This window comes from Paraburkholderia fungorum, assembly GCF_902833645.1.
In the GTDB taxonomy this organism is placed as follows: Bacteria; Pseudomonadota; Gammaproteobacteria; order Burkholderiales; family Burkholderiaceae; genus Paraburkholderia; species Paraburkholderia fungorum.
In genome coordinates this window covers 400,046-456,988 of sequence record NZ_CADFGE010000005.1, presented here as the reverse complement: position 1 = coordinate 456,988, position 56,943 = coordinate 400,046, and the positions used below count along the sequence as shown (strand labels likewise).

At 61.1% G+C, this 56,943-nt stretch carries 52 protein-coding genes and 1 pseudogene (2 of these 53 only partly in view); 12 read left to right on the top strand and 41 right to left on the bottom strand.

The window, feature by feature from the left end:
• The 3 genes from HWX91_RS19125 to HWX91_RS19115 all read left to right on the top strand — a co-directional run.
• Positions 1-1,471, top strand: the 3' portion of a protein-coding gene (locus HWX91_RS19125; RefSeq protein WP_028200654.1) for a flavin-containing monooxygenase. 20 nt of this gene lie to the left of the window's left edge; the window shows 1,471 of its 1,491 coding nt (coding positions 21-1,491); the start codon falls outside the window, past its left edge; the stop codon is at positions 1,469-1,471.
• Between the two features lie 83 nt (positions 1,472-1,554).
• The gene (locus HWX91_RS19120) at positions 1,555-2,553 is read left to right on the top strand and encodes an alpha/beta fold hydrolase (RefSeq protein ID WP_028200653.1); all 999 of its coding nucleotides are present in this window, start codon (positions 1,555-1,557) and stop codon (positions 2,551-2,553) included.
• Positions 2,554-2,874: 321 nt separating this feature from the next.
• Positions 2,875-4,278, top strand: a complete 1,404-nt coding sequence (locus HWX91_RS19115; protein ID WP_028200652.1) for a methyl-accepting chemotaxis protein — start codon at positions 2,875-2,877, stop codon at positions 4,276-4,278.
• Between the two features lie 768 nt (positions 4,279-5,046).
• On the opposite strand, the gene HWX91_RS19110 is transcribed toward HWX91_RS19115, so the two are convergent.
• From HWX91_RS19110 to HWX91_RS19095, 4 genes are all read right to left on the bottom strand, one after another.
• A complete protein-coding gene (locus HWX91_RS19110) occupies positions 5,047-5,865 on the bottom strand; it encodes an ABC transporter permease subunit (RefSeq protein ID WP_028199271.1) in 819 nt (272 codons plus the stop codon).
• Positions 5,865-6,794, bottom strand: a complete 930-nt coding sequence (locus HWX91_RS19105) for an ABC transporter permease subunit (protein ID WP_028199272.1) — start codon at positions 6,792-6,794, stop codon at positions 5,865-5,867. Before HWX91_RS19105 ends, HWX91_RS19110 begins: the two co-directional genes overlap by 1 nt.
• Positions 6,791-7,957, bottom strand: a complete 1,167-nt coding sequence (locus tag HWX91_RS19100; RefSeq protein ID WP_028199273.1) for an ABC transporter ATP-binding protein — start codon at positions 7,955-7,957, stop codon at positions 6,791-6,793. The genes HWX91_RS19105 and HWX91_RS19100 overlap by 4 nt, the downstream gene beginning before the upstream one ends.
• Before the next feature lie 92 nt (positions 7,958-8,049).
• A complete protein-coding gene (locus tag HWX91_RS19095) occupies positions 8,050-9,150 on the bottom strand; it encodes a polyamine ABC transporter substrate-binding protein (protein ID WP_028199274.1) in 1,101 nt (366 codons plus the stop codon).
• A gap of 810 nt (positions 9,151-9,960) precedes the next feature.
• Between HWX91_RS19095 and HWX91_RS19090 the strand changes: the two genes are divergently transcribed.
• Positions 9,961-11,289 (top strand): phospholipase A, encoded by a 1,329-nt coding sequence (locus HWX91_RS19090; RefSeq protein ID WP_028199275.1) that lies wholly within the window; start codon positions 9,961-9,963, stop codon positions 11,287-11,289.
• Between the two features lie 145 nt (positions 11,290-11,434).
• Complete coding sequence (locus HWX91_RS19085) at positions 11,435-11,638, top strand: DUF1289 domain-containing protein (protein ID WP_028199276.1); 204 nt, start codon at positions 11,435-11,437, stop codon at positions 11,636-11,638.
• Positions 11,639-11,779: 141 nt separating this feature from the next.
• On the opposite strand, the gene HWX91_RS19080 is transcribed toward HWX91_RS19085, so the two are convergent.
• The 4 genes from HWX91_RS19080 to HWX91_RS19065 form a co-directional block, all read right to left on the bottom strand.
• Complete coding sequence (locus HWX91_RS19080) at positions 11,780-12,442, bottom strand: OmpW/AlkL family protein (RefSeq protein WP_042276499.1); 663 nt, start codon at positions 12,440-12,442, stop codon at positions 11,780-11,782.
• Positions 12,443-12,512: 70 nt separating this feature from the next.
• The gene (locus tag HWX91_RS19075; protein ID WP_028199278.1) at positions 12,513-13,703 is read right to left on the bottom strand and encodes an NAD(P)H-dependent flavin oxidoreductase; all 1,191 of its coding nucleotides are present in this window, start codon (positions 13,701-13,703) and stop codon (positions 12,513-12,515) included.
• A gap of 302 nt (positions 13,704-14,005) precedes the next feature.
• The gene (locus tag HWX91_RS19070) at positions 14,006-15,598 is read right to left on the bottom strand and encodes an ABC-F family ATPase (RefSeq protein WP_028199279.1); all 1,593 of its coding nucleotides are present in this window, start codon (positions 15,596-15,598) and stop codon (positions 14,006-14,008) included.
• Positions 15,599-15,743: 145 nt separating this feature from the next.
• On the bottom strand, positions 15,744-16,715 hold the full coding sequence (locus HWX91_RS19065) for an NAD(P)-dependent oxidoreductase (RefSeq protein ID WP_028199280.1): 972 nt from the start codon (positions 16,713-16,715) through the stop codon (positions 15,744-15,746).
• Positions 16,716-16,886: 171 nt separating this feature from the next.
• On the opposite strand from HWX91_RS19065, the gene HWX91_RS19060 reads away from it, so the two are divergent.
• Complete coding sequence (locus HWX91_RS19060) at positions 16,887-17,093, top strand: dodecin (protein ID WP_028199281.1); 207 nt, start codon at positions 16,887-16,889, stop codon at positions 17,091-17,093.
• A 232-nt stretch (positions 17,094-17,325) separates the two neighbouring features.
• On the opposite strand, the gene HWX91_RS19055 is transcribed toward HWX91_RS19060, so the two are convergent.
• From HWX91_RS19055 to HWX91_RS19040, 4 genes are all read right to left on the bottom strand, one after another.
• Positions 17,326-18,420: a BMP family ABC transporter substrate-binding protein gene (locus HWX91_RS19055; RefSeq protein ID WP_028199282.1), complete on the bottom strand. Its 1,095-nt coding sequence runs from the start codon at positions 18,418-18,420 to the stop codon at positions 17,326-17,328.
• 68 nt (positions 18,421-18,488) lie between these two features.
• Entirely contained in the window at positions 18,489-19,418 is a 930-nt protein-coding gene (locus HWX91_RS19050) for an ABC transporter permease (protein ID WP_028199283.1), read from the bottom strand.
• An 18-nt stretch (positions 19,419-19,436) separates the two neighbouring features.
• Positions 19,437-20,543 carry an ABC transporter permease gene (locus HWX91_RS19045; RefSeq protein WP_028199284.1) on the bottom strand — a complete coding sequence of 369 codons (1,107 nt, stop codon included), beginning with the start codon at positions 20,541-20,543 and terminating at the stop codon, positions 19,437-19,439.
• A gap of 66 nt (positions 20,544-20,609) precedes the next feature.
• Entirely contained in the window at positions 20,610-22,211 is a 1,602-nt protein-coding gene (locus HWX91_RS19040; protein WP_028199285.1) for an ABC transporter ATP-binding protein, read from the bottom strand.
• A gap of 251 nt (positions 22,212-22,462) precedes the next feature.
• Between HWX91_RS19040 and HWX91_RS19035 the strand changes: the two genes are divergently transcribed.
• Entirely contained in the window at positions 22,463-23,395 is a 933-nt protein-coding gene (locus tag HWX91_RS19035; protein WP_012433318.1) for a LysR substrate-binding domain-containing protein, read from the top strand.
• Positions 23,396-23,462: 67 nt separating this feature from the next.
• Here the strand turns inward: HWX91_RS19035 and HWX91_RS19030 are convergent, their stop codons facing one another.
• Together HWX91_RS19030 and HWX91_RS19025 are read right to left on the bottom strand one after the other, a co-directional pair.
• Positions 23,463-24,860, bottom strand: coding sequence for an 8-oxoguanine deaminase (locus tag HWX91_RS19030; protein WP_028199286.1), 1,398 nt, complete (start codon positions 24,858-24,860; stop codon positions 23,463-23,465).
• A 144-nt stretch (positions 24,861-25,004) separates the two neighbouring features.
• A complete protein-coding gene (locus tag HWX91_RS19025; RefSeq protein ID WP_028199287.1) occupies positions 25,005-25,190 on the bottom strand; it encodes a hypothetical protein in 186 nt (61 codons plus the stop codon).
• A 186-nt stretch (positions 25,191-25,376) separates the two neighbouring features.
• Between HWX91_RS19025 and uraH the strand changes: the two genes are divergently transcribed.
• The 3 genes and pseudogenes from uraH to HWX91_RS19010 all read left to right on the top strand — a co-directional run.
• The gene (gene uraH, locus HWX91_RS19020; RefSeq protein WP_012433320.1) at positions 25,377-25,730 is read left to right on the top strand and encodes a hydroxyisourate hydrolase; all 354 of its coding nucleotides are present in this window, start codon (positions 25,377-25,379) and stop codon (positions 25,728-25,730) included.
• 307 nt (positions 25,731-26,037) lie between these two features.
• Positions 26,038-27,231 carry a urate hydroxylase PuuD gene (locus HWX91_RS19015; protein ID WP_028199288.1) on the top strand — a complete coding sequence of 398 codons (1,194 nt, stop codon included), beginning with the start codon at positions 26,038-26,040 and terminating at the stop codon, positions 27,229-27,231.
• Between the two features lie 141 nt (positions 27,232-27,372).
• Positions 27,373-27,588: pseudogene (locus HWX91_RS19010) on the top strand (type II toxin-antitoxin system HipA family toxin); the annotation flags it as partial.
• 99 nt (positions 27,589-27,687) lie between these two features.
• Here the strand turns inward: HWX91_RS19010 and HWX91_RS19005 are convergent.
• The 18 genes from HWX91_RS19005 to HWX91_RS18920 all read right to left on the bottom strand — a co-directional run bounded on the left by HWX91_RS19005 (position 27,688) and on the right by HWX91_RS18920 (position 44,203).
• Complete coding sequence (locus HWX91_RS19005) at positions 27,688-28,200, bottom strand: ureidoglycolate lyase (protein ID WP_028199290.1); 513 nt, start codon at positions 28,198-28,200, stop codon at positions 27,688-27,690.
• Positions 28,197-29,210, bottom strand: a complete 1,014-nt coding sequence (gene alc, locus HWX91_RS19000; RefSeq protein WP_028199291.1) for an allantoicase — start codon at positions 29,208-29,210, stop codon at positions 28,197-28,199. The genes HWX91_RS19005 and alc overlap by 4 nt, the downstream gene beginning before the upstream one ends.
• 72 nt (positions 29,211-29,282) lie before the next feature.
• On the bottom strand, positions 29,283-29,804 hold the full coding sequence (uraD, locus tag HWX91_RS18995; protein WP_028199292.1) for a 2-oxo-4-hydroxy-4-carboxy-5-ureidoimidazoline decarboxylase: 522 nt from the start codon (positions 29,802-29,804) through the stop codon (positions 29,283-29,285).
• Positions 29,801-30,751, bottom strand: a complete 951-nt coding sequence (gene puuE / locus HWX91_RS18990) for an allantoinase PuuE (protein WP_028199293.1) — start codon at positions 30,749-30,751, stop codon at positions 29,801-29,803. The genes uraD and puuE overlap by 4 nt, the downstream gene beginning before the upstream one ends.
• Positions 30,752-31,010: 259 nt before the next feature.
• Positions 31,011-31,877: an aspartate/glutamate racemase family protein gene (locus HWX91_RS18985; protein WP_028199294.1), complete on the bottom strand. Its 867-nt coding sequence runs from the start codon at positions 31,875-31,877 to the stop codon at positions 31,011-31,013.
• A 24-nt stretch (positions 31,878-31,901) separates the two neighbouring features.
• Positions 31,902-33,377: an NCS1 family nucleobase:cation symporter-1 gene (locus HWX91_RS18980; RefSeq protein WP_028199295.1), complete on the bottom strand. Its 1,476-nt coding sequence runs from the start codon at positions 33,375-33,377 to the stop codon at positions 31,902-31,904.
• 336 nt (positions 33,378-33,713) lie between these two features.
• A complete protein-coding gene (locus HWX91_RS18975) occupies positions 33,714-34,454 on the bottom strand; it encodes a GntR family transcriptional regulator (RefSeq protein ID WP_028199296.1) in 741 nt (246 codons plus the stop codon).
• 315 nt (positions 34,455-34,769) lie between these two features.
• Positions 34,770-35,696 (bottom strand): muramoyltetrapeptide carboxypeptidase, encoded by a 927-nt coding sequence (gene ldcA, locus HWX91_RS18970; RefSeq protein ID WP_028199297.1) that lies wholly within the window; start codon positions 35,694-35,696, stop codon positions 34,770-34,772.
• Between the two features lie 27 nt (positions 35,697-35,723).
• Complete coding sequence (tadA, locus tag HWX91_RS18965; RefSeq protein ID WP_042276551.1) at positions 35,724-36,266, bottom strand: tRNA adenosine(34) deaminase TadA; 543 nt, start codon at positions 36,264-36,266, stop codon at positions 35,724-35,726.
• Positions 36,267-36,301: 35 nt separating this feature from the next.
• A complete protein-coding gene (locus HWX91_RS18960) occupies positions 36,302-36,703 on the bottom strand; it encodes a DnaJ family domain-containing protein (protein ID WP_028199298.1) in 402 nt (133 codons plus the stop codon).
• Positions 36,704-36,832: 129 nt separating this feature from the next.
• On the bottom strand, positions 36,833-37,435 hold the full coding sequence (locus HWX91_RS18955; RefSeq protein WP_028199299.1) for a 2'-5' RNA ligase family protein: 603 nt from the start codon (positions 37,433-37,435) through the stop codon (positions 36,833-36,835).
• Between the two features lie 186 nt (positions 37,436-37,621).
• On the bottom strand, positions 37,622-37,777 hold the full coding sequence (locus HWX91_RS18950; RefSeq protein ID WP_156034547.1) for a hypothetical protein: 156 nt from the start codon (positions 37,775-37,777) through the stop codon (positions 37,622-37,624).
• 461 nt (positions 37,778-38,238) lie between these two features.
• Positions 38,239-39,483 carry an acyl-CoA dehydrogenase family protein gene (locus HWX91_RS18945; protein WP_028199301.1) on the bottom strand — a complete coding sequence of 415 codons (1,245 nt, stop codon included), beginning with the start codon at positions 39,481-39,483 and terminating at the stop codon, positions 38,239-38,241.
• A 68-nt stretch (positions 39,484-39,551) separates the two neighbouring features.
• A complete protein-coding gene (locus tag HWX91_RS18940) occupies positions 39,552-40,316 on the bottom strand; it encodes an SDR family oxidoreductase (protein WP_028199302.1) in 765 nt (254 codons plus the stop codon).
• 46 nt (positions 40,317-40,362) lie between these two features.
• Positions 40,363-41,379, bottom strand: coding sequence for a phosphotransferase (locus HWX91_RS18935; RefSeq protein ID WP_028199303.1), 1,017 nt, complete (start codon positions 41,377-41,379; stop codon positions 40,363-40,365).
• A gap of 24 nt (positions 41,380-41,403) precedes the next feature.
• Positions 41,404-42,090: a histidine phosphatase family protein gene (locus HWX91_RS18930; RefSeq protein ID WP_028199304.1), complete on the bottom strand. Its 687-nt coding sequence runs from the start codon at positions 42,088-42,090 to the stop codon at positions 41,404-41,406.
• 131 nt (positions 42,091-42,221) lie between these two features.
• The gene (locus HWX91_RS18925) at positions 42,222-43,121 is read right to left on the bottom strand and encodes a LysR family transcriptional regulator (RefSeq protein WP_028199305.1); all 900 of its coding nucleotides are present in this window, start codon (positions 43,119-43,121) and stop codon (positions 42,222-42,224) included.
• A gap of 200 nt (positions 43,122-43,321) precedes the next feature.
• Positions 43,322-44,203: an NmrA family NAD(P)-binding protein gene (locus HWX91_RS18920; RefSeq protein WP_028199306.1), complete on the bottom strand. Its 882-nt coding sequence runs from the start codon at positions 44,201-44,203 to the stop codon at positions 43,322-43,324.
• 148 nt (positions 44,204-44,351) lie between these two features.
• On the opposite strand from HWX91_RS18920, the gene HWX91_RS18915 reads away from it, so the two are divergent.
• A complete protein-coding gene (locus tag HWX91_RS18915) occupies positions 44,352-45,266 on the top strand; it encodes a LysR family transcriptional regulator (protein WP_028199307.1) in 915 nt (304 codons plus the stop codon).
• 160 nt (positions 45,267-45,426) lie between these two features.
• On the opposite strand, the gene HWX91_RS18910 is transcribed toward HWX91_RS18915, so the two are convergent.
• The 3 genes from HWX91_RS18910 to HWX91_RS18900 form a co-directional block, all read right to left on the bottom strand.
• Positions 45,427-46,509 (bottom strand): porin, encoded by a 1,083-nt coding sequence (locus HWX91_RS18910; RefSeq protein WP_052660808.1) that lies wholly within the window; start codon positions 46,507-46,509, stop codon positions 45,427-45,429.
• Between the two features lie 309 nt (positions 46,510-46,818).
• A complete protein-coding gene (locus HWX91_RS18905; RefSeq protein ID WP_028199309.1) occupies positions 46,819-47,544 on the bottom strand; it encodes a YczE/YyaS/YitT family protein in 726 nt (241 codons plus the stop codon).
• A gap of 187 nt (positions 47,545-47,731) precedes the next feature.
• Positions 47,732-49,501: an adenine deaminase C-terminal domain-containing protein gene (locus tag HWX91_RS18900; RefSeq protein ID WP_042276511.1), complete on the bottom strand. Its 1,770-nt coding sequence runs from the start codon at positions 49,499-49,501 to the stop codon at positions 47,732-47,734.
• An 86-nt stretch (positions 49,502-49,587) separates the two neighbouring features.
• On the opposite strand from HWX91_RS18900, the gene HWX91_RS18895 reads away from it, so the two are divergent.
• On the top strand, positions 49,588-50,679 hold the full coding sequence (locus HWX91_RS18895; RefSeq protein ID WP_244144092.1) for a LysR family transcriptional regulator: 1,092 nt from the start codon (positions 49,588-49,590) through the stop codon (positions 50,677-50,679).
• Positions 50,680-51,094: 415 nt separating this feature from the next.
• On the opposite strand, the gene HWX91_RS18890 is transcribed toward HWX91_RS18895, so the two are convergent.
• The 6 genes from HWX91_RS18890 to HWX91_RS18865 form a co-directional block, all read right to left on the bottom strand.
• The gene (locus tag HWX91_RS18890) at positions 51,095-52,033 is read right to left on the bottom strand and encodes a VOC family protein (protein WP_028199312.1); all 939 of its coding nucleotides are present in this window, start codon (positions 52,031-52,033) and stop codon (positions 51,095-51,097) included.
• 60 nt (positions 52,034-52,093) lie between these two features.
• Positions 52,094-52,936: a fumarylacetoacetate hydrolase family protein gene (locus HWX91_RS18885; RefSeq protein ID WP_028199313.1), complete on the bottom strand. Its 843-nt coding sequence runs from the start codon at positions 52,934-52,936 to the stop codon at positions 52,094-52,096.
• Positions 52,937-52,975: 39 nt separating this feature from the next.
• On the bottom strand, positions 52,976-53,950 hold the full coding sequence (locus HWX91_RS18880; protein ID WP_244144091.1) for an alpha/beta hydrolase: 975 nt from the start codon (positions 53,948-53,950) through the stop codon (positions 52,976-52,978).
• 11 nt (positions 53,951-53,961) lie between these two features.
• Positions 53,962-55,299 carry an amidohydrolase family protein gene (locus HWX91_RS18875; RefSeq protein ID WP_028199315.1) on the bottom strand — a complete coding sequence of 446 codons (1,338 nt, stop codon included), beginning with the start codon at positions 55,297-55,299 and terminating at the stop codon, positions 53,962-53,964.
• Between the two features lie 4 nt (positions 55,300-55,303).
• Complete coding sequence (locus HWX91_RS18870; protein ID WP_028199316.1) at positions 55,304-56,803, bottom strand: FAD-dependent oxidoreductase; 1,500 nt, start codon at positions 56,801-56,803, stop codon at positions 55,304-55,306.
• Between the two features lie 114 nt (positions 56,804-56,917).
• Positions 56,918-56,943, bottom strand: the 3' end of a protein-coding gene (locus HWX91_RS18865) for a porin (protein WP_042276515.1). The gene runs 1,039 nt beyond the window's last position; the window shows 26 of its 1,065 coding nt (coding positions 1,040-1,065); its start codon lies off the right edge, out of view; it ends in the stop codon at positions 56,918-56,920.

Here is a 56,943-nt window from a genome sequence, read left to right as displayed (position 1 = left end):
CCAACCCGCCGCGCCACGCATTGCCATAGTAGGCAGCGGATTTGCGGGCATCGGCATGGCGATCCGCCTTCTGCAGATGGGCATCACGTCGTTCACGATTTACGAGGCAGCCGGCGATATTGGCGGCACCTGGCGCGACAACACCTACCCCGGCGCGGCTTGCGATGTGCCGTCGCATCTATATTCGTTTTCGTTCGAGCCGAATCCGGCGTGGTCGCGCGCGTTCGGCGGCCAGGCGGAAATCTTCGCTTATCTCAAGCATTGCGTGCGCAAATATGGTGTCGATCGCTATGTGCGCTGCAATGCGGGCGTGGTCTCGGCCCGTTTCGACGAAGCGCGGCAAACCTGGCAAGTCGAGATCGACTCAAACGGCACACGCGAAAACATCGAGGCCGATGTGGTAATCGCCGCGAGCGGCCCGTTATCGCGGCCGGCCATGCCGCAAATCGCGGGGCTCGAACGTTTCGCAGGCAAACTGTTTCATTCGGCGCGCTGGGACCACCACTATCCGCTCGAAGGCAAGCGCGTGGCGGTGATCGGCACCGGCGCCAGCGCAATCCAGTTCGTGCCGCAGATCCAGCCACGCGTCGCCCGACTCGAACTGTTCCAGCGCACCGCGCCATGGATCATGCCCAAGCCGGACAAACCGGTCGGTCCGCGCGCGCGATGGTTGTTCCGCCATCTGCCGTTCACGCAGCGCTTCGTGCGCAACGCGATCTACTGGCAACTCGAATCGCGCGCGGTGGCGTTCGTCGTCAATCCGAAACTGATGAAGTTGCCGATGAAGTTCGGCATGAGCTATCTGGAGCGGCGCGTCAAGGACCCCGCGCTGCGCGCCAGGCTGACGCCGAACTACCGGCTCGGCTGCAAGCGCGTGCTGCTGTCGAGTGACTACTATCCGGCGCTCTGCCAGCCGAACGTCGACGTGGTGACGACCGGCATTCGCGAAATCGTCGCCGACGGCATCGTGACCGACGACGGCGCGCACCACCCGGTCGACGCGATCATCTGCGGCACCGGCTTCCAGGTCAACGACGTGGGCGCGCCATTCGAGGTGAGCGGCCTCGACGGCGCGGATCTTGGCGCGACGTGGCTGCGCGACGGACCGGAGGCGTATCTGGGCACCAGTGTCGCCAACTTCCCGAACTTCTTCATGATTGTCGGCCCGAATACCGGCCTCGGTCATAACTCGATGATCTACATGATCGAGTCGCAGGTGCAGTACATCGCCGATTGCCTGCGCGTGCTGCGCCGACGCAAGGCTCGCACCATGAACCTGCGGGCGGACGTGCAGCGCGAATTCAATGAACGTCTGCAAAAGCAGATGCAGCACTCCGTGTGGGTTAGCGGCTGCCATAGCTGGTATCAGACGAAAAGCGGCAAGGTCACGGCATTGTGGCCGGGTTTCACATTCAGTTTTCGCAAACGCACGCGGCGTGTGCGGCCGCACGATTATCGCTTCGCGCCTTAAGGCGGCGTGCGGGGGCTGAGAGGCTGCTCGCGAGACCGATGACGCTGGGACGATCTGCTTCAAACTAAAGGGAGACAACAATCATGGCAAGCATCGAATCCGCAACGCCCGGAACACCAGCATCAACCGCGCCACTGCCGCCCCGCTCGCTCGCCGCGCGCCTCGGCATCACCAGTGTGCCGCGCACCGAGTTACAGCGGCGCTATACGCAAAGCGGCTCGAAGTTCGTCAAGATCATGGGCGCCGACGTGCACTACGTCGACGAAGGCAGCGGCGATACGATCGTGATGATTCACGGTTTCGCCTCTTCGTTGCATACGTGGAATCGCGTCGCTGACGAACTCAAGCGCGAGCGTCGCGTGATCCGCCTCGATTTGCCGCCGTTCGGCGTGACCGGACCGCTGCGCTCGAACACCGGCGAGATCGAAACGATGAACCTGCCCACGTACCGGCGTTTCATCGACACGTTCATGCAGGCGCTCGGCATCTCGCGCGCGACGCTGATCGGCAACTCGCTCGGCGGCCTGATTTCGTGGGATTACGCGGTGCGCCACCGCGAGGCCGTCGAGCGGCTCGTCCTGATCGACTCGGCCGGATTTCCGATGAAACTGCCGATCTACATTGGCCTCTTCAATAGCGCGCTGGTGCGGGTCAGTTCGCCGTGGTGGTTGCCCGAAGCCATCATCAAGAGCGCGGTGCGCAACGTGTACGGCGATCCGCGCAAGATCGATGCGGTGACGCTGCGGCGTTACGTCGAATTCTTCCACGGCGAAGGCACGCGCGCGGCGATCGGCAAGATGGTGCCGACGCTCGATTTCAAGGATATCGACACTAATGTGCTGAAGACGCTGAAGGTGCCGTCACTGGTGCTGTGGGGGGCGAAGGATCGCTGGATCCCTCCTGCGCACGCGGCCGAGTTTGCGAGCCGCATTCCCGGTGCGAAATCGGTGATGTATCCAGGACTCGGTCACATTCCGATGGAAGAGGCGCCCGAGCGCGTAATGACCGATCTGCGCGCGTTTCTCGACACGAGCGCCGAGCGTGCTCGGGACACTGGGGACAGCCGCCGCGCGCCGGTCTGACCGTTCGCTTGCACGCTACGCGCTCAACCGCCTCCGAGCAGGCGCAGCAGTCCCCAAAGGAATTTGCAGAGCATCACGATCAGTTCCCACAGGTGATAGAGCTGCTGCCAGCCGGAAACGCGTGCGAAAGAGTCGATCATGGTTGGCTGGTGAGAAATGAGTGGCGGCGGGTTGGTACGGCGAGTGCACATCATAACGACTGCGGGATACCCCGCATCAAGTCGACAGAAAGCGCGCCGTAAACATGCGAGAAGACGCGGCATCCGCAAACGGTGACCGCGCGAACCGACCCTACCCCACCGCGCCATCAAGGAGACCAGCATGACGCGTTTCAGCTTTCACCGGGCCGGCCGTTCACAAACGGTCGTCGGCGATATTGCCGCGCAAGCGGGCAAACTGGGAATAGAAATCTGCGACGTATCGGGCCACGTCGAAGAAGTGGCCGCCCGCGTGCAGCATCAGGCGCAGGTATGCCGCGCCCTGCGCGAATCCGCCGCGCAAACGCTCGCGGGCAATCATCGCATTGCCACCGCCGCGCGCGCCATGCGCAGCGTGTCGGCCGGCGCCGCAACGGGTGTGCAGGAGTCGCAGCAGACGCTGGAGGCGTCGCTCGCCGACATTCACGGGCTGGTGGAAGGCGTGACGGTGATCGAGAGCCAGATTGGCGCGCTGCGCAGTGCGTTGGCGCATGTGAGCCGCGTCTCTGAGGAGATCTCGCTGATCGCCCGTCAGACGCATTTGCTGGCCCTCAACGCCGCGATCGAAGCTGCGCGCGCCGGCGACTCCGGCAAGAGTTTCGCGGTAGTGGCAGCCGAGGTGAAGAACCTGTCGGCGAAGACCGCGCAGGCGACCGGCCAGATCGAAACGACGCTGGCACAGCTCACTCAGCAGACCGAGCAGTTGATCAGCGAAGGCTCGATGAATACGGCGCGTGCGCACCGGGTTCGTGAGGGCACCCGCAAGATCGGTGACGTCGTGCATGCGACGGGCGATGCGATTACGCAGCTCAACGACGAAGCTGGGCAAATCGCCGCGCTGACTGGGGAGATCGAGACGCAATGCAACGGGCTTGAGGCTCAGGTGCTGGAGATGGCGAGCGGGGTCGAGGATTCGAGCGAGAACTTCGTCCAGGCGAAGGACCGGCTGGGGAATTTGCTCGGCGTATCCGAGACGTTGATCGAACTGACCGCGGCCACCGGGGTGGAGACGACGGATACGCCGTTTATCGAAGCCGTGCAGCGGGCCGCGGCGGCGGTGGGCAAGGTGTTTGAGACGGCTGTTGCTCGCGGTGAAGTGTCGATTGAGGATCTGTTCGATCAGCAGTATGTGCCTGTTGCCGGGAGCAATCCGGCTCAGTTTGTTACGCGGTTTACTGCTTTTACCGATCGGGTTCTGCCTGCGATTCAGGAGCCTTTACTCGGGCTTGATCCACGTGTTGCGTTTTGCGCTGCTGTGGACGTGCGCGGGTATTTGCCTACGCATAATCTGAAGTTTTCTTTGCCGCAGCGCGACGATGTGGTCTGGAATATGGCGAATTGCCGGAATCGGCGCATGTTCGATGATCGTACCGGGATTGCGGCTGCGTCGCATGTCAAGAAGTTTTTGCTGCAGACCTATCGGCGCGATATGGGTGGCGGGCAGTTTGTTTTGATGAAGGATGCGTCGGCGCCTGTGTTTGTTGCCGGGAGGCATTGGGGTGCGGTTCGGGTTGGGTATAAGGTTTGATGGTTTTTTTTGCCTGCTCGGCGGGGGGTCGTTGAGCTGGATTTTGGGCGTTGCCTTTGCTGTCGTAGTGGTCTGTTCTGTTGTTGGTCTTTTGGCCTTTCCTTGCTTTGTTAGTGGTCTATTAGCGTTGCCCCTGTGCGGGGCGGCACCTACTTTTCTTTGCCGGCCGCAAAGAAAAGTAGGCAAAAGAAAGCGGCTCACACCGCCAGCTCCTAAGCGGGTCCCCCGCGCAGCCACGGTAGTGGTGCATCTGGAATCTGTGCCCTCGCACACTCCGCGCCGTTGACAAAGCACTCATCGGCTCCCACTCCGCACTGCGTGCGTCGCGGACGGGTCTGCTTGGGAAACCTGGGGGCTTCGTTTCGCGCAGCGGGGGCCATCGGCTGCGCCTCGGCGAGGCGCCGAATGCGCCAATATCCTGGGTTTTGAGGTCGCCCCCGCGTCAATTTCGGCTGGACCACGAAACGCGACCAACGGTGTTGTGAACGGGGTATCGGCGCGCGCAGCGCCGCCGGAGGTATGACTGCCTTGTCACTGAGGCGGAGTGTGCGAGGCGACAGATTCCAGATGCACCACTACCGTGGCTGTGCGGGGGACCCACTTATGAGCTGGCGGTGTGAGCCGCTTTCTTTTGCCTACTTTTCTTTGCGGCCGGCAAAGAAAAGTAGGTGCCCCCCCGCACAGGGGGAACGCTAATAGACCACTACCAAAGCAAGGAAAGGCCAAAGAGCGAAATCAACACCACCCCCGCCGAACAGGCAAAAAAACCTAAACCGCCATAACAGCCCTCTTCCTCTCAGCCCGCTGCATAAAATAGTTCGCCAAAACCACCCCAACAGTAACAACAGCAATAAACAACGTAGCCAACGCATTCATCTCCGGATTCAACCCAAGCCGAACGCGAGAGAACACAACCAGCGGCAGCGTCGTCGACCCAGGTCCCGACAAAAACGCCGACAGAACCAGATCGTCAATCGACAAAGTGAACGACAACAGCCACCCAGAAACCAGAGCCTGCGAAATCAACGGCAACGTAATGAAGAAAAACACCTTGAGCGGTGTCGCCCCAAGATCAAGCGCGGCTTCTTCAAGAGAAGGATTCAACTCCTTCACACGCGACTGCACGATGATGGCCACATAGGAAATACACAACATCACGTGCCCGATCCAGATCGTGAAAATGCCGCGCCCGGCAGGCCACCCCAACCACTTGGCCATTTCGATGAACAGCAGCAACAACGAAATCCCCTGAATCACCTCGGGAATCACCAGCGGCGCATTGATCATCCCGGTATAAAGCGTAAACCCGCGAAACCGCCCCATGCGGGCCAGAACAAACCCGGCCCACGTACCGATAATCACCGACGCAAACGCCGTCAGCAACGCCACACGCAACGACAACCACGCCGCCGCAATCAACTCGTCGTCCTGCAACAACGCCGCATACCAGCGCGTGGAAAACCGCGTCCACACCGTGACCAGTTGCGACTCGTTGAACGAATACACAATCAGACTCACGATCGGAATGTAGAGAAACAGAAACCCGATCCCCAGGGCAATGAACTGCAAAATCCGGTTCGGCTTCATCAGCGCCTTTCCTCCATCGCCTTCGCCTGCGCGTACTGGAAAAACGCCATCGGCACCAATAACAACAACACCATCGCGCACGTCACGGCAGACGCCATCGGCCAATCGGCATTGTCGAAGAACTCATTCCACATCACGCGGCCAATCATCAACGTGTTCGCACCGCCCAGCAATTCCGGAATCACATACTCGCCGACCGCCGGAATGAACACCAGCAAACAACCCGCAATAATGCCGTTCTTCGACAACGGCAAGGTGATCTGCCAGAACGCGCGCCATGGCTTCGCGCCGAGATCGTAGGCGGCTTCCAGCAAGGTCATGTCCATCTTCACCAGATGCGCGTAAAGCGGCATCACGAGAAACGGCAGGTACGAATACACCATGCCGATATAAACCGCCGTGTTGGTGTGATACAACTCGATCGGCGTATGGATCAGCCCCGTCGACATCAGGAAGTTATTCAGCAAACCATTATTCTTCAGGATACCGATCCATGCATACACGCGAATCAGAAACGAGGTCCAGAACGGCAGCATCACCGCCATCATCAGCAAATTTCGGCTCGCCGGATTCGATCGCGCAATGTAGTACGCCATCGGATAACCGATCAGCAAACACAGCAGCGTGGACACCGCCGCGACTACCACCGAATTCACATAGGTCGCGAAATAGAGGCTGTCGGTCAGCAGAAACGCATAGTGCGACAGGTCCAGCGCGACGTGAATCACGCCATCCGTATACGTCGTGAGTTCCGTATAGGGTGGAATGCCAAGCTGCAAATCGGCAAAACTGATCTTCACGACCAGCAGGAACGGCACGAGGAAAAATAGCAGCAGCCAGATGAACGGGCCGGCCACCACTGCGGTGCGGCCGGTCAGATTGAAACGGCGCACCGGCCACGACGCGAGAGAACTGATCGAGCGCTTCATGACGTCAGCACCACACCGGCCGACGCGCTCCAGCGCACATAGACTTCGTCGCCCCAGGCGGGCGGATCGATCTCGGTCAAGGCAAGGCTCGTCACGTTGGCGATCACCGTTTTGCCGGCGTCGAGCTTCACGTGATACAGCGAATAGCCGCCCATGTAGGCGACGTTCGTCACCACGCCCTTGCCCCAGTTGTAGGTGCCTTCGGGTGGCTTGCGCGTGAGTGCGATGCGCTCGGGCCGCACCGAGATCGTCACCGGCATGCCGAGCGGCCCGGTAATGCCGTGACTTACGTAAAGACGAACCGGCAGATCGGGCGTTTCGATGAACACGTGATCGGGTTCATCTTCGACGACATTGCCGTCGAACAGATTGGTCGAGCCGATGAACTCGGCCGAAAAGCGGCTGTTCGGATACTCGTACACTTCGTGCGGCGTGCCAAGCTGGATGATCTCACCCTCGCTCATCACGGCAAGACGATCGGCCATCGTCATCGCCTCCTCCTGGTCATGCGTGACCATCATGCAGGTCACGCCGACCTTGTCGAGAATATTCACCAGTTCGATCTGCGTACGCTGACGGATCTGCTTGTCGAGTGCCGACATCGGTTCGTCGAGCAACAACAGCTTTGGCCGCTTGACGAGCGAGCGCGCGAGCGCCACCCGCTGCTGCTGACCACCGGAGAGCTGATGCGGTTTGCGCTTCGCGAAGCGGCCCATCTGCACAAGATCGAGTGCATTCTGCACACGGTCCTTCAGTTCGGCTTTCGGCACGCCCTCCTGCTTCAGGCCGAACGCGACGTTGGCCTCGACCGTCATGTGCGGAAACAGCGCATACGACTGGAACATCATGTTGACCGGCCGGCGATAAGGCGGCAATTGCGCCAGGTCTTCCCCGTCGATCAAGATCTTGCCCGACGTGATCGATTCGAGCCCGGCCAGCATGCGCAACAAGGTCGACTTGCCACAGCCGGAACTGCCGAGCAACGCAAACAGCTCGCCCTTTTTCACCGACAGGTTGACCCCTTTCACCGCGACGGTCTCGCCAAATTTCTTCACGACGTCGACGATCTGGATGAAATTCTCTGCTGCGTCGCCCGCTTGGGCGCTCAGGCCCGGAAACGGCGCGGCGGTCCCTGCCAGCGCGCCCGACTGGTCACTACTCATCACAATGCTTTACTCCGGCTTTTGACGAACAAAGCCCCCGGTGGACACCGAGGGCTTCATGATGATACTTACCCGTTCACTCCCGCTGCGAGTCAGCGGCCGGACTTGAATTCAGTCCACAGCCGCGTTTGCAGGCGCTGGATTTCCGGCGGCAGCGGCTTCAACAGGAACAGCGTCTTGATGACTTCAGGCGACGGGTACACAGCCGGGTCGTTCGCCACGTCCTTGTCCACATACTTGCGCGCTTCGAGGTTAGCGCTCGGATAGTAGACGGCGTTGGTGATCGCGGCATGGACCTGCGGCGTTTCGATGTAATTGATCCACTCGAGCGCGGCTTCCTTGTTCTTCGCGTCCTTCGGAATCGCCATCACGTCGAACCACACCGGAGCGCCGCCCTTCGGAATGTAGTACTCGATCTTGTAAGGCTTCTTCGCCTCGATCGCGCGATGCTTGGCGATCACGACGTCGCCCGACCAGCCGTAGGCGAAGCACACGTCACCGCCAACCAGATCGTTGATATAGCCCGACGAGTTGAACTGCGTGATGTACGGGCGGATCTTCTTCATCATCTCGAGCGCGGCACGGTAGTCAGCCGGATTCGTGCTCATCGGATCGCGGCCGATGTAGTGCAGCGCGGCGGCGAACATCTGGTCCGGGGCGTCGAGCACGGACACGCCGCAGGCTTTCAGCTTCGAAATGTTTTCCGGCTTGAAGAGGATGTCCCAGTTGTCGAGCGGCACATTCTTGCCGAGGATCTGCTGCGCCTTGGTGACGTTGTACGCGAGGCCGGTCGTGCCGTATGCCCAGGGTACCGTGTACTTGTTGCCGGGATCGGCGCCGGCCACGAGGGCCATCAGCGACGGGTCGAGGTATTTGAGGTTCGGCAGCTTCGATTTGTCGAGCGGCGCGAAGATGCCGGCGGCAATCTGCTTGCCGGCGTAATTGCTGGTCGGCACGACGATGTCGTAGCCCGAATTACCTGTGAGGAGCTTGGCTTGCAGCGTGTCGTCGCTGTCGTAGTTGTCGTATTTAACCTGGACGCCGGTCTGCTTGGTGAAGTTCGGAATGGTGTCCTTGGCAATGTAATCGGACCAGTTATACACGTTCAACTGCGTATCTTTCGCAGCGGCCGTCAACCAGGGCGTCGCGCACAAGACCAGCGCCGCCATTTGCACCACTACCCGTCTTTTCATTCCGTTCTCCGATCCTGACCGTCCCGAGCCGGCCATCTTCGTCCACGCCGCGGCACACCGCTCGCGGCTCCCCTGAAAAACCCGAAAACTACCATTAATTATTGCGCGCACCAAAAAAAATGCTGAGATGTCGCGCAAACGGTACAGCGCAAGCCGTGCCGCTACAAAATGGGCGCAATTTTAGCGGGTTATCGGCGCGTGTCTACCCGAAAAAAACACCAGTGGCAGCCTCGGTATTGCGCCGCTGTCCTGCCGCCCCGTTGTGGCGCCATCGCCGCTGCCGGTTTGCATCGGGGCTGCAGTCAACGGCCGCTTGCTACGAATTTTATGCCGTGCAGCTCACTCGATAGAAGCCTATACCAGCCGACACGGCAAGACGCGCGATGGGCGCGCGGCGGCTCGAAGACGGCGCGGCTTGACTCTGACGCTGGCCCGGCTGGCCTGACAGCGCGGGCTCCAGGCTGCGTTCCCCATCTGGTTCGACGGCGCGCTGTTGCGGCTGTTCGGCTGTTGCGGCTGTTGGCGTTCAGCCGATAAAGCTGATTTGGCTCGAACCATTTGCAGATGCAGTGATTTTGTAAGTATTCTCCGAACATCTCGTCGTGACCCGTGCCGCTGCCCGCAGCGGCGCGGCGCGTTTCATGCTGCCCGGTTGGCGGCCGCCGCCGGTATTCATCCGGTTGGCGCTTTGAGCCACTTTCGCGCTTTTTTCTAGCGCCCTGCGCGGCCAGTCCGGTGTGCCGGTGTGTCGTTGTTTGACACACAACCGTCGCCCGTTGGCTCGCTGCCTTGCTATCAGGACGACACCCCATGCGTTTTCACGCTTTCTTCGCTAACCTCGCCCCCGCCACGCCGCCACAAGCTCGCCACGCCATCCCGCGCATTTCACGCAGCACCTTCCTGTCCTTGCTCATTGCAATCGTCGCACTCTCCGGTGAGGCTCATGCGACGGTCGCCATGTTGCAGCCGGCGCGCGTGGCCGCCGCCGACGAACCGTTGCAACTCACCCTGCTCTATTCCGCCGACGACGCGAAGCCTCTCAAGGTCGTCGTCCCGCCGACGCTCCGCGTGAACTTGAGCAGCGCGGAACAGGCGCCGCAACCGCTCGAACTCAAGCGAGAACCCGGTGTGCCCGACACCTTGAACTTGCGGCCCGGCCAGTTTCGCAAAGTAAGGTTTTCGGCGCCCTGGCCGCAGTCAGCGCGCGGCGAAGTCCGGATCGACCCGGTGGGATTCGACGCATCGTCGGCGATTGTCGCGATCAACCGCGGGCCGCAGCAGAACGCGGTTGCCCAGGCGGAGCGTGCCGAGAGCCGGGCAACCACGCCTGCCCAGGTCGCCGAACAGGCCGCCGCCGTAGACGGGCCGACGGGGGACGCGATGTCCCCGCCCGGCGACTCGCTGGCCACCACCGGACGTGGCATTCTCTCGCACCTCTCCTACTACGAACCGATGTATTTCGCCGTCGGCCACAACGGCGATACGAACGCGAGGCTGCAGTTGAGTTTCAAATACCGCATCCTGATGCCGGACGATTTGCGCTCAAAGGCCCTGCGCGACAACCTGTATTTCGCCTACACACAGACCTCGATCTGGGATCTGTCCGCCGATTCGCGGCCGTTTCGCGACACAACCTACTCCCCGCAGTTGTTCTACTACGTGCCGGACACCGGATGGCGCAGCCCATTTTTCACGCGCATGGGTTTTGCCGCAGGCTTCGCGCACGAATCGAACGGCAAGGCAGGTTCGGACTCGCGCAGCATCAACATGCCCTTCATCCGTCCGACATGGGAATTCGGCAACCTTGAGGGTAAGCATCTGACCGTGTCGCCGAAAATCTATTACTACCTCGGCACGAGCAACAACCCCGATATCGCCGACTATCGCGGCTACGTCGATCTGCTGGTCAAATACGGCAGCGCCGACGGCTGGCAACTCGCGACCACGTTGCGCAAAGGCACCAAACACTGGTACGGCAGCATCGACTCCCAATTCACCTATCCGCTGGCCAAACTGCTGGGCAGTGCGTGGGGCGGCTATATCTGGGTGGGGTATTTCAACGGATACGGCGAGGACCTGCTCGACTACAACAACCGCCAGCACTGGATGGCGCGGATCGGGTACAGCATTTCGCGCTGACGCGCGTGATTCGGACCGGCACGAGCACTGCGTGTGGATCCGGCCAACCGTGCGTGTATCCGTGCCACGACGAGGGTCACGCCGGAGTGTGTTCGCCGCATCGGCTAACATAGCGGAACTCCGCTTTTCCGCCCCAAGGTTTCCGATGGCTTCGAATCTCCACGATCTTCCCGACAGCCCGTGCATCGGCGTCTGTTCCACGCTTTTCGACGAAGTCTGCAAAGGCTGCGGCCGCACCGCAACCGAAGTGTCCAACTGGGTATTCCTGAGCGACGAGGAAAAGCGCGCCGTTTGGGTACGCATCGAGCAGGACGGCACGGCGATGCGTTTCAAGAACGACAAGTTATAGCCCTTTGACACTGTGGCCGCCCTCACGGGCCATGCCTGTCGGCGAATCCATCTCCCGATTCGGATCGAAATTGCAATAAAAAACGCCGGAAGTTCCGGCGTTTTTGCATGAGGAGCGAGGCTTCTCCAGCGCGAACGGTGATCAGAACCGCATACCGACACCCAGGCCCACCACCAACGGATCGATATTCAGCCGGCCGAGCGGCTGACCGCCAAGCGTTGCGTCGGTGTGCATCCAGATCTTCTTGATGTCCGCGTTGACAAATAGCGATTTGGTCACCTGCACGTCTACACCGGCCTGCAATGCAGGACCGAAGCTGTGGTTGTTGATCGAGATCGACTGACCGCCCGCGCTGAGGCCGTTGTTATAGAACAACGTGTAGTTCAGACCCGCACCGACGTACGGACGGATACGCCCCGCGTGGTTGAAGTGGTACTGCAACAACAGCGTGGGCGGCAACACATTCACGCCGCCGAGATTGCCGAGACTCGAGGTCAACTGATGACGCGACGTGCCGAGAATCAGTTCGACGCCCAGGTAGTCGCGAATCATGTAGGTGAAATCCAACTCCGGCACGATGGCGTTGTTGACGCCCACATTGAGTGCCGACAGCGACTGATTGGTCTTCACGTCCGGCATGATGCTGATTGCGCGCAATCGCACCAGTACGTCGCCGGCGTGGATGCCGTTCATCTGATCGCCGCCGGCAACCTGTGCGTGCGCCTGCTGCGCCAACGCGCCCGCGCCTAACAGGCACGCTGCGACGGCAGTGGCCTTGATTCTGTTCCTGAGCGAGTGCTTCATGTGCTTCCCCGAGTGTTTGTGTGCGTGCGGGGATTGTCGAAGGTCCCGCCAGGCTTCGCGTTGACCCGCGTCAACCCAGCGAAAACGCCCATCGCCCTGCGACAGCGGGTCGCGTCGCACCGGTCAGCAGCAGTTCGATCAGGTCGTGGACGCTGCGAATGGCCGTGCCGAACGGCAACGCTTCGCGCCCGCGAAAGAACAGACCGTTGGCCACATCGCCGCGCAATGCCGCGGCGAGCCGCGTGTCGATGCAGAAGTGGCCGAACTTCTCGACACCGTCACGCCAACCGCAGACGCTTAGGCATTCAAGCGCGGTTGGACAAACGTGTTTGAGCGCACCGAGCTTGTCGCGAATTTTTGTTTCGTGGCGCAGATAGCGCATCAGCCACGGCGTTTTCACGGCGCGCGCGGGCAACCCCGTCACACTGACAAATTCGACAATGTCGTCAGGTGTTGCTTCGGCCAGCACGCGCTTGAAGTTCGGATGCGCATCACCTTCCTCGGTCACGGCGAATGGTGTGCCGAGTTGCACGCCGCTGGCGCCGGCGCTCAGGAGCTCGCGCACGGCTTCGTGACTATTGATGCCACCCGCGACGATCAAAGGCACGTCCTGCCGACTCAGGCCGAGCGAAGTGAACACCGTCTCGAGTTCCTCGAGCACACGCAGGAAGTCGAAGCGCGGGTCTTGCAGGTCGGCGAGATTGGCCACACCGAGATGACCACCCGCGTGGGCCGGATGTTCGATCACGACGGCATCGGGCAAACGGCCTTTTTTCATCCACTTCTTCAGCACCAGCGCGACACCGCGGCTATCGGACAGAATCGGGATCAGTGCGATATCGTGGGCCTGGGTCATGTCCGGCAAGTCGAGCGGCAGGCCCGCGCCCATGACGATCGCGTCAGCGCCGTTCTCGCAGGCGACGCGCACATAGTCTGCTTGCGCATTGACTGCCTTCATCACATTGACGGCAACCATGCCGCGGCCTCCGGCGAGCGCTTTGGCGGCGTGAATTTCGCGAGCCAGCGCGGTGAGGTTCGCCTGTTCGAGCGTGGCCCGATCAGGCGACTGCCGGCAAAGTTCGACCAGGTCGGCATGGTGATGGCGCAGGTCGATGCTCGCGATGGTGCCGAGTGCGCCCTCGCGGGCGACGCTGCCTGCCAGACGGTGAGCCGAGATGCCGACGCCCATGCCGCCCTGTACGATCGGAAGCAGCGAGCGGCCGCGGATAACAAGCGGGGGAAACGAGTGAGAGGTGAGCATTGACGAACCGATGGATGAACTATCGAAACGCTGATAATCGGTCGTCGGGCGCGGCGCGCGTTGTGCTGGGTCAATGAACCTGGTTAGCTGTCTGGTTTTACGTCCGATTAGTTGATCTTGGTCGCTTCACGGTGAGGTCTATGGATCTTCCGTTGCAACGCCTGCGGATCCGTGCATCTGCGAAACCAGGGGCCTTCTGGGTCGGGACAAACTGCAAGCGGAACGTTTGCCGCGTGGCATGAAAAAAGCCCGCTTCGAAAAAGCGGGCTTTGCCTGACGCGATACCGTGCAACAAGAAGCGCTTACTGCACGCCCTGGCTCAGCAGGAAGTCCTCATAGTTGCCGCCGAAGTCGTTCAGCGTGCCGTCGGTGCGCACTTCGATGATCCGGTTCGCCAGACCGCTCACGAACTCGCGGTCGTGCGACACGAAAATCAGCGTGCCTTCGTACTTGTCCAACGCGATCTGCAGCGATTCGATCGACTCCATGTCCATGTGGTTGGTCGGCTCGTCCATCAGCATCACATTGTGGCGGCCCAGCATCAGCTTGCCCCAGATCATGCGGCCCTTCTCACCACCGGAGAGCACCTTGACCGACTTGCGGATGTCGTCGGCATTGAACAGCAGACGGCCGAGCGTGCCGCGCACCATCTGCTCGTCGTCGCCTTCCTGGCGATAACCGTCGATCCATTCCATCAGCGTGACGTCGTCCGGGAATTCTTCGTACGTATCCTGCGGCATGTAACCGACGTTCGCGTTTTCGGCCCACTTCACCGTGCCGTGGTCCAGCGTGAGCTTGCCGAGCAGCGAGCGCAGCAACGTGGTCTTACCCGCGCCGTTCTCGCCGATGATCGCGATACGCTCGCCCGGCTGCACGCTGATGCTGAAATCGTTGAAGATCGTGCGCTCGTACTTCTTCGAGATCTTGTCCGCCACCACCGCGATGTTGTGCAGCTTCTTCTCGTACTCGAAGCGGATGAACGGGTTCTGTCGCGACGACGGCTTGAATTCCTCGATCTTGATCTTGTCGATCATCTTCAGACGGCTGGTAGCCTGACGCGCCTTCGACTTGTTAGCCGAGAAGCGGCGCACGAAATCCTGCAGGTCGGCAACACGCTCCTTCGCCTTGGCGTTGGCGTTCTGCTGACGCTCGCGCGCCTGCGTGCTGGCCAGCATGTAGTCGTCGTAATTGCCCGGATAGACCTTCAGCGTGCCGAAGTCCATGTCGGCCATGTGCGTGCAGACCTGGTTCAAAAAGTGACGATCGTGCGAGATGATGATCATCGTCGAGTTGTACTGGTTGAGCACGTCTTCCAGCCAACGGATCGAGTTGATGTCCAGGTTATTGGTCGGTTCGTCCAGCAGCAGCACGTCCGGCTTCGAGAACAACGCCTGTGCGAGCAGCACGCGCAGTTTCCAGCCCGGCGCGACATTGCTCATCGGGCCGTTGTGATCTTCGATCGCGATACCGATGCCAAGCAGCAGCTCGCCCGCGCGCGCTTCGGCGGTGTAACCGTCGTACTCGGCGAACTTCGCCTCGAGTTCGGCGGCGTGCATGTAGTCGTCGTCAGTCGCATCCGGGTTCGCGTAGATCGCGTCGCGCTCGGTCATGGCGGCCCACATTTCCGTGTGGCCCATCATCACGACGTCGAGCACGCGCACGTCTTCATACGCGAACTGATCCTGGCGCAGCTTGCCGAGGCGGACGTTCGGTTCGAGCATCACGTTGCCGGAGCTCGGTTCCAGATCGCCCCCCAGAATCTTCATGAAGGTGGATTTCCCGCAGCCGTTCGCACCGATCAGGCCATACCGGTTCCCTTCCCCGAATTTGACCGAGATGTTTTCGAAGAGGGGCTTTGGCCCGAATTGCATGGTGATATTGGCGGTAGACAGCACGGCGCGTCCTTAAAGGTGATATCGGCGAATAACCCAATATTTTAGCAGGTTATCGAGAAATCGACCCACACAGGCGCCGCGCCCGCGTGTTGTGACGCCGTGTTCACGTTACGTTCACGCCACGTTGATACGGACCGCCGCCCTTCTAGCCGCAGCGCGGCGTCTGCAAAACGTCGATGAAGGCCGACAGATCGGCCTCGGCAAGCCCCATCGCGGCGCCAAGCCGCAACAGTTGCTGGACTGTCGATGAAACCGGCATCGGCGTGCCGGTTTCATACGCAGTCGCGGCAACGGTGTCGACGTCCTTCTGGAACGTGCGGAATGCGCCGATCGGCGCGAGGCCGCTTTGCGTCATACGCGGCACGAAAGTCTGCAGCAACACCGAATCGGCCCAGCCGCCGGCCAGGCCCTGCGTGAGTTTGGCGGCATCGATGCCGCTGCGCTGCGCAAGGCTCACTGCCTCGGCAATCGCCGCAACAGTCGCGGTGACGATGGCCTGATTACAGAGTTTGGTGGTTTGCCCCGCGCCGACCTCGCCCATATGGGTGACGCGGGCGGAGTACGCGCCGAGCAGCGGCGTCACCGCCTCGACGTCCGCTATGGCGCCGCCCGCCATGATCGCCAGCGTGCCTGCCGTCGCGCCCGCGACGCCGCCTGATACAGGTGCGTCGATCCAGCCGATGCTAGCCGTGCGCCCACTCTCAAGCGCTTGCCCAGACTTGCCACCGCTCGCGGCCGCCCCTGCCATACCTGCCGCCCCAGTTACGCCGGCAACCGTCGCCGCACGCTGCGCGAATGCCCTCGTCGCGGCCGGGGGAATGCTCGAGTGATCGACGATCCAGCGCACCCGTGCCGGCGCCGCGGCATCCGCGCTCAGCAGCCCTTCCGCGCCGAATACCGTTTCCTCAACCGCCGCTGCATCCGCGACACAGAGCAGCACCACTTCGCATCGCGAGGCCAGTTCGCGCGGTGTGTCGACCACCGTGGCGCCGTCCGCCAATAACGCTTCCGCCTTGGCCCGCGTGCGATTCCAGACATGCACGGTATGCCCCGCGCGCAGCAGATGCCGGATCATCGGCGCGCCCATCAGACCGGGACCGCAAAAACCAATTTCCACTTTCAAGCCTCGTCAGATTTCGGATGGAGTTGCGCGGACATCATAACGGCGTCGCCTCGCCGCGGCATATCGGGCACGCGATGTGCGGGATGACTGGCCCATACGAAGACACCGGGCGCCATCCATTGCCTATACTTTTTTCACACCAACGAAGACCAAAGGAGGAAGTTCATGTCAGATCACGTCTACAAACAAATCGAACTGACCGGCTCATCGACCAAATCGATCGACGACGCAATCAGCACTGCGATTGCAAAAGCGTCGAAGACGCTGCGCAACCTGCACTGGTTCGAAGTGACGGAAACGCGGGGCCAGATCGAGAACGACAAGGTTGCTTACTGGCAGGTGACCATCAAGGTCGGCTTGCGCATCGACTAGCGCTGAGCCCGAGCGTCTGAAACGATCCTCAATAGATAATCCGAAGCAAAAAAAAGCTGCGTCCGCAGTGGACGCAGCACCTTAAAGCAGCGGTTGCTGAAACCGCCGCCTGGTCGATCGCGATCCTGTCGATTGTTACTTGTTACTCGTCACGCGTTACGCGCCAGATCGCGACCCGGCCCGCAATCACACGACCCGCACGCGACCCCACGCAATACCCGCGTAAGCCAGATTACTTCGGCAACGAGCCGTCCACGCCTTCCACATACCAGTTCAGGCGTTGCAGTTCCGGATCGGTCAGCGTCTTGCCTGCCGGCACCTTCACCGTGCCGGACTGGTCCTTGATCGGCCCGGTGAACACGTCCCACTTGCCGCCAGCCAGTTCATCGCGCTTCGCCGCGACCTGCTTCATCGCGTCAGCCGGAATCGCCGACGTATTCAGATCTTCGAGATTGACGGCTTTCTGCGGAATACCCCACCACACCGGATCGTTCTTCCACTTGCCGTCCAGCACCTGCTGGATCGCCGCGTTGTAATACACGCCCCAGTGCGCGACCACCGATCCAAGGTGCGCGTCCGGACCGAACTTCTTCATATCCGAATCCCAGCCAAACGCGTGCACGTGCTTTTCCGATGCGGTCGCGAGCGTCGCGCTCGAATCGGTGTTTTGCAGCAACACGTCGGCGCCCTGGCCGATCAACGTTTCAGCGGCCTGCTTTTCCTTGCCCGGATCGAACCAGCTGTTGATCCAGATGACCTTGGTATGAATCTTCGGATTCACCGAACGCGCGCCGAGCGTGTACGCGTTGATGTTGCGAACCACTTCAGGAATCGGCACCGAAGCCACGAAGCCGAGCGTGTTGGTTTTCGTCACATAGCCCGCAGCGACGCCGGCCAGATACGCGCCTTGATACATCCGCACGTCATAGGTGCCGAAATTCGGCGCCTTCTTGTAGCCGGTTGCGTGCAGGAACACGGTGTCGGGGAAATCCTTAGCGACTTTCAGTTCGAAGTCCTGATAGCCGAAGCTCGAGCCGATGATGATCTTGTTGCCCTTGTTCGCCAGATCGCGGAACACGCGTTCCGAGTCGGCCGATTCCGGCACGTTCTCGATGCGGGTGATCTTGATCTTGCTGCCGAATTTCGCCTCGGCTTCCTTTGAACCCTGGTCGTGCGCATACGTCCAGCCCGCATCGCCAGGATTGCCGAGGTAGACGAACGCGACGCCCGGCGCATCGGCCGCCTGCGCGGTTTGCGCGAGCGGCGCGGCCAGCGCCAGCGAGGCCGCGCCCCAGGCGAAGGCGGTCAGCAGATTTCTTCTCTTCATGTTTTCTCCTGTCGTGTTTTGTCGATTGATTTGAAACGTGTGGTCGGTCATATGAAACGGCGACCGCGTCAGCTCGCCGAGAAAAACGGCTTGCCGAGCGACGCAGGCGCATTCAGACGAATCGTGTTCGGGTTGCGAGAGATCAGCACCAGCACGACGACGGTCGCAATGTACGGCAACATCGCGAGAAACTGCGTCGGCACCGGCACGCCGATCGCCTGCGCGTAAAACTGCAAACCGGTCACGGCGCCGAACAGCAGCGCGCCGATCAGCAGGCGTCCCGGGCGCCAGGTCGCGAACACCACCAGCGCGAGCGCGATCCAGCCGCGGCCGGAGGTGAGCTGTTCCTGCCACAGATGCAGGTTGACGATCGAATAGTAGCCACCCGCGAGACCCGCCATACCGCCACCGAAGGCCACCGCGCCGTAACGCACGCCGATCACCGGAAAGCCGACCGAATGCGCGACCTGCGGCGATTCGCCGACCGAGCGCAGCACAAGCCCGGCACGCGTGCGGTACAGGAACCAGCCGATCACCGCGAACATCAGGAACGCAAGGTAGTCGAGGGGCGTAAGGCTGAAGAACGCGGGCCCGAGTACGGGAATCTTCGAGAGAACGGGAATGGGCCACGTGTCGATCGTCGCGCGCACGGCGGCGGACGTGTACGGCTTGCCGACATAGGCCGACAGACCAATGCCGAAGATGGTCAACGACAAGCCGGTGGCGACCTGGTTGGCCAGCATGGTCAGCGTGAGGAACGCGAACAGCAGCGACATCGCGAGACCGGCGCCGATCGCGGCAAGCACGCCGAGCCACGGGTTGCCGGTAATAGCGGTGACGGCGTAGCCGGTCACGGCGCCCATCAGCATCATGCCTTCGACGCCAAGATTGAGCACGCCCGACTTCTCGGTGACGAGTTCGCCCGCGCCCGCGAACATCAGCGGAATCGCGGCGGTAACGGCGCTCGAAGTGAGCGCGCTGGCTTGTTGAATATCCATGGAGATCCGCCGGGAGAATCAGTGGGCTTGCGCGGCGGCGGAGCGCCGGCGCACGCGATAGTTCACGAACAGGTCGGCGCCCAGCAGGCAGAACAGCAGCAGCCCCTGGAACACGCCGGAGAGCGCCTGCGGCAATTGCATCGAGGTCTGCACCGCTTCGCCGCCGAGGTATAGCAACGCCATCAGCAGGCTCGCGAGCACGATGCCGATCGGATGCAGCCGTCCGACGAACACGACGATGATCGCGGTAAAGCCGTAACCCGGCGACCACGTCGCCTGCAACTGGCCGATCGGACCGGCGATCTCGCCCATACCGGCGAGTCCCGCGAGGCCGCCGCTGATCAGGAGCGACGTCCAGATGGTCTTCTTGTCGGAGAAACCGGCGTAGCGCGCGGCGAGCGGCGCGAGGCCGCCGACATTCATCCGGTAACCCGCGAAGCTCTTGCGCATGAACAGCCACACGCACGGAATCGCGATCAGCGTGATGAAAATGGAAGCGTTCAGGCGCGTGCCGCGTAACCATTTCCAGTGCCAGTCGCCGGAAAACGTCGGGTACAACGCGTCGCCGCTGAACATCTCCGAGAGCGGGAAATTCATGCCTTGCGGATCGCGCCACGGACCGCTCACCAGATAGATCAGCAACTGCGTGGCTACATACGTGAGCATCAGGCTGACGAGAATCTCGTTGGTATTGAAGCGGCTTTTCAGCAGCGCGGGGATCGCGGCCCACGCCATGCCGCCGAGCACGCCGGCGATCATCATGGTCGGCAGAATCCACCAGCCGGTGGCCTGATCGAAATAGATCGCGACGCCGCTCGCGGCAATGCCGCCGAGCAGCATCTGCCCTTCAGCGCCGATGTTCCAGACGTTGGCGCGATAGCCGATCGCAAGGCCAAGGCCGATCAGGCACAAGGGCGAGGCCTTCAGCAGCAGTTCGGACCAGCCATTCACGCTGGAGAGCGGTTCGATAAAGAACGCATGCATGGCTTCGAGCGGATCGCGGCCCACCAGGCCGAAGATCAGAAAGCCGATTACGAGCGTAAGCAACGCGGCAATCAGTGGTACGGCGAGCTGCATCGTGCGCGACGGCGTCGTGCGAGCTTCGAGTCGATACGGAAGAATCATGGGAGCGTGTGCTTATGTCTGGTTCTGGTTTTTTAACGTCGATCGGTTGCCCAATCGGACATCTGCTCAGGCATGCGCCGGCTGTTCCGCCGACGGCGCCGAGCCCTCGCGGTCTCCGAACAGGCCCGCCATCCAGCGGCCGATTTCCTCGGCATTGGTCGCCCCCGTGGCACGCACCGGTGAGAGTCTGCCGCCCGCAAGCACCGCGATGCGATCGCAAATGTCGAACAACTCCTCCAGTTCTTCCGAGATCACCAGAATCGCCACGCCGCGCGCGGACAGGTCGAGCAACTGCTGACGAATGAACGCTGCCGCGCCGACGTCGACGCCCCAAGTCGGCTGCGCGACCACCAGCACCTTGGGCGCCTGCAGAATCTCGCGCCCCATGATGTATTTCTGCAGATTGCCGCCGGAGAGACTTTGCGCCAACGCTTCGGAGCCACCGCACCGGACGTCGAAGGCTTCAATGCAACGTTTCGCGAAAGTGCGCATCGCGCCGGCCTTGATCCAGCCTGCGTTGACCATCTGCTGACGATGCGCGGTAAGCAACGCGTTTTCCGACAGGCTCATCGCCGGCACCGCGCCGCGGCCGAGACGCTCTTCGGGCACGAAGCCGAAACCGAGCGCGCGCCGGCCGCCCGCGCCGAGGCGGCCGGCCGCCTTGCCGCAGATCGTGACCGCATCGGCGCGCGTGCCGCGCTTTTCGCCCGACAGAGCCGACAGCAGTTCGGCCTGCCCATTACCCGACACGCCCGCAATGCCGAAGATCTCGCCGGCATGCACGCCGAACGACACGTCATGCAGCGAGGTGCCAAACGGGTCGTCGCTCTCCACCGACAACTGTTTTACATCGAGCAGCACGGTGCCCGGCTTGTGCTCACGCCGGGTGTAATCGGGCAGCGAATGGCCGACCATCAATTGCGCGAGCGACGCGTGCGTCTCTTCTTTCGGCTTGACGTGACCGGTCACGCGACCGCCGCGCATCACCGTGGCGGTGTCGCACAGCGCCTGGATTTCGTCGAGCTTGTGGCTGATGTAGAGGATGCTGCACCCTTCCGCCGCGAGGCGCCGCAGCGTCTCGAAGAGCTTACGGACCGCTTGCGGCGTGAGCACCGAAGTCGGTTCGTCCATTATCAGCAGACGCGGGTTCTGCAGCAGGCAACGCACGATTTCGACGCGTTGCCGCTCGCCCACCGTCAGGCTATGCACGTGTCGCTGCGGGTCGATGTCGAGGCCGTAGTCGGCGGAGACTTCGCGAATCCGCTTCGCCAGCGTCTTCAGATCGAACGGCTCGTCGAGTGCGAGCGCAATGTTTTCGCCGACCGTGAGCGTCTCGAACAGCGAAAAATGCTGGAACACCATGCCGATGCCGAGCTTGCGCGCCGCCGCCGGGCTCGCGATCTCGACCGGCTGGCCTTCCCAGCGAATCTCGCCGGCGTCGGGCCGCACCGCGCCGTAGATGATTTTCATCAGCGTGCTTTTGCCGGCGCCGTTTTCGCCGAGCACGGCATGGATTTCACCCGGCGCGACGATCAACGTGACGTCGTCGTTGGCGCGCACGGCCGGGTACTGTTTGGTGATGCCCTGAAGCATCAACCGGGGCGCCGCCTGTTCCGGCCTGCTTGCCGGCTGCGCGGCGGCGCCGTCGCTATAAGAAGAGTCGCTCATGTGATTCCGTAGTACGTCAGAGACTGCCGGTCGCAGCGCGTCCGCCCGCTCTGTCAGCGAGCGATCCGTCACCACAACCGGATGACAATACCTAAATCGACCCGCCCAGTCGAGCCGTCAAAATTCCCCGCAAACCCGCGCCGCAGCGTGCTCTGCGGGTATCCCACTCTTGACGTGGATTTGTGTTCATATTAAAAGCCATATAACCCCACGCCCGCACGATCAGCCAGAACATATATTTCGGAGAAGTCATGAGTCAGCAACGCGAGGCGATCGATACGTATTTATTACGCGTCTTGCACACCCTGTTGATGGAGCGCAGCGTTACGCGCGCCGCCGTCAAACTGAATCAATCGCAACCCGCTATCAGCGCGGCGCTGCGCCGTTTGCGCGACATCACCGGCGACCCGCTGCTGGTGCGCGGCAAATCCGGCATGGTGCCGACCGAGTACGGCCTGCGCCTGCTCGAACCGGTGCAGAACGCGCTGCGCGAAATCGAACGCATCAAGTTCCAGCAGCACAACTTCGACCCGGCGACCTCGATCCGTTGCTACCGGATCGGCTGCCCGGACTACCTGAACGTGCTGTTCGTGCCGACGGTGGTCGAGCGCTTTCGTCAGGCCGCGCCGAACGCGACGCTTGAATTCCACTCGCTCGGGCCGGCGTTCGACTACGAACTCGCGCTCGAGGACGGCAAGCTCGACATCGTGGTCGGCAACTGGCCGGAACCGCCGGAGCAATTGCACCTGTCGAACCTGTTCGTCGATCAGATCGTCTGCCTGATGAGCAACGCGCATCCGTTCGCCAAACGTGGCGGGCTGACGCTCGACCAGTACCTGAATGCGCCGCATCTTGCGCCTACTCCTTACTCGGTGGGCCAACGCGGCGCGATCGACGTGCATCTCGCGCGCGAACGGTTAAAGCGTCACGTGGTCGTCACGTTGCCGTACTTCAATCTGGCGCCTTATGTGCTGATCAAGTCAGACCTGATCTTCACCACCACGCGCCTGTTTGCCGACTACTACGCCAAATTCCTGCCGCTGACCGTGGTACCCGCACCGCTCGATTTCCCGCCGATGCAGTACTACCAGCTGTGGCACGAGCGCGTGCACTACTCCGACGAGGTGCGCTGGTTGCGCAGTCTGGTCGCCGAAGCGACCAAGACCTTGATCGACAAGCCCTGATCGTTGCGTTGCGGTCTGCCGGCATCCCGTGTTTGCGGATGCCGGCAGACCTACCCTGCCTCTACGGTCACGCCGCCGCTTCGTAAAGCGTCTTCGCCAGCCGGTTGTGCTGCTCGATGACCGGCCCGAGATCCAGCGTCGCCAACTGACCGTCTTTCACCACCACCTTGCCGCCGATCACGCTATAGCTCACCTGCGACGGCGCGCAGAACACCAGCGCCGCGACCGGGTCGTGCAACGCGCCGGCAAACAGCGGCTGACGCAGATCGAAGGACACGAAATCCGCCGCCATGCCGGGCGCCAATGCGCCGATGTCGTCGCGATTGAGCACCTTCGCGCCGCCTAGCGTCGCAATCTCCAGCGCTTCACGCGCGGTCATCGCATCAGGCCCGAAGCCGACTCGCTGCAACAGCAGCGCCTGGCGCACTTCCGCGACCATCTGCGCGCCGTCGTTCGACGCCGATCCATCGACGCCGAGGCCCACCGGCACACCGGCGAGACGCATGCGCTTGACCGGCGCAATCCCCGACGCGAGCCGCATGTTCGAGCACGGACAATGCGCGACGCCCGTGCCCGTGCGGGCAAACAGTTCGATGCCCGCGTCGTCGAGTTGCACACAGTGCGCATGCCACACATCATGACCGACCCAGCCGAGGTCTTCCGCATACTCGGCCGGCGTCATGCCGAACTTCTCGCGGCTGTACGCTATATCGTTGACGTTCTCCGCCAGGTGCGTGTGCAGCGACACGCCGTAATGCCGCGCCATCACCGCCGATTCGCGCATCAGATCGCGGCTCACCGAGAACGGCGAGCACGGCGCCACCACCATGCGCAGCATCGCGTAACGGCCTTCGTCGTTGTAGGTCTCGATCAGACGCTGCGTGTCCTTCAGGATGTCCGCTTCACGCTCGACCACCGAGTCCGGCGGCAAGCCGCCGTCCTTCTGCCCCACGCTCATGCTGCCGCGCGCGGCGTGAAAACGCATGCCGATGCGCTGCGCCGCGGCGATGCTGTCGTCGAGGCGGCTGCCGTTCGGGTAAATATACAAATGGTCGCTCGACGTCGTGCAACCCGACAGCAGCAGCTCGGCCATCGCCGTTAACGTCGAGACTTCGATCATCTCGGGTGTGAGGTTCGCCCACACCTTGTAGAGATTGGTGAGCCAGCCGAACAATTCGGCGTTCTGCGCCGCGGGGATCGCGCGCGTCAGGCTCTGGTACATGTGGTGGTGCGTGTTCACCAGCCCCGGAATCACCAGCTGGCCGCGCATATCCAGCACTTCGTCGGCCGTTTGCGGCAATTCAGCCGTCGGTCCGACCGCGACGATCCGGTTGTCCTCGATATAGAGGCCGCCGTCGCGCAGTTCGCGCCGGGCGCCGTCCATTGTGACCAGCACGTCCGCGTGCTTCACCAGCATCGTTTTCTTAGGCTTGTTTGGCTGCATCGCCGCCTGTTCCATCGTCATTCGTTTCTCCGCTTCATTGCTTCCGTGCAAAGTCGTTCGAACGCGATGTGACGGCACGCCAACCGTGCCGCCGCGTCCCGTCGAACGCCGTTGGCCCGGTTACCCAGCGTCATTCCGCCGTCTTCGGGGTGTGCCGCGCTCCACTCAGGTTTGTTGCGGCGCACAGGTGTAACCTTCGATGGCCAAAATAATGCTGACAACTCGTGCCGATGCGATACCCAACTTCACGCTGCCGATATAGTGGGCCTTTTTTGGTGCCGGTACGATCGAATTGCACGGCAATAGTCGAACCAATCGACCCGATGCGGCTTTCAGCAGGCTGTCTGTCATGCGCCAGCTATTATCTTTCCTATCTCGCGCGCGCTGACATGAACATCCTTTTTACAATGGCTGCCACGGCGCTCGCTTCAATTCGCCGACGGGTATGTAGCCACTGACGTGGAGCCTCGATCCGCCGCAACGTATTCTGGATCGGGCCGCCGCCGAAACCTCGCATTCACATAAGGAAAATTGCGAATGGGAAAGCTCACTACCCACGTGCTCGACACCGCGAACGGCCGTCCCGGCGCGGGCATCAAGGTCGAACTCTTTGCGCTCTCCGGCGACACCCGCCGCGCGCTCAAAACCACCACCACCAATGACGACGGTCGCTGCGACCAGCCGCTGCTCGAAGGCGACGCACTGGTCGCGGGCGAATACGAACTCGTGTTCGGCGCTGGCGATTACTTTGCCTCGATCGGCACGAAGGTGCCGGAGCCGCGTTTCGTCGACCGCGTCGTACTGCGTTTCGGCGTGGCCGACGCCGGTGCGCACTATCACGTGCCGCTACTGGTGTCGCCGTGGTCGTACAGCACCTATCGCGGCAGCTAAGCGCGCAACTGAGCGCACGAAGCGTTTATCGACAGGCGTTGGAGGAGGACGAGGTTGAAGTCGCGCTGTATTGCCGAGCGCGCCCGATTGCACTGTGCGGATCCTTGAAGACACCCGCGAAGCGCAATCGAACGCGAGCGACTCGACCCGAAGTTCCAATAAAAAACGGCGCTTTGCGAACTGAGCGCACCGCGTCTTTCACCCCGCAGTTTGTGCAGCGATGTCATTCATGCCGGCGGCCCGTTTGCGGGCCCCGAAAGCGCTCTAAATCGCTGCGCGTACAACGAATCAGAAGTGGAGGAGTTTCATGGAAGGCTTTATCACTGACTGGCTGAATCTGGCCTTGCGCTGGTTTCACGTCATCGCCGCCATTGCATGGATCGGCGAATCGTTCTATTTCGTCGCGCTCGACAACAGCCTGAAACCGCCTACGGATCCGAACCAGCGCAAGCGCGGCGTGTTCGGCGAGTTGTGGCACGTGCATGGCGGTGGCTTCTACAACATGCAGAAGTACACCGTTGCACCGCCGGAAATGCCGGACGACCTGCACTGGTCGAAGTGGCCGTCGTATACCACGTGGCTGTCGGGTGCGAGCCTCTTCACGGTGCTGTATCTGTTCTCGCCGAGCACTTACCTGATCGACAAGAACGTGCTGGATATGGGTCCTGTCGTGGCCGTCGCGTCCGCGCTCGGCTTCCTCGCCGCCGGCTGGATCGTCTACGACTCGCTGTGCCGTCTCCTCGGCAACAAGGACAAGGTGCTCGGCATCTGTGTCGGCATTTATGTGCTGATCGCAGCGTACCTGGCATGCCATATTTTCGCGGGCCGCGCGGCCTACCTGATCATGGGCGCGATGCTGGCAACGATCATGTCGGCGAACGTGTTCTTCGTGATCATCCCGGGTCAGCGCAAGATGGTGGCCGCGATGCTCAAGGGGGAAACGCCGAACCCGATCTACGGCAAGCGCGGCAAGCAACGCTCGGTGCACAACACGTATTTCACGTTGCCGGTGGTGTTCGCGATGCTGTCGAACCACTACGCGATGACGTACACGAATCAGTACAACTGGATCGTGCTGCTGCTGATCATGCTGGCGGGTGCGCTGATTCGCCAGTTCTTCGTGATGCGTCACCGTGGTCAGGTGCTGTGGTATCTGCCGCTGGTCGGTATCGTGCTGATGTTCGGCGCCCTCTTCTGGACGATGCCGAAGCCGGTCGTGCCGCAAGCGCAGGCTGCGAATGCACCGACGGTCAAGGTGGCCGATATCGCGCCGGTGCTGCAACAGCGCTGCGTGGCATGCCACTCCGCTCATCCGACGATGATGGGCAGCGCCCCGGCCGGCGTGCTGCTGGATACACCGGACGAAATCTCGCAGAACGCACAGCGGATCTATCAGCAGGCAGTGACCTTGAAGGCGATGCCGCTCGGCAACGTCACGCACATGACCGACGACGAGCGGATGAAAATCGCCGCGTGGTTCGAAGGCGGTGCGGCGAAGTAATGAGCCTGGCCGGGCGCGTTGCCCGGTCTGGCAGAGCAGTATGAAGCGGGTTTTTCGCGGAAGCGGGAAGCCCGCTTTTTTTGGCCAGGCGGTTGGCGTTGCTTGTCAGCGATGACCATGGGCTGCCAGCCTATGGTGTCGAAAACATGTTCGGCCGGCAAAACGCTCGAACGTTTTTCAACACCCGCATGGGGATCACGCCACGGCAATACGCGCAGAGGGTCGAAGCGTTGTGCGATTCGGCGGTCGCCGTCGGTCACGAACTCATTGAAGCGGCGCGCAACGAACCGCACGGAGCCTGCGGAACGTGCGCGCGAAGTGATGGGGCACTCACCGCGCTTAAGCAAGCGGAGCTGAGAGATCACCTGGACTCACCTTCGCCTCCCACAAATGAAAAAGCCCACAGCATGCACTGTGGGCTTTTTTACAATCACCTGCTGCGCTAAAGCAACGACCTCAAACGCTCACCGCGCTCAACGCATCTTCAGTGAGCCAAAGCGATTCAGCCAGATCCTGCTCGTTCAGATTGAGTCCGTCGCCACCACGATCGACGACGATAAAGTCGCTCACGTCGCCCAATGCGATCAGCGGATGGTGCCAGACACCTTTCGCGTAATTCACGCCTTGCCAGCCGCTAGTCACGAACGCACGAATCTGCTTCGGATCCAGTTCGCCCGCCGGCGCCACAACCACCAGATACGGCTTGTCGTTCAACGGCACGAAGGCCTGGCTGCCCAGCGGATGACGCTCGAGCATCTTCACCTCGAACGGCAACGTGCGCGGCTGCCCGCGAAACAGGTTCACCAGCGTGCGACCGTTCTCGTCGGTCACGTCTACCTTCGCGAGATCGTGAAAGCGGATCGTGGTGCCGAGGTTGATCGGAATCTGCTTCGCGCCTTCGAGTTCGATCACGTCGCCGAACGCGGCAAACGCTTCCTTCGTCAAGGGTTCGATAGCCAGTGTTTTCATGATGCGAGCGTGCCCCACAGACGAAGACGCGAGACGCCGCCGTCCGGAATGATGTTGAAGCGCACGTGCGTAACCGGACCCAGTGCGGCGATTTCGCTTTCGAAATAGTGCTGGTTGTCCATCTTCAGCTTCTGTTCGCCCAGCAGCACCGGCCAGAACATGGCTTGCGTAATCAGCGAGCTATCCGTGCCGCCTGTCACATACGCAGCCTGGATCGAGCAACGGTCCGGAAAGTTGCCCTTGAAGTGAGCCGTATCGACTTCGATCTTCTTGATCACGCCCGGTTGTGCCAGTGCGACGATCGCCCAGTCGTTGCCCGGCTCGCGGCGACGGCGAGTTTCCCAGCCGTCGCCCATGTTCACGCCACGGCCCGGCATCAGAATCGTCGATGCAGCGCCGAAGTGCTGGTTATTCGCCGCGACCAGATACGCGCCGTTTTCCATCGCTGCGAGATCGAACTGCTCCGTGCGGCTTGCGCCCGCCCAGTCGACTTGCGGTTGGCCATACACTCGCAGACGCGCAATGCCGCCGTCCGGGTAAATGTTCACGCGCAGGTGCGTGTAAGCGTTCGTGTCGCTGACTTCGTGATAGTGATGGCTGTTGCCTTGCAGCGTGGTCGACGGGACGATTTCGGTCCATTGCGTCGACTGGTTCGGCACGCCGTCCACGACTCGCGCCGCCTCAACCGAAGCCGCCGGCGGGAAGTTGCCCGTGAAGTGGCTGGTGTCAAGGTCGAGACCCTTGATCACGCCGGGGCGGGCAAGCTTGACCACGCACCAGTCGTAACCGTTGGCGCGCTTGCGGCGCGTTTCCCAGCCGTCCATCCACTTGCCGTTGTTGTCGTACTTGCCCGGAATGAAGACGGCCGGCTCCGGATTCAGCATACGTTCCTTCGGTGCGAAGAAATCGTCGCTAGCCTCGAGGGCCTGCGCGCCCAGACGCGGGTCCGCCAGATTCACATAGCGGCGCGTGAATTCCGGTGCGTTGGGGTCGAGAATCGGGAGTGCCATCTTTGTCTTCCTTAATGTTTGTTGGTACTGAAAAAACGTTTCGGCGCGAAGCCCGCGACGCGTGCCTAAACCTTACGCGTCGATCAGGTCGTCGAGCCGGAAACGTGCAATACGGTAGATCTGATCGAGGCTCGCGCGCAATTCATCCGCGCGGCTGTTGTTCACGCGCGCCTCGAAGTTGGCGATGATGCCGTGCCGGTCGTAGCCGCGCACCGCGAGAATGAACGGAAAGCCGAACTTCTCGCGGTAGGCGCTGTTCAACGCCAGCAGCTTGTCGAATTCTTCCTGCGTGCATTGGGCGAGGCCCGCACCGCTCTGCTCACGCGTGGATTCGGCCGTCAACTCGCCGCGCACCGCGGCCTTGCCGGCCAACTCCGGGTGGGCGTTGATCAAGGCCAGTTGCTTCTCTTCACCGGCCGTCTCGACGATGTTCGACATCTTGCTATGCAGCTCGTCGATGCTGGCAAACGGCCGTTGTTGCGCGGCGATTTCCGCGACCCACGGCGAGTGCTCGAAAATGCCCGACAGCGCTGCGACAAACGCGTCGGTCGAGGTGCTGTTGAGTTGGTCCAGTGTGTATTGCATCGCCTTCATGCCGCTGCCCCGCGGTTGTTTTGTTGGTAAGGGTGATGTTCGCGCCAGTGCCGCGCGATATCGACGCGACGCGTCACCCACACGCGATCGTGCTGTTCGATATGATCGAGAAAACGTTGCAGTGCGCGAAAGCGCCCCGGGCGGCCGAGCAGGCGGCAGTGCATGCCGATCGACATCATCTTCGGTGCTTCGTCGCCTTCTTCGTAGAGCACGTCGAATGCGTCGCGCAGGTACGTGAAGAAATGGTCCGCGGTGTTGAAGCCCTGCGGGCTTGCAAAGCGCATATCGTTGGTGTCGAGCGTGTACGGCACGATCAGTTGCGGGCTCTTTGCACCGCCCGTCACTTCGACGTCCATCCAGAACGGCAGATCGTCGCCGTAGTAATCCGAGTCGTACAGGAAGCCGCCGTATTCGGCGACCAGACGATGCGTGTTGGGACTGTCGCGGCCGGTGTACCAGCCTAGCGCGCGCTCGCCGGTGATGCGTTCGATCGCTTCCATGCCGAGGCGCATGTGCTCCGCTTCTTTCTCCGGCGACACATCCTGATAGTGAATCCAGCGATAGCCGTGGCAAGCAATTTCGTGACCGAGTTCCACGAAGGCGCGCGCGAGTTCAGGATGCCGTTCGATCGCCATGCCGACGCCGAACACCGTAAGCGGCAGGCCGCGCTTTTCGAATTCGCGCAGAATGCGCCACACGCCCGCGCGCGAACCGTATTCGTAGATCGACTCCATGCTCATGTGACGCGCCGGATAAGACGCCGCGCCAACGATTTCCGACAGAAACTGCTCCGAGCCCGGGTCGCCGTGCAGCACGCAGTTTTCACCGCCCTCTTCGTAGTTCAGGACAAATTGCACCGCGACACGCGCTCGACCCGGCCAGTTCGCCTGCACCGGGTGGCGGCCGTAGCCGATCAGATCGCGTGGATAGTTCGAGTCGAGTGGCATGGTTTAACGAAAGCGTGATGACGGTACGTAAAATTCGCCGGGAACTCACGTGACAGGCACGTAAGGTTTGCGTGCGTTCAGCAAGCGTTTGCGAATGCTTGCGCGCATTTGCATGTTACTGACGACGGCGCCGGCGGAAACAACCCTGAATAGCCGCACCAGAAGCAGCAGCAAAATAGCATCGGGGTACCAGCGCCGAGTGGGACCAGTGTAGCGAAAACGCCCGGGTGCGCCCATACACCCGGGCAGATAGTGCGAGTCAGACTGGATGTATGTGTAAAGCCGCCTCCGCGGGGCTTTCCGTGGTGTTTACCCGCAGTAAACCCGCCGAATTCGCGCTTTCCGCGACGCTTGCGCCTGAACCGCGGCGCGGCTCGGGATTTGGGTCCACATCGGACGGACTGAAAGCTTCCAGCGCGCCGTCATAACGCTTGGCCAGCGGCCGGGCGTAGTCGCCCCGCTTGGCCGTCGACAGCCGCAGCGCGACCAGCGCTTCCGTCCATTTGAGCGCCGCCGTCACGCCTTCGATCACCGGCGCCCCCAGGGCATCCTCGATCTCCGCGCACAATTCGGCCATGCCGGCGCAGCCGAGCACGATCGCGTCCGAGCCGTCCTCCTCCAGCGCGCGCCGGCATTCGTCGAGGATGATGCGGCGCGCCGCCGAACCCGGTTTATCCAGGTCCAGCACGGCGACGTCGGTGGCTCGCACATTGCGGCAGAAGCGTTTCATGCCGTAGCGCTCGGCGAGATGCCACGCCATCCCGCAGGTGCGGGCCAGCGTGGTCACCACCGAAAACCCCGGCGCCAGCACGCTCGCGGCGTGCATCGCCGCTTCAGCGATGCCGATCACCGGCCCGCGCGCCAACTCGCGGGCGGCGTACAACCCGGGGTCGCCGAAGCAGGCGATCACGTACCCGTCGCAACCCTCGCGCTCGCCGGCAATCACCTCGGCCAGTAACCCGGGCGTCGCGAGCGCTTCGTCGTAATAGCCTTCAATCGACGGCGGCCCCATTGTCGGACTGACAGCGATCACTTCGGTGCCGGGCGCGGCGACTTCCCGCGCGCAGCCGCCCATCGCTTCAGTCATGCGTTGCGTCGTATTTGGATTGATCAATTTGATGCGCATATCGACTCCTGTTGCAGCCCCGGCTCAACGAGCAAGCGCGCGGTAAAACACGGCACCCAATGCCGCCCCGATGAACCACGAGAAATTGGCCATCCCGTCGAGCGTCGGCACCATCACGCAGATCACCGCGATGAGCGCCGCAGGCAGCAACGCAGCCACGGCGCGGTAGTTGACGCCGTTGCGGTACCAGTACGAGCCATCTGGGGAAACCGAGTAGAGATCGTCGAGCACGATCTTCTGACGCTTCACGAGGAAGTAATCAACGATCAGGACGCCATACAAAGGTCCGATGAAACTGCCGAGTATGTCGAGCGTGTAGTGAATCACCGCCGGATTGTTGAACAGATTCCATGGCGTAATGAAGATCGACGCCACTGCGGCGAGCATCCCGCCCGCACGCCAGCTGATCAGGCGCGGCGCGACGTTAGAAAAGTCGAAGGCCGGCGACACGAAGTTAGCGACGATGTTGATGCCGATCGTCGCAATCGTGAAGGTCAATGCACCGAGAATCACCGCGGTCGGATAGTCGATACGGCCCACCGTTTCGACCGGGTCCGTGATCAGTTGACCGAATACCGGCAGCGTGGCTGCGGTCGTCACCACCGTCACCAGCGAGAAGGCGAGAAAATTGACCGGCAGCCCCCAGAAGTTGCCGCGCTTTACACTGCGAAAGCTCTTGCCGTAGCGCGAAAAGTCGCCGAAATTCAGCATGGGGCCGGAGAAGTACGACACCACCAGCGAGATCGCCGTGATCATCACCGGCACAACCGCCATACCGTGATACTTGACGCCACCCAGGTTGATGCCGATATTTCGCCATCCTGCGCGATACACCATGTAGCCGGCGAGAACGAACATCACCACGTAGACTGCGGGCCCGGCGAAGTCGATGAACTTCTTGATGGTCTCCATGCCATGCCAGAACACCAGCGCCTGCAAGATCCACAGCAACATGAAGCCAGCCCAGCCCAACGTGGAAAGTCCCATGAAACCATGGTGATGCACGTCCGCGTAGGGCAACAGTTGCGGGACGAACTTCAGCACCACGATTACGAGCGCGCTCGAAGCCAGATAAGTCTGGATTCCATACCATGCGACTGCGATCAGACCGCGAATCACGGCGGGGATATTCGCGCCGAGTACGCCGAACGTGGCACGGCAGGCAACCGGATAAGGCACGCCGTTCGCCTGACTCGGTTTGGCGATCAGGTTGCACAGCAGATTGACGATCGTAATGCCGACCAGCAGCGCGATCAGTACCTGCCAGCTCGTCAGTCCAAGCGCGAACAGACTGCCGGCGAACACATAGCCGCCGACACTGTGCACATCCGACATCCAGAACGCGAAGATGTTATAAGCGCCCCAGGTTTGATGGCGCAGCGGCGCCAGATCTTCGTTGTATAGCCTCTCGCTGTAGCCTGCGGGTATCAGCGGATCGCTGGGCGCGTCTGCGTAGGTGGGGATTGCGGGACTGCCGGGCGCTGCACTGAACTGAGCCATGATTCCTCCTGGGATAGGGACCGTCGATAGCAAATCGAAGGACGTTGCACCGGCCATACCAGCCGCCCTCTTCTTCCCGTCAGGTGATAGAAGAAGTTCGAGCCGACACGTCGACGGTGCCGCGGGTGTCTCCGTACGTGACGTACTTGTGGTTATCGCACCGCCTGTAGCCGCGGATTCCCGGCGATGCGTTACTACTCGAAGACCGCCATCCCGTGGCGGCCACGCGTGCGCAAGCCGGCAGCGCTCACGTCGAGCCGCCTTGCAACGCCTGATTCGGTTCAGTTCGCTTCAGTGCGGCGCGCACCAGCAACGAGCGCGCACCGGCCGCATGCCTCAGCGTGGCGCGGACTTGGCCTTGAGTCCTTCCTTCGCTGCGCCGTTAAGTGCACCGAACACTTCGTGCAGATCGGCTGCGCCGCGTACGGGGCGCTCCAGCATCTTCAACTCGACGCTTTGCAAATGGCGCGACATCAGCGCCGCCGCCTCTTTGGCATTGCCGGCGTCGAGCGCGGCGAGAATCGCTTCGTGGTCTTCGAACGAGCAAGGACTGCGTCCGAGCGACTCATACAGTGCGGAAATCAGCGTGGAACGCGCCACCAGGCCGTTCAGGCAGTTGCACAACACGGTGTTGCCCGTGAGTCCGGCAAGCTCCGTATGAAACTCGCCCGACAGACGGATCCACGCCGGAAAATCGCGTGTTTCGAACGCTTTGCGTTCACGGCCAATCATGCTGCCGATGCTCTTCAAACGGCGCATACCATGACCGCCGCAAATCTTTTCAACCACAGCCAGCTCGATGATCCGGCGCATTTCGAACACCTCATGCACCTCCTGCAGCGACGGACTCGCAACGAACGCACCCCGATTCGGTTCGAGGTCGACGAGGTGATCGGTCGCCAGTTGTGCGAGCGCCTGCCGGATCGGACCGCGCTTCACACCAAATACTTCGCATAATTGAGCTTCTGTCAACTTCGCGCCAGGTGCCAGCCGATGCTCGAGGATCGCGGCACGAATACGCTCGGCGATCGCTTCGGGTTTCGAACTATTGGCAACAGTTGAGTCTGTGTCGGACATGATGTTCGTCTCGGTATGTTGGTTATCTTAGAATGGACATAAAAATTGTCAACAATTTTTGCGATTAATTTCGACAATCCGGATGACTCGGCGGTGCTGTAAGTCAGCGCGGCCGCCCCACAAGACCTGCTACGTTTCGCTACAAGTTTAATTAAACTATCCGACGCCCGTCCACTGACGACGATTTTTGTCAACAAAGTGAGAGACTTCCATGGATCGGCTCTGCTGGTTAACACCTGTTTAAATAGACCGTTAGTTGCATTTACAGCCGAAAAAGAAAGCGGGCAGACGCCCGCCGCCTCGCTTCAGGCTATGTCACGCGAGGGTCGGATAACCGGATGCGGTCAGTTTGAAGCCGTGCGCGTTGGCAACAAGGTGGGCGTCCGCGCCGACCGGCAGCGTCAGCATGTTGGAAATATGGCCGAACTGCAGACCGGTGATCACCGGAATCCCGATCACTGCCCTTACCTGCTCGATCATCGTGTGCAGGTCATAGCCATTGTCGTAATCGTATTGTTTGCTGCCGGAGAAGTCGCCGAGTACGAGTGCCTGCTGCTGCGCGAGAATGCCCGACAGGTGCAACTGATAAAGCATTCGTTCGAGCCGGAAAGGTTGCTCGTTGACGTCTTCTACAAACAGAATGCCGCCTTGTACCGGCGGCATATACGGCGTACCGATCAGCGATGTGAGCACCGCCAGATTGCCCCCCCACAGCATGCCCGTGACGTCGGTGGCCTGTACTTGCGGCACATTGCTCGTTACCGTCATGGTCGGGCCGGTCAGCGCGGACCAGAAGTGCTGCATGGTGAATTCGCTCAACTCTGGGGCGCCAAAGTCGCTCAACAGCATGGGGCCGCCGAAAGTCTTCACGCCGGCGCGAGCCAGCAAAGCAAGCTGCACCGCGGTGAAATCGCTATGCCCTACCAGCGCGACCGGCTGATCGGTCAACCGCCGCTGCAGCCCTTCGTAGTCGAGCCCGTGCAGGATGCGCACCGCGCCATAGCCACCGCGTACGGCTAGCACGATGTCGGGCAATGCCCGCGAGGGGTCGGCCAGCCGGTTCAGATCGGCGGCGCGCTCGCCGTCGGTACCGCCGAATCGCAAGTAGCGCCGCCTTGTCGCCTCTTCACCTTCAACGCGATGCCCCTGCGCATGCAAGCGATGCAACGCGCGATGCAGCACCTCGGAATCGTGCGGATATCCGGACGGCGCGATCAGTTCAATGGTGCGATGGACGGTCATTGGCGAGACCTGCAGGATGTTGTAGTTTTAGAGCGGCTCGGCCGCCCCCGGTTCACCGTGTGCCGCAATGCTCCCGGACGGCGCTTCGCCGTCTGCTGCCGCATGTTCGCCCCGTGCCGCCGCGCGGGCTTCACGGCTTGCGCGCCGCCGTTCCGCGAAGAACGATTTGAGCGCGGCGCCGCATTCGGTTTCGAGCACGCCACCGGTCACCGTGGTGTGGTGATTTAACTGCGGATTCGCGAATGCATCGACGACACTGCCGCACGCTCCAGTTTTCGGATCCCGCGCCCCAAACACGACGCGTGCGATACGCGCGTGCATGATCGCACCGGCGCACATCAGGCACGGTTCCAGCGTCACATAGAGTTCGCAGCCCGGCAAACGGTAATTTTCGACAGCTTGGGCGGCGGCGCGCAATGCGACCATTTCCGCGTGCGCCGAGGGGTCGTGAGCACCGATTGGATGGTTGAACCCCGTGGCGATGACTTCGTCACCCCGCACAAGCACCGCGCCGACCGGTACTTCGCCGGCTGCGCGCGCTTCTTCGGCGGCGGCCTGGGCGAGCGTCATGAAATGGCGATCCCGGTCCGAGACAGGCGTCTCGCTCACTGCGAATCCGTATCGGCCATGTTGAGGTTGCCGACGCGCTCGGAGAGCCGTTCGGCAATCCGCCGGCAGTATTCGCGCGGCAAGACCAGCGGGCCACCGCGCAGCGATTCAAGTGCCATATCCAGCGCCAGCATGCGCGCCTGAAAGCGGCAGCGGGTAGCCTGGTCGCTCACGGCATTCAGCTCCGCTCGCAGGTCGCGCAAGGCACGCAGCTGCTCGACAGCCGGCGGCACGAAACCCGCGTTCTTCAAAATCCGGTTGGCGACGCGCACCTCCTCCGGGACCAGTGCATCGTCCTCCAGAGGCAGCGGCGCACCCGCGCCCGGCAAATCATCGAACTCGCCGCGTGCGGCTGCGGCGGCAATACGTTGTTCGACTAACGCATCAAGCAATTTCATCTGCGGTCCACTACGTTGCGGCCCGAGCATTCTATCAGGGAGCGCGCGACGGTTCCGGCTCTCTGACCGACGAATCCCCCTGGTTTTCAGATCCGGCGTATTTGAGGGACGCATGGCATCAATGAGCCGCTATTCCGCACCGACCAGGGGCCATCGGGCCAATGCGATATGCCGCGTACGCCCGAGCAAGTTGTGCACCAGCGCAAATTCGCGCACGTTCCAGCAAACAGACTCGACAGGACGCGTGGGCAATGGAGGCATGCCGTAAGCGAGGGTAACGTGCGGGGTGAACGGCGTGCCGGGCGACACCGCGCGATCGCCAAAGCCTGCGTCCTGCAAGGCCAGTCCGAGCGCGTCGTGCAGCGCATGAAGCCCGACGAGGCCGTCGCCTCCGCCCAACACCAACGGCCCCGGCCTCGGTTTCACCGCGAAGCTCACCACCTTGTCGAACTCGACCGTGAAGGGTTTCATTTGGATCGACGCGGCCGCGCGCATCGCCGCATCGACACGCGCCTGCGGCAATCCGCCGGCGAAATTCCCGAGATGGACCAGCGTAACGTGCAACCGGCCCGCCGCGAGCGGCTTGCTCTTCGAGCGCGTTTCGCCGCATAGCTGTTGCGCGAGCTTCGCAATGCCGGTTGCCGTGCCGGCGTCGGGAAAAATCGCGAAAAAGAGCCCGTCTGTGGGCGTTGGCGGCGCCTCGAGACCGGGCAACCAGAGTTGTTCAGGCATGTCGCTCCTGACGGGATAACGCCGGCATGGGAATGAATCTCCGTTCAATAGTGCGCGCGCGCCGACGCCCTTGAAAAGCGTAGATGAGTCGACCGCGCAGGGACCTGGGAAGCGCGTACATTCGCTGATCGCCCGAATACGTCCAGTACTGTACATTCATACAGTATTTTCGGCAAATGATACGGCTCAGGTGCGGCCAACCAGACTCTGCGCCTCATGTACCCCGCTGGTCCAGCCGACAACGCCGGCGATCCCGACGTTCATTCCTTCAGAGAGAAAACGCTTTGTAATCTGCGGGTTGCCGATGACTTCGGCGCCATTCAGGCCCTGACTAATGCCCATAACCGACGAACACGTCGATGCCCCGCTCCAGCGCCCTTTGGCAAGCCCTTGCGGCAACGCGCAGCTCGGTGGCTATCCCAATCCAACACCGCGACGATGCTGCCGTGCTGGACGCCAGGTTCGCTCAAGCCGCTGGAGAGGCGCGCGATACGCTCGCGCAGAGTGGCGTAGGTCATCCGGAACTGGTCCCGTTAGACGATCTCCTTGTCCTGCATCTGTATCGCCTTCAGTCCCAAATTGGGTGGCAAGCATGGATGGCAGGCGAATGTTGTCTGGTTTTTTTCGGCCTGCTGCGATAAACGCGTTGGGACAATCATGCAAGTGTCGGGACATGGGAAGTATCCCCTGAATGGATGAGTGCCGCGAACACGAGGGGGAGAAACGAAAAGACCGCGAATCGTCTGACGAAACGCGGCCCTGCAGGATGGGGGATTTACAGCTGTGAAACCGCTGTTAAAACGTTACACCGGCGCCGTCAGATACGGATTCTCTCGGCCCGGTTCATGGCGCTGCGCCTTGAGTTCCATCCGTGCAATGCTCTGCAGATGAACCTCGTCCGGACCATCCGCGAGCTTCAACGCACGGCCCCACGTCCAGCTATCGGCCAGTGGCGTGTCGGGGCTCAGCCCCATCGCGCCAAACACCTGCATCGCCCGCTCGCAAACGGCGGTGTGAACCCCCGGCACGAGCGCCTTGATCATCGAGATCTCCTTGCGCGCTTCCTTCGCCCCCACGTTGTCGATCATCCAAGCGGCTTTGAGAACGAAGAGCCGCGCCTGATCGATTTCGATCCGCGACTTCGCGATCCATTCGGCAACCGTCCCGTGCTCAAACAGCGTCTTTCCGAATGCCGCGCGCGTCTGGGCGCGCTCCACCATCAACTCGAGCGCCAGCTCCGCGGCGCCGATCGAACGCATGCAGTGGTGAATCCGTCCCGGTCCGAGACGCGCCTGCGCAAGCGCGAAGCCGCTGCCCTCTTCGCCGAGAAGATTCGACCGGGGCACGCGCACGCCTTTGAACTCGATCTCGCAGTGCCCTTCCGGCGCCGTGTGATTGACCACCGTGATATTGCGGATCACCTTGACGCCGGGTGTATCGCGGGGCACGAGAATCATGCTCTGCTGACTGTGACTCGCCGCGTCCGGATCCGTTTTCCCCATCACAATAAAGAGCTTGCAGTTCGGGTGCGCGGCGTTCGTGATAAACCACTTCCGCCCGTCGATAACGTAGTCGTCACCGTCGCGACGAATCGACGTCGTGATATTGGTCGCGTCCGAGGAGGCTACCGCCGGCTCCGTCATCGCAAACGCGGAGCGGATCTTGCCGTTAAGAAGCGGTTCGAGCCACTGCTCGCGCTGCGCGGGCGTGGCAAACATATGGAGCAATTCCATATTCCCCGTGTCCGGCGCATTGCAGTTGAATACCTCGGACGCCCACGACACCCGCCCCATGATTTCAGCGAGCGGCGCGTACTCGAGGTTGGTCAGGCGGGTACCGGGTTCATCTTCGCGCAGATGTGGCAGGAACAGGTTCCAGAGCCCCTCTTCACGCGCGCGCTCCTTCAGATCCTCCATAAAGGAAACCGGATATTGACCCGCACTCACTTCGTCGTGCCATTGCCGGATACGCGGAACGATATGAGTGTCCATGAAGGCGCGCACCTGAGTGCGCAGCGCGTCGACTTTCGGGCTGTAGGCAAAGTCCATTTTTACTCTTCCAGAATCGTGATTGATCTCGCCGACGCATTGACCATTACCATGCGTCGACCGCTTGACTAGATCGTCAGTCCACCGTCGACGACGACACACTCTCCGTTGGTATAGCTCGCCGCATCGGACACCAGGTAAAGCACGGTACCCGCCATCTCGCGCGGTTCGGCATGGCGCCGCAGCGGGATCCGCGACAGCCACTGTTCGTAGGTAGCCTGATCCGAGAACAGCGCGCCGGCAAAGCGGGTTTTGGTCAATCCGGGCAGCAGTGCATTCACGCGAATTCCCAGCGGTCCGCACTCCTTCGCGAATGCCCGCGTCATGTTGACAACCGCGGCTTTGGTGATCGAGTAAATGCCCTGCATGTCGCCAGGCTGCAAGGCATTAACCGAGGCCGTATTGACGATCGCACCGCCGCCATGCTCGCGCATCAGCTTGCCCGCCTCCACCGACATGAAGAAGTAGCCACGCAGGTTCACTTCCACCGTCTTTTCGAAGGACCCCAGATCGGTATCGAGAATATGGCCAAAATACGGATTGGTCGCCGCGTTGTTGACGAGAATGTCCAGACGGCCATGCCGCGCACGGATATGCTGGAAGATCGCGAGAATATCCTCAACGCGCCCGACATGACACGGATACGCTTCGGCACTCCCGCCGGCTTCGCCGATCTCGCGCGCAACGGATTCACAATCCTCCAGCTTGCGGCTCGACACGATCACATGCGCGCCCTGTTCGGCGAGCAGCTTCGCGATCTCCTCGCCGATACCGCGGCTTGCGCCCGTTACCAGTGCAATCTTTCCGTTCAGGTCAAACAGATTAGTAGTCACGATCAGCATTCCTATAGCTATCTATGTTCCGGTTTCCCGCGTGCCCTCAAACCAGGTCGGTACCCATTCTCGCAAGCGCCCCTGCCATCTCTCCCACCTGCCGCGCTTTTTCGCTCGACGCGTTACCGCCCAAGGCCCGCTTCTTCACGCCCTGTGCGATAGCGGCGAGCCGGAAAAAGCAGAACGCCAGGTAGAAGTTCCAGTTCTCAATCGATGAAAGACCGCGAAGCTCGCAATACCGTTCGACAATCGACGGCTCGTCCGGCACGCCCAACGCGCGCCGATCCAGCCCCGCGAGTCCGGCGATATGACCGCCGGGCGGAAGCCGCAAACACATGCAGAAGTACGCAATGTCAGCGAGTGGATTGCCGAGCGTGGATAGCTCCCAGTCGAGAACGGCGCGAACCTGCGGCGCACCGTTCATGAAGATGAGATTGTCGATACGAAAATCGCCGTGCACGAGCGAAGGCTTGCCGGTTTCCGCCGGGCAATGCGCAGGCAGCCATTCGATCAGCGATTCCATCGCTTCCAGCGCGTCGGTCTGCGCGGCGCGATACTGCTTGGTCCAAACGTCGATTTGACGCGCGAAGTAGTTGCCTGGGCGGCCGTAGTCCGACAGACCGGCTTCGTCGATATCCACATCGTGGAGCGCCGCCATCGTGCCGATCAGCGCCTCGTAGATGGCGCCACGTTCCTCTGCCGGCGCTTCCGGCAGCGCCGGATTCCAGAAGATGCGCCCGTCCTCGTAGCTCATTACGTAAAACAGGCTGCCGATGACGTCGCGGTCCTCGCAAAGGTGATACGCGCGGGCGACAGGGACCGGTGTCCGGCCTAGCGCCGACAACACCCGAAACTCACGGTCGACGGCATGGGCGGACTTGAGCAGCGCGCCGGGCGGTTGACGTCTCAGCACATAGCGGCCGCTTTGTGCGTTCAGAAGAAACGTCGGATTGGATTGTCCGTCGGGAAATTTCTCGATGGACAAGGGTCCTTGAAACCCGGGCACGTGCGCCGTCAGATAACGTGTGAGATCTTCAATATCGAATTGCGAATGAGTATTCATGGCTTGCGGGAAACCTGGCGAAAATCAGCCGTAGGTGACAAATTCACGCCTCTCGGCATGTTCGAGATGCGGCACGGAATTGAAGCTGACCAGCGACATCGCGTCGTGGTTAAAGACATATTGGCAAATGCTGCTGTTCCGAATCTGCAGGTTCAGCGCAATCGCGGTTGCCGCGGGTGCCTGCAGAACCTGTTGGGCAGTGACCGCGATCGGGCCACCTGAACTCACCACCAGAACACGGCTGCCGCCAGCTCGCTGGACGTCGATACGCGCACGCTGGACACGCGTCTGGAATTGATGCCACGTCTCTGGCATACGGCCCGGCAAGCGGTCATCGGCCCAAAGCTGCAGCACCTGCCTGAGCCCTTTGTAGAAGTCTTTTTTTGAACCTGTGGCCGACAGGCCCGCGGGCAAACCCGTTGGCGAGCCTTCCTCGCCGAGGGCGGCGAACAGGGCCGCGAAATCGTATTCGTTCAGACCCGCGTCCTGAACGATCTCGACTTGCTGGCCACCCATCGCCGCGAGAATTCCATCGACGGTTTGCCGATGCCGCTGCATCGTGCCCATGACAACGCGATCGAACTGCACGTTCGCCTGCGCGAAGTACTCGCCGAGCCAACGCGATTGAATACGACCGGAAGAAGATAGCTCGTCATAGTTTTCGGCGCCGAAAGACGCCTGGCCATGCCGCACGAGATAGAGTTCTGCCATGCCGTCCTCTCTTTAACATGGCTAGCAGAATACTCAGCGCGGCGGCATTCAGGAAATTTATTGTTGTGATAGTCCGCTATAATTTTTTGTGACACCTCGTGTGTAATGCCCTACGCCCGCGGCGACTCTGCCTACTGGTTCATTTCCCGCATGAGACGGCCAATCTGCTCGCGCAGCCAACGATGCGCCGGGTCTCCGGTCACGCTTCGATGCCAATAGCAATGAGATTGAAGATCCGGAAGATCGAACGGCAGCGCAAGAATTCGCGCGTCATACCGCTGCAGGAGCACGAGGGGGGCCGTGAGCACGAGATCGGTTCGCATCGCAATCAAAGGGGCGACCAGATAATGTTGAACGCGCGTCTGAATCGATCGCCTGAGGCCCAGCCTGGTCAGCTCGGCGTCGACGAGACCCGATCCCTGCGGGCGGCTCGATACATGGATATGGCCGAACTTGAGGTAGTCGTCGATCGTCAGCTTCTTTCTGGTGAACGGATGATCGTGGCGCAGCATGCAGGCATAACGGTCGCGGCCTAGCGGCTCCTGCTCGAGGTAAGGGTCGTCGATCAACGGCGCGTCGATCGCGAGATTGACGGCCCCGTTGGCGAGCGCTTCCGGAACCTCGCGGCGCGTCGTAAAGTAGCTTTCGATGCGGATGCCGGGCGCCAGTTGCTGCAACACTTCTTCCAGCGCGGGCAGAAGGAGTGCTTCCGTGAGATCGGTCATGCTGAGCCGGAACGTGCGCTCAGACGAGGCCGGATCGAAGCGTCCTCCCACGTGAGTGCTCGAATCGAGCAACTGCAACGCCTCACGAACCTGGCCGATCATGTTTTCCGAAACGGGGGTCGGCATCATGCCGGCCGATGTACTGACAAAAAGCTGATCGTCGAATGCCTTGCGCATCCGTGCCAACGCATTGCTGACGGCCGGCTGCGTGATGAACAGCATCTCCGCGGCGCGCGTCAGGTTTCGTGTTCTGTAGACGGCTTCGAAGACTACGAAGAGATTCAGATCAACCTTGGACAAACGCATTCGCACATTCCCCGACGCCACTCGAACTGATTTCCCCACTCCTTCTATTCACGCGCAGGCATCGGCGCAAAGCGACGATCGGCGTGGTGTCACGGAGCGACCCAGGCGAGTCTACTCCCGCGAGCGCAAGACAGCCAGACAGGGCCATGAAGATGCTCTGCGCGATCGTCGGGAGGGTAAGCGGCGCGCCTGGGCATGCTTCAGGAATCGCCCAGCGACGTATCGCGCAAGACGAGATCTCGCAGAACGGTTTCCAACTGCACTTCGCCCTTGACGATCTCGGCTGGATCGCCTTCGAAGGCGATCCAGCCTTCATTGAACCCGTCGAGCATGCGCATACGCGGCAAGGGCTCCTTCATCCCCTGGGACCGGAACAACGCCTCCCACGTTTCGCGCAGCACGCTCTGCGCACGGACTGGGCGACCGAGCACCCGGGCAAATGCCGCCGCCAGATCGTTCGGGCTCACACGTTGCGGACCCTCCAGCTCGACCACCCGCACGCCGCGCCAGGTTTGCTGAAGCAGTTGCGCGGCCACGCGACCGACGTCCGCAGTCGCGACCATCGGCACAGCCTTGTCGAGCGGCTGCAGAAAGCTGTGGACAATTCCTTCGTCCCGAGCCGGCCCAATGTCCCATGCGGCGTTTTCCATGAACCACCCCGGACGCAGGAATGTCAGAGGCATCGGCAACTCGCGAAGCACCTGCTCCAGCAGCGTGAGTTGCGTGAGCAGATTAGTCTCCGTGGCCTGCGCGCCGATCGTCGACAGGCAGACAACCTTGCAAGGTGCCGCCGCCTGCAGCGCGCCGCGTACCGCGTCAATGACAGTACGTGCTTCGGAAAAGCCCGGCGACGGGTCGAACTCGGGCGGCAGCAGAATGAAGACGCCTTGCGCGCCGTCGAAAGCGGCGGTAAGGGACGCGACGTCGCCCATGTCGGCCGTGACCACTTCGCACCCGCGCTCGGCCCACGAACGTGCCCGAGCGGCATCGCGCACCACCGCGCGTACCGGCTGGCCCGCGGCGAGCAGCGTGCGCGCCAGCGCTCCACCCACCTTCCCTGTTATCCCTGTGATTGCATACATTGCGGTTTCTCCTTGCATAGATGAATGTGTGCTGCCGGATGCATTGTGGGTAAGCGCGCGGATAAACTAAATGACATGAATGGCACTTATTAACTGACTGAGAGTTACCAATGCGTCATAGTGTGTTTTTACGCAGGGTGCAGGGCTTATGAGATCGTTCAGAGAGAACTTATCCAGCGGTATCGGCGTATTTGCGGCCGTCGTCGATGCGGGGACGTTCGTGGCCGCCGCCGACCTGATGGGCATGTCGCCGCCCGGGGTCAGCCGGGCCATCGCCAGGCTCGAAAAGCGGCTAAAAATCCGGCTCTTCAACCGGACGACCCGCGCCGTTTCCCTCACTGAAGAGGGACGACGGTTCTATGAGCAGGTGATGCCGCACCTAAGGGGAATGGAAGAAGCAGCCGCAGCCGCGGCAGGCGGCGCCGTGACAGTGCGCGGAAAGCTGCGCATCAATCTGGATCCGGTTTTTTCGCGCATCATTCTGGGTCCAAAGCTCGACGAATTCATGGACCTGCATCCAGAACTGGAGCTCGAGCTCATTGCGAGAGATCAGCTTGGCGACCTCGTCATGGACGGCTTCGATCTGGCCTTGCGCTTTGGCGAACCTCGTTCGTCGAGTCTGGTCGCGCGAAAGCTCCTCGACACAGCGGTTGTCACGGTCGCAGCGCCCTCGTACCTCGCTCGCCACGGGCGGCCAACGGAGCCTCAGGAGTTGGGGCACGGCGTGCACCGGTGCCTGGAATTCCGCAATCCGGAAACCGGCAAGCCATATCCGTGGGAGTTTCATCGCAAACGCAAAAAGCTGATTGTCGAAACGAATGGACGCCTGACGGTAAACGATCCGAGCGCACTCCTGAACGCGTGTCTGGCCGGCTCCGGCATCGCGCAGATGCTGCTGTCCGGAGCCCAGCATCTGATCCGGGAGGGACAGCTCATCAACCTCTTCCCCGACTGGCCGGACGAGCGGTTTCCGCTCTATGCGTACCATCCGTCGAGGCACCATATGCCGGCCAAGGCAAGAGTGTTTCTTGACTTTGTCGTCGCTTTGACGAGTACGAGTTAGCGACACCCATCAGCCTGGCGCCTCTTGATGTAGCCGTGGGCTGGAAGGGTGCCGACGCACGCATTCTCGGCGCACGTGAGGTCTCAGGTGCTGTCGCGTTAAGTGGTTCACACCGTAATCGCCAAGAGGCCCGGCCGGCCCTCACAGCGTTACTGCATGCCTAGAATCGCGCGCGCATCCCCACTCCAGCCGTCTCGCCAGACGACAGACCGGCAAAATGGTCGTACATGTATACGGCGTAGAGGTCGGTACGTTTGGAGAGCGGATAGTCGTATCCCAGCGATGCAGTCTGCCGGGTCTGATCGAGTCCGCCGGAATCGCGCGAATACGCATACGACGCCAGGATCTTGCCCACTCCGACGGTGATTGTCGCGCCGCCCTCGAACATGTTGACGTGGAAATCCTTGTTGATGACATTGTTGTCGGTATAGGTGTACTCGCCGTACAGCTTCGCAACCGAAAACTCGTACGAAGCCGCGAGCTGGGTCGCTGTCTGACTGTGAAAGCCCCTAATCAGGGAATTCAGGTCACCGGCCGTCGAGTTAAAGTTCGCGTACTGGTAGACGGCACCGGCGGCAAAGGGACCATTCCGATAAGAGGACTGCAACGAATACTGTTTGCTACCGTTCCCCGAACTGCTGTTGCCGAACGCGTAGATTGCGTGGCCAACGAATCCGTGCAGATCGGGAGTGGCGTACTGCACCGCATTGCTCCATGCGGTCCCGCCGACAATCCCCTGATCGGTCTTGTACGCCGGATAAGTACCCAGGCCGGCGTACATCTGCACGATGGTCGGCGAGAACGTGAAAGAGGCGTAATACGGATTGAACTGGCATGCCTGCAAATACAGCAGGCTGCTCTGGCGTCCCAGCGTTACGGTGCCAGCCGGTGTAGTGAGGCCAACATAGGCGTTACGCGAGAAAAACGGATCGCCGTTGAAGGAACCATACGCGCCGTTCTGTGGACGGAAAAATCCCTCGATAGCAAAGATCGTCTTGTAGCCGCCACCCAGGTCTTCCCGACCACCGAAGCCCCAGAACGAAGTAGACAAACCACCGCCGCCTTCCTGCCAGCTAGCAGCTTTGCCGGGGTACTTCTGAACTCCGACCCATGTATCGACGATGCCATATAGCTGCACGCTCGATTGTGCGTATGCGTGAGCGCCGATCAGCATAAAGGCGATGGTCGCAGTAGCGCGATAGATTCTATTCAGCAAAGCGGTGGAGGCACTTGCTATAAACATGGTATTTCCTCTTTCGTTCTTTTAAATGACGAGTGGATGCCGACGTCGCGATTGACGTCTCGAAGCCAGTGGTAATTGCGGGGCGCTACTTGTACCCGAGGCCGGGATCGGGCCCTGTGGTCAGGCTGCAAATCAAATGCGGCAGCGCGGCGGATGCGTCCCGCGGGCGATCACGCGATCACAGACAATCGATTACCTTGAGCGCCGCATTTGATAAACCCCGCGTTGGCTAGTGCGCAGCGTCGACTGTGACGCGGCACGCAAATCTGGACAATCGCCATCGATTCACGCGCCGGCAATATCCTTGATTCAAAAGCGCTGACGCGAGTAGGACTCTTGCTCCAACGATCTTCGGTGATACGACGCGATCGTAGTTTTGATTTTCTGGAACAGGAAGAAATAGAGTTTGATGTACTGCCCTACCAGAATGGCATTCATGAACGTGCCTTCGCGGATAAACCTGGGTCCCCCAAGCAGGGCAAAACCGATCACTGCACTAATGATCAGAAGCGTGCAGTCGAAGCTCGTCTTGATGTCCCCCCATCTCAAACCCGTGCGCATGAAAAGCGTATTGACGAACATGTCGATCGGCATGAGTACGAGATTCGCCCTGATCATCAGGAACAGGCCGAAAGCCAGCAATGCATCCGCGAAAACCAACAGGAAGAACTTCGGAAGATAGTCCTGAAAACCGATCGACCTGGTCAGCATCAGGTTCAGATCCAGGCACGTGGCCAGCACAAACGCCGGAATCAGCGAGGCGAAATTCTTCAGTTCGAAGTCTTTCCGCGCGGCCAGGTAAGTCAGAAACAGCATGAACAACTCAAGCATGAAGTTGTACGTGCCCTGGCTGAGACGCGGGTACACGAGGGTCATCGTTCGGGTCAGACTGCTTTGCGGCGAAATACCTATGCCCGCCCTGATGGCCAGACTGATACCCATGGTCAGTATGTAAATACCAATGATGTAGGTGATCCAGCGCCGTTGAAGGCTCCCGGTATCGATGACTTCAGCTTCCCTTGCATGGTGCGCCATGACTGCCCCTTGGTTGTCTTCCTGCTTTTGTGCGGTGTTGTTCGCTTTTCTCGATGATGGGACACCGCGCTATGGTGAGGCGTTTTCCGTGATTGCCGGGGTGAACGTGCCGGGTTCCATATCGGGCCAACATGGCCGGCGGGGAATCCAGCGCACCCACCGGCCTTCTCCTCCTATGGCGTTAGCGTCACACCATGAAACCGAACCGGTCGAGAGAGATGAACAAGGTCAGAAGTTTGTTCACCACGGGCTCGCCCTCATTGCGATTGCCCATCGCCTCCAACGCGGCGTCGATGGCGCGGGTCGCGCTGAGCAACTCGGACAGGTTCATGTTGGCCTGGACGCCGTAGATGTCGAGCGGCAGCACCGCCTTGACTTCCTTGTTGTCGGTGACGACACAACCGCCCGCATAGGTGTCGACCTGCTGGAGGCAGTGGCACATTTCCGCGCTGTCCTGGCCGACTGCAACGAAGTAGGCCTTGGGTGCAGGCCAAAACGTTGCCACAGCGCCGCGGTCGACATAAACGCCCTTGAACAGACCGTTGACCACATGGCGCTTACCGTCGGCATAGCGCTGTACGACCGAAATCCGGTTGAGCTTGACGCCCCCTACTTCGGTGACGACTTTGCCGTCCCGCAACGGCACCCACACTTCCTGATAGAACTTTTCGTGGCCCCGCCCGTAGACGTCGAACAGATACACCTTGGCCTGCTTGCCGTCCGCCGAGATTTCCAGCGGCACAAGGTCCAGTTGTTCCGGCGTCAGATCGCCGAGTCCCGGAACCGGCTTTTTCACCATGCCGGAATAGTCGATATCGGCGTGCTTCAACAGCTTGCGATCCTTCGCGACCAGTTCGCCATCCTTGAAGACAAAACGCGGATTGATCTTCGACAGGCTGTCGGTCAGCACGATATCCGCGAATCGGCCTGGCGTCAGCGAACCGAATTTGTTGTCCATCCTGAATGCACGCGCGGTATAGAGCGTCGCCATCTTGATCGCCTTGATCGGATCGATGCCCATTTCGGCGCACAGCGAAACGATCCAGTCCATGTGCCCCTTGGTCAGCAGGCGGTCGACCGAGATATTGTCCGCGCACAGTTGAAAATTCTCGGCGGGCCACTTACGTTTGACAATCGCACGCAGCATGATTTTAATCACCTCGCTGCTGCCGACGCCAAATTTGATTTGCGTCTGAAGGCCGTAGCGGACGCTTTTCTCGATGTCGTCTTCCTTCCAGACATCGTGGTTGGCAAAGGCGCCGATCGCGGGCATGTAGTTCAGCATCATGTCCGACAGCGTGGTCACGCCCCAATGAGTGTTCATGAAGCCGCCCTTGGCGCGCCCCAGGGCCGATTTACGGAAGTCGTCGTCATTGCCCACGCTGTAGGTCAGGTGCGCGAGTTCGCCCAGGCCAATCACCGGATCCATCTTCAGCAGCGCGTCGGTGACCGCCACGGAAGTTTTCTTTCCAGGTGCAAACGCGTATACCCGATAGGGTAGACGTTCGTGGTTCCTGAACAGTTGCCCGGTTGCCTCCACCGCTTCCGCGCCCGCCGCACTCACAAAATCGAGGCACTCCGAGAAAATAGTGGTCGTACCGCAAGGGACGATGGCCTCGGCAAACGCCGCCGGATGGGCCAATTGCGCATCGAAGTGGACGTGAGCGTCGATCAGCCCTGGAATGGCATAGAGACCTTCACCGTCAAAAACCTCACGCACCTTGATAGCCGTTTCGTCCGGATTCAACGCGACGATGCGCTTGTCGTACACGAGGATGGAACCTTGATAGACAGTTTCGCTGTGGACGTCGAGGATATTCAGATTCTTTAGAAGAAGATCAGCCTCCTTCCTTCCGTTGAGTACTTCGAAAATCGTTTTCACCTGATCGTAGTGGGCACTGACGTTGCCGTGCTGCCCCGGTGCTGCGACGTTTCTCTCGCTGACTTCCTGATACATGGTTGTCTCACTTTCATTAATTAGTTGAGTCCGCATCTTGCTGCGCCGCAACGAACCGCTTGGCCAGCGTAGAGGCGGACATATTTATGGAGGGACTGATCGACAGCCTGCTGATCGACCTCTTTCTCATCCAATCGCCAACCAACGCGACTGATGCAATTAAGACTGAAGTGAGTGTTTCTAAAAAGAAGTGTTTTTTGCACGGAGCGTGCACTTTTCGAGTACGCTATGCCGACCCAAGAGAGACAGGCGACCGACCAGAGAGGCAGCCGACCATGCTCCATTCACGCTTGCTGCGCTACCTCGACGAGGTTGCGCGTTCCGGTTCGATTCGCGGTGCCGGCGAAAAGCTGCACATCGCCCCTTCCGCCATCAACAAGCATTTGCTGCTGCTTGAGGAGGAAATCGGCGAACCGCTGTTCGAGCGCCTGCCGCGCGGGTTGCGACCTACGCCGGCAGGTGAAATCCTGCTCGCCCATGTGCGCAGAACCATTCTGGAATACCGCCAGGTCGAAGCCGAGATACGCGACCTCAAGACGCTGCAGAAGGGCGAGGTGATCATTGCCACCGTGACCGGACTGGCCAGCGGAATCGCCTCGACGGCGGCAGCAAGTTTTTGCGCGCACCATCCGCACATCAAGATTTCGATCAGGGCTATGTCGGGGCGAGAGATCCTGGACGCACTTGTCAGCGGCGAAGCGGATGTAGGCCTGGGCTTCAACCTGGCGGCGTCGCCACAACTCGAAGTCCTTTGGGAGATGGATACGCGCCTCGGTGCGGTGATTGCGCCCAACCATGCGTTGGCGCGCATGGAGTCCATACCGCTCGCCTACTGCACCTCTTATCCACTCATCTTCGCCGACCAATCCATGCTGATGCACGGAATCGTCGCCGATACTTTTGTGGAAGCGGGAATCAGCGTCGAGCCGGCGTTTCGGACTAACTCGATCGAGACGATGAAACGCCTCGCCGCCTCAAGCGAAAGCATTGCATTTCTCAGCAAGTTCGACATCGCGGAAGAGCACCGCCAGGAGATACTCACTTACCGGCAGATTCGTGACCGTGTCTTTAGCAGGAATGTCCTCTCCCTCGTTCGACGCGAAAAAGTCGGACACGGTCTTGCGAGCTTGCTGCTTGCCGAGGAGATCATGGGTGTATTGGGGGCGATGAGCGGGTGACGCTGACCCGCGAAATGGGGCACGCTCGCGCCAATCCGCTCAGGAAATATTGGGTATCCTCATTTTACGAAACCGGACTGTGATTTCCCTGACACACCAAAGTCCGCGTCGGCACAACCGGATGACGTGCACCGGATGTTCGACGACGGCGCGATCGATCCCGCGAGCGGATGCGTTGACGGGGGCGCGGAACGCCAGTATTCGCGGGTGTCTGGAAGATGCATTGCCCGCGACCGGCATAGAGTTGGAGGTAGCCATGGCGCACCCGAATTTTTGACGATGCCCGGCACGGTCAATGCGCGAAGATTTCCTCCGCATCAGATACCGGAACGTGCAACGGCCTGCAGGCGATTTCAGCGGAAACCGGGACTCCCTGAATCAGGACAAAAATACCAACCGCCTCACCACAACGGTTCTATTCAGTGTTGTGCACGAAATTAGCCGGCACGGCCGGCCCCCACAAGTACAGTGAATCTTCAGGAGCAAAATCGCCCGCCGGCCACTCGTATCCGGCCGACACAAAATCGATGTCCGCCGAGTATTCGCAGAACGATCCCCACGGATCCTCAACATAGTGGAAGTAGTTCGAACCGAGCACATGCCGCCCCGTTCCCCAACCTTTGGAGAACCCAGCCGCGGCCATTTGCGCCGCGCCTTCACCGACCACATTGACGTTATCGACATCCCACGACGAATGGTGCCAGCCGCGCGCATGGCTTTTGGCGAACGCCACCAGATGATGATCGCAACCGTGCGGGGCGTGAGTGAAAGCAATCAGATCCTGCGATTTATCCGACAGACGCAGACCGAGCGCCTGCTCATAGAAATCGACCGCTCGCAGCACGTCCGGCGTGAAGAGCAGAACATGAGAAAGCCGGCGCGGCTTGACAGGTTGTACGGCGGCACGCGTGCAAGCCCCTCGCACATCCGCCATGGCGCCAGTGTTCACGCTGATCGTCTTGCTGCCCGGACTCGTTTTGGGGCCAACCGCGACCTGTATCAGGTTACCGTCCGGGTCGTGAAACCAGAAGCCAGCGGCTTCGTTACCATTTGCCGAAGCGACGAATATTGCACCCGCCGCCGCGGCCTGCTTACGCAGCGCAGGCAAATCCCGCGCATAGCAATTGAAGCTTAAATAGGCTAACGACTTCCTGTCGGCCGAAAGAATCCGCGCCCAACGATGCCCGTCCGCACTCCGAAGTTCGAGTTCTTGCGTACCTGCCCCCACGGTCGTGACGTCAAGACCGAAGGCATGGAAGAATCGCTCCGCTTCAACGAGCGAAGGCACATTTAGCGCGAAGTGGTCGATGGAATGCACCCCCGCCCGGGAGCGCGCCGCTGCAGACTCCGTCATGACAATCTCCTCGCGACGGACTCACCGGCACTAATGCCGCCGGTCCGCCGATACGGCCGATCAGGCCGCCTGTTCGTCGGCAATCACGTTGCGCAGCGTGCCAATGCCCTCGACGCTCACTTCGCAGACGTCACCTTGCTTCATCAGCAGTCTCGGTGTGCGCGCCCATCCGATGCCTGACGGCGTGCCCGTCACGATCACGTCGCCCGGTTCAAGCGTAATCGCCTCGCTCAGAATACTGATCAGGCTGGCAATATCGAACACCATGTCGTCCGTGCTCGCCGCCTGCACGACTTCGCCGTTCAGACGCGTCTCGAGCCACAGCCCCTTCGCACCGGCCGGCAATTCGTCTGCCGTCACCAGGTCTGGACCAAAAGCACCCGTTCCGTCGAAGTTCTTGCCCACTGTCCACTGTGGAGACTTGAACTGGTATTCGCGCACCGAGCCGTCGTTGAAGAGCGAGTAGCCCGCTACGCAGGACAACGCATCGTCCTTGCTGATATAGCGGCCGCCCTTGCCGAGTACGGCGGCGATCTCCCCTTCGAAATCGAGCGAATCGGATGCGGTTGGCCGGATCATCGGCTGTTGATGGGCGATCAGACTCGTATGAACGCGAAAGAAGATCGTCGGGTAGTCCGGCTGTTCGTACTTGCTCTCCCTGGTGTGATCCGCGTAGTTCAGGCCGATGCAAACGATCTTCGTCGGACGGGTAAGCGGCGGCAGGAAGCTCACGTCGTCTGCGCTCACTACTTCCGTACCCGCATGATCGCGCCCATAGGTAGCGAGGTCGACACCTCGCGTGAGCAGAGACTCGAGTGATTCATCCCCGATCACACGAATGTCATTGCCCTCTCGTACACCGAGCAATGATTTCCCATCCTTAACGAAGGACACATACCGCATAACGATCTCCAGTACATTGAAATGAAAGCGCGTATGCCATCACTGAGTGACAGGCAACGCGTATTGCCGAAGCCACGCGGCAAAGGCGTGACAAATCTCATCGTTGGCACGACGCGCCGCTGCCGATGCTTCGAAGAATGCAAAGAATGGATGGAACATGTCGTCGAACCGGTGCACCTGCACGGGAACGCCGGCAGCACGAAGACGTTCCGCGTACGCAAGCCCTTCCTCGCAAAGCGGATCGTGCCCAGCGACGGCGATCATGGCGGGCGGCAGCCCGATAAAATCCTCCGCGTGCAGAGGCGACGGCGGAAAGGTCCCGGCCTGCGCCTTGTTCAACCCCATGTAAAGCCGGGAGATATCGCGCAAGTCCGATGGCGACAGCATCGGGAAGTCGTTTCGTTTCGCTTCGATCCGCGCGGTGTCCCGGGCCAGGTCGACACCGGGGACCACGAGCAGTTGTGCCGCAAGGCGTTCTCCCCGGTCGCGCAGCGTCAGGGCCGTAGAAGCGGCCAGGTTGCCGCCGGCGCTCTCCCCCGCCACCGCAATGCGCGACACATCGCCTCCCAGGGCCGCGACGTTACGGATAGCCCATAGCGTGGCCGTCAACGCGTCATCGTGCGCGGCAGGAAACGGATGTTCCGGGGCCAGCCGGTAGTCGACTGAAACGACCACCGCGTTCATGTCCCGACATAGCTTGCGTGCAACGTCGTCCATCAGTTCGACGCTGCCGAGCACGAATCCGCCACCGTGGAAGAACACCACCGTCGCCAACCCGGGCCGCGCATCTTGTGGCCGATAGATGCGCACCGGTACGTGGGCGCCGCCAAACTCCGCGAGTGCATCTTCGAGCGCACCGACGACGCGCAATTGAAAACGTTCGCGCGACGCCATGATGGCGCGCCGCATTCGCTCGCGGGCCTGCTCAGGCGTGCCGGAAAATGGCGGCGGCGCATTGGCGGCACGCATCGCGGACACCACAGCGGCCAGTTCGGGATCGAGCGGTAGAGGCATGTCGACGTCTCTCATTGCAAGCCGAGAATGTATTGCTGGGACGCAAACGCCCGTTGCCGCAGTGCATCGAGGTCGACATCCAGCATGTGGCCATGCCGCTTCACAGGCCGCCCTGCGACAAAAACCGTGTCCACGTTGCCCGGGTGGGCAGCCAGCACAACAGCGCCCACCGCGTCGGAAACCGGTGTGAGATTGAGGTCGTCGCCTCGAATCATGATGATGTCGGCCTGTTTGCCCGGCGTGAGTGAACCGATCTTGTGATCGAGACCGTTCGCGCGCGCCCCCGCAACCGTGGCGAATTCGAGCACGTCACGCATCGAAAGCGTGGCCGGTGCGTTCGCCACGCTCGAATGGTTGCCGCCCATCCACGAACGGTAATAGGCGAACGCATGCCGCATCTGCGTGAACATGTCGCCTGAGCATTTGGTTTCGGTATCCCCGCTCAGACTGGGCCGGATGCCGACCGCCAGCAGTCGATCGAGCGGAATGTCGCCGATGCCTTGCGCGTTCAGTTCGCAGTGCACACCGAGCGATGCGCTGACGCCCGCGTCGGCCATCATCGCGATCTCGTCCGCACCGCAAAAGCAGCAATGCACGAACGTCAGGTCGTCGCTCAGTACGCCGGCGTCATGCATCTGTGCAATGGCCCGCACGGACGCATTGCGTGCATACGCGCCCATATGGATGGACGAGCGGATGTCGAGTTCGCGGGCAAGTTGCAGATCGGCAAGCCAAACGTCGCGCTGCGCCATTTCAGGGCCGCGCGCCGCCATCGCCAGCGTGAGAAGTTGATCGTCGGATGAGAAGAACCGTTCGCGCAAACGACGGATGTCATCAGGGTGGCCGCGCTGGCTGTCGAACATCCACGACGCGCCGTCCACCAGCGGCCAACCGTGCGCAAACACACCGCGAATGTTCGCATCCCGCAAGCCCAGAACAGCGGCGTCCGCATGGTCCGGTGTATTTTGCACGTGCGACCAGTCGAGCATCGTGGTGATACCGCCATCCAGCGCGGAAACGGCGCCGAGCATCGTCCCAATGTAGACATCCTCCGGCCGGAATGCGGCGCCTTTCGCGCCCAGCATTTCGGCGAAGTAAATCTGCGGATCGATATCCGCATAGCGATGGCGCACGCAGGTTTGCCATGTGTGCCGATGCGTGTCGACAAATCCGGGCAGCACGATCATGCCGCGCGCGTCGACGTGCTCTGCATCGGGGGCGTCGAGATGGGACTCGACGGCAATGATGTCGGTCCCCTCGACGAGGATGTCACCTTTACGCAGGTCACCGATCACCGGGTCCATGCTCAGGATCCAGCCACCCGTCAGCAGAGTTCGTTGTTCGTTCATGATGTCACCGTTTCAGCCATTGGCCGATTTGCGCTGCGGCTTCGTGAGCACACCCCACCTCGGTGCTGGCCCACGCTACGTATCCATCCGGACGCACCAGCAGCGCCTTCACGCCGTCCATCGAGGCGGGAATATGCGCGGCGCGCGCCTGCAACACGGTGACCGGCAGGCCGGACACATCCAGTGCTTCGAACTGGCTGCTGAATCCCTCGAGATCCAGCAGCACGAAGTGCCGGCTGCGCAGGGTTTCCGTCACCGCGACGGAACGTCCGTCAAGCAACACGAGATCGAAGTCCGGACAACGCAGGCCCGTTAGCGGATGGCTATCCGTGTCGCGCGGATACGGCGCTTCCAGACCGCACAGTTCCAGCACCAGTTTGCGTTGCACATCCGGCAACGGAACAATGTGCTCCTGCATGCGGCGCTTGAGGGCCACCGCCTCCGGTTCGAAGTTGAACTGCAACGCACACTGCGCCTTCACGCTGTCGAGCAGCGCATGCATGACGGGAAGGCGTTCCGTGTCGTACGTGTCGAGCGTGGCCACATCAGCCACGCCGTTGATGACGTTGGCGAGTTTCCAGCCGAGATTGAAAGCGTCCTGCAGGCAGAAATTCATGCCTACGCCGCTTGCCGGGTAGTGGATACGCGCCGACTCACCAACCAGGAAGGTGCGCCCTTGCCGCAAGCTCGGCACCGCACGCATCTGATCGTCGAACCGCGATGCCCAGCGATATTTCTCGATGCCGTAATCGGTACCGTGCACATCGCGAATGCACTGCAACGCTTCTTCGAGCGTGACGGGTTCGTCTTTCGGCGCGTGACGGCGGTCACGGTGCACGATATTGAATCGGGTAATGCCCTCGCCGAACGTGTAGCCCCGTACCCAGCCCATTTCGTTGTCGACATTGATCCGTCCGCCAGGCCACGGCGCCTTCAGTTCGGCATCGAGCACAATGCCGCGAAACGTACCGGAACGCCCCTCGAACGGCAGGCCGACTTTCGATCGGACCGTACTGCGGCCGCCGTCGGCGCCGATCAGGTACTGCGCGCGCAGCGTCGAGATGACACCGGAGGCATCGGCCACATCGACCTCGACACCATCGGCCTGCTGGCGGACGTCCCGCGCTTCAGCGCCGCGCTGCACATGGACACCGCACTCCACCGCCCAGTCCCACAGCACTTCCTCGGTCAGGTTCTGCGGCAGCCCCAACGTGAAACCGAAACGCGTTTCCAGATATTTCCATTCGATCGGATGGAAACCTGCCCAGATGTGGGATGGACGGAACGGGTAGTCGGCGATCTTGCGCGTTTTCTCGATGAATCTGTCCGCAATGCCACGCGCGTCGAACAACTCCAGCACGCGTGGCAGGATCGTGCCGGCGCGTGACTGGACACCTTCCGTGCGTCGCTCGAGCACCAGCGTTTTAACGCCTGCTCCCGCCAGTTCCGCCGCGACAGTAAGGCCCGACGGACCGCCGCCGACCACTATGACATCCCACTGCATCGTATTTCTCCGTCTACTTTGTGGATTCGGATCCTGCACCGCGATCCTGTAACGCCGGGTCCGACCGGACTCGTGTGGCGACGACGCCAGACGCGCCCATCGGTCGTCCTCCGCTTAAAAAAGATGCGTCATCCCAACTT

What these genes read in the sequence shown, in the direction of transcription:
- alc (WP_028199291.1), bottom strand. Translation starts at nt 29,210, where the DNA reads ATGGCACTCCCGATTCTCGACCCCAACGCACCGGAATTCACGCGCCGC.
- HWX91_RS18925 (WP_028199305.1), bottom strand. Translation starts at nt 43,121, where the DNA reads ATGCGTTTGTCCAAGGTTGATCTGAATCTCTTCGTAGTCTTCGAAGCC.
- HWX91_RS19040 (WP_028199285.1), bottom strand. Translation starts at nt 22,211, where the DNA reads ATGAGCGACTCTTCTTATAGCGACGGCGCCGCCGCGCAGCCGGCAAGC.
- HWX91_RS18910 (WP_052660808.1), bottom strand. Translation starts at nt 46,509, where the DNA reads ATGTTTATAGCAAGTGCCTCCACCGCTTTGCTGAATAGAATCTATCGC.
- uraH (WP_012433320.1), top strand. Translation starts at nt 25,377, where the DNA reads ATGGGAAAGCTCACTACCCACGTGCTCGACACCGCGAACGGCCGTCCC.
- HWX91_RS18975 (WP_028199296.1), bottom strand. Translation starts at nt 34,454, where the DNA reads ATGTCCGACACAGACTCAACTGTTGCCAATAGTTCGAAACCCGAAGCG.
- HWX91_RS19110 (WP_028199271.1), bottom strand. Translation starts at nt 5,865, where the DNA reads ATGAAGCCGAACCGGATTTTGCAGTTCATTGCCCTGGGGATCGGGTTT.
- HWX91_RS19055 (WP_028199282.1), bottom strand. Translation starts at nt 18,420, where the DNA reads ATGAAGAGAAGAAATCTGCTGACCGCCTTCGCCTGGGGCGCGGCCTCG.
- HWX91_RS19115 (WP_028200652.1), top strand. Translation starts at nt 2,875, where the DNA reads ATGACGCGTTTCAGCTTTCACCGGGCCGGCCGTTCACAAACGGTCGTC.
- HWX91_RS19105 (WP_028199272.1), bottom strand. Translation starts at nt 6,794, where the DNA reads ATGAAGCGCTCGATCAGTTCTCTCGCGTCGTGGCCGGTGCGCCGTTTC.
- HWX91_RS19005 (WP_028199290.1), bottom strand. Translation starts at nt 28,200, where the DNA reads ATGAAAACACTGGCTATCGAACCCTTGACGAAGGAAGCGTTTGCCGCG.
- tadA (WP_042276551.1), bottom strand. Translation starts at nt 36,266, where the DNA reads ATGACGCTCGCCCAGGCCGCCGCCGAAGAAGCGCGCGCAGCCGGCGAA.
- HWX91_RS19095 (WP_028199274.1), bottom strand. Translation starts at nt 9,150, where the DNA reads ATGAAAAGACGGGTAGTGGTGCAAATGGCGGCGCTGGTCTTGTGCGCG.
- HWX91_RS19120 (WP_028200653.1), top strand. Translation starts at nt 1,555, where the DNA reads ATGGCAAGCATCGAATCCGCAACGCCCGGAACACCAGCATCAACCGCG.
- HWX91_RS18985 (WP_028199294.1), bottom strand. Translation starts at nt 31,877, where the DNA reads ATGCGCATCAAATTGATCAATCCAAATACGACGCAACGCATGACTGAA.
- HWX91_RS19035 (WP_012433318.1), top strand. Translation starts at nt 22,463, where the DNA reads ATGAGTCAGCAACGCGAGGCGATCGATACGTATTTATTACGCGTCTTG.
- HWX91_RS19100 (WP_028199273.1), bottom strand. Translation starts at nt 7,957, where the DNA reads ATGAGTAGTGACCAGTCGGGCGCGCTGGCAGGGACCGCCGCGCCGTTT.
- HWX91_RS19050 (WP_028199283.1), bottom strand. Translation starts at nt 19,418, where the DNA reads ATGGATATTCAACAAGCCAGCGCGCTCACTTCGAGCGCCGTTACCGCC.
- HWX91_RS19030 (WP_028199286.1), bottom strand. Translation starts at nt 24,860, where the DNA reads ATGACGATGGAACAGGCGGCGATGCAGCCAAACAAGCCTAAGAAAACG.
- uraD (WP_028199292.1), bottom strand. Translation starts at nt 29,804, where the DNA reads ATGAAGGCGATGCAATACACACTGGACCAACTCAACAGCACCTCGACC.
- HWX91_RS18935 (WP_028199303.1), bottom strand. Translation starts at nt 41,379, where the DNA reads ATGAATACTCATTCGCAATTCGATATTGAAGATCTCACACGTTATCTG.
- HWX91_RS18895 (WP_244144092.1), top strand. Translation starts at nt 49,588, where the DNA reads ATGGAGGGACTGATCGACAGCCTGCTGATCGACCTCTTTCTCATCCAA.
- HWX91_RS18950 (WP_156034547.1), bottom strand. Translation starts at nt 37,777, where the DNA reads ATGGGCATTAGTCAGGGCCTGAATGGCGCCGAAGTCATCGGCAACCCG.
- HWX91_RS18955 (WP_028199299.1), bottom strand. Translation starts at nt 37,435, where the DNA reads ATGCCTGAACAACTCTGGTTGCCCGGTCTCGAGGCGCCGCCAACGCCC.
- ldcA (WP_028199297.1), bottom strand. Translation starts at nt 35,696, where the DNA reads ATGACCGTCCATCGCACCATTGAACTGATCGCGCCGTCCGGATATCCG.
- HWX91_RS18960 (WP_028199298.1), bottom strand. Translation starts at nt 36,703, where the DNA reads ATGAAATTGCTTGATGCGTTAGTCGAACAACGTATTGCCGCCGCAGCC.
- HWX91_RS19090 (WP_028199275.1), top strand. Translation starts at nt 9,961, where the DNA reads ATGCGTTTTCACGCTTTCTTCGCTAACCTCGCCCCCGCCACGCCGCCA.
- HWX91_RS18880 (WP_244144091.1), bottom strand. Translation starts at nt 53,950, where the DNA reads ATGCCTCTACCGCTCGATCCCGAACTGGCCGCTGTGGTGTCCGCGATG.
- HWX91_RS18945 (WP_028199301.1), bottom strand. Translation starts at nt 39,483, where the DNA reads ATGGACTTTGCCTACAGCCCGAAAGTCGACGCGCTGCGCACTCAGGTG.
- HWX91_RS18875 (WP_028199315.1), bottom strand. Translation starts at nt 55,299, where the DNA reads ATGAACGAACAACGAACTCTGCTGACGGGTGGCTGGATCCTGAGCATG.
- HWX91_RS19025 (WP_028199287.1), bottom strand. Translation starts at nt 25,190, where the DNA reads ATGACAGACAGCCTGCTGAAAGCCGCATCGGGTCGATTGGTTCGACTA.
- HWX91_RS19085 (WP_028199276.1), top strand. Translation starts at nt 11,435, where the DNA reads ATGGCTTCGAATCTCCACGATCTTCCCGACAGCCCGTGCATCGGCGTC.
- HWX91_RS19075 (WP_028199278.1), bottom strand. Translation starts at nt 13,703, where the DNA reads ATGCTCACCTCTCACTCGTTTCCCCCGCTTGTTATCCGCGGCCGCTCG.
- HWX91_RS19045 (WP_028199284.1), bottom strand. Translation starts at nt 20,543, where the DNA reads ATGATTCTTCCGTATCGACTCGAAGCTCGCACGACGCCGTCGCGCACG.
- HWX91_RS18930 (WP_028199304.1), bottom strand. Translation starts at nt 42,090, where the DNA reads ATGGCAGAACTCTATCTCGTGCGGCATGGCCAGGCGTCTTTCGGCGCC.
- HWX91_RS18870 (WP_028199316.1), bottom strand. Translation starts at nt 56,803, where the DNA reads ATGCAGTGGGATGTCATAGTGGTCGGCGGCGGTCCGTCGGGCCTTACT.
- HWX91_RS18915 (WP_028199307.1), top strand. Translation starts at nt 44,352, where the DNA reads ATGAGATCGTTCAGAGAGAACTTATCCAGCGGTATCGGCGTATTTGCG.
- HWX91_RS18900 (WP_042276511.1), bottom strand. Translation starts at nt 49,501, where the DNA reads ATGTATCAGGAAGTCAGCGAGAGAAACGTCGCAGCACCGGGGCAGCAC.
- puuE (WP_028199293.1), bottom strand. Translation starts at nt 30,751, where the DNA reads ATGCCACTCGACTCGAACTATCCACGCGATCTGATCGGCTACGGCCGC.
- HWX91_RS18885 (WP_028199313.1), bottom strand. Translation starts at nt 52,936, where the DNA reads ATGCGGTATGTGTCCTTCGTTAAGGATGGGAAATCATTGCTCGGTGTA.
- HWX91_RS19015 (WP_028199288.1), top strand. Translation starts at nt 26,038, where the DNA reads ATGGAAGGCTTTATCACTGACTGGCTGAATCTGGCCTTGCGCTGGTTT.
- HWX91_RS18890 (WP_028199312.1), bottom strand. Translation starts at nt 52,033, where the DNA reads ATGACGGAGTCTGCAGCGGCGCGCTCCCGGGCGGGGGTGCATTCCATC.
- HWX91_RS18980 (WP_028199295.1), bottom strand. Translation starts at nt 33,377, where the DNA reads ATGGCTCAGTTCAGTGCAGCGCCCGGCAGTCCCGCAATCCCCACCTAC.
- HWX91_RS19080 (WP_042276499.1), bottom strand. Translation starts at nt 12,442, where the DNA reads ATGAAGCACTCGCTCAGGAACAGAATCAAGGCCACTGCCGTCGCAGCG.
- HWX91_RS18905 (WP_028199309.1), bottom strand. Translation starts at nt 47,544, where the DNA reads ATGGCGCACCATGCAAGGGAAGCTGAAGTCATCGATACCGGGAGCCTT.
- HWX91_RS19060 (WP_028199281.1), top strand. Translation starts at nt 16,887, where the DNA reads ATGTCAGATCACGTCTACAAACAAATCGAACTGACCGGCTCATCGACC.
- HWX91_RS18920 (WP_028199306.1), bottom strand. Translation starts at nt 44,203, where the DNA reads ATGTATGCAATCACAGGGATAACAGGGAAGGTGGGTGGAGCGCTGGCG.